We start from the raw sequence: 56,652 nt of genomic DNA, 5'->3' as shown, positions 1-56,652 counted from the left end.
AATGCATAATAGCATGATTCGAAAACAGGTCAGGCAGGTATCATGGCAAATATACGAACCACCATTGAGCTAAGAACAATATGAGGGAGCATAGACGCTGGGTCACGATGGCCGAGGTTGCCCAGGAAGCGCGAGTATCCACCATCACTGTTTCCCGTGTCATTCGCACGCCCGAGAAAGTCGCGGCCGAAACAAGGGCGAAAATCCAGGCGGTTATCGACCGGTTGGGATATGTACCGAATGAAGGCGCAGGTGACTTATCATCGCGGCAAAATCGGTCCGTGGCAGCGCTTATTCCCACCTTGACCGGCTCAGCTTTCACGTCCACCATCGATGGCCTGTCCACGAGGTTGCGGGCGGCGAATCACCAGCTTTTGTTTGCATGCACGGATTATTCGAGCGGGAAGGAAGAGGACTTCATCGCCACCATGCTTAGACGCAGACCGGCTGGGCTGGTGCTGACCAGTACTCACCATACCCGCGAAGCAGACGCTTTATTGCAAGGCTGCGGCATACCCGTAGTCGAGGTTTGGGAGTTGCCAAAGGTTGCGCAGCATCATGCGGTCGGGTTTTCGAATCATGACGCGGGCTTCGCGATGGTGCGTTTTTTGCACGAGCTGTCGTATCGGCGCGTGGGGTTTGTTGGAAACTCCAAGACCAGTATTCGCTCGCGGCAGCGATTCATCGGCTATCAGGCAGCATGCCGCGAGTTTGGCAGTGGTGTTTTTCGCAAAATTGCAGACACAAAGAAGGGGCCGAATAATTCGGAGCGCGGTGCCCAGGAATTCGCAGCACTGATCGAGCAGTGGCCGGATACCGATGCGGTATTTTGCGCAAGCGATACATTGGCACTTGGGGCGCTCAGCGAGGCGCAGCGCAGAGGCTTGAAGGTGCCGGACGACATTGCCATCGCAGGCTTCGGTGATTTTGAGTTTGCCAATGAATTCGGTGTAGGTTTGACGACGGTTCGAATCCCCGGGTTCGAGATCGGTGAGCTGGCAGCCCAGCTTATTCTGAACCACGACGACTATGATCAGAAAGAAATGCAGAAGATAGATGTGGGTTACGAGATAATACGACGCCGCACAGCATGATATGCTCAGCGCCGTCTGGCGTCTTGACGCGCATATTCGGTAATATCCGGGATGTCTGACATCAACATGACAGGAGACATCCCATGGCTATTCCCAAGACAATTCCGCTCACCCTCCTCACCCTGACCCTTTCGGCCCTGGCAGGTCCCGCGCTGGCCGCGACGTTTCCGACAGAGCCCGTCAAGTTTATTGTCCCCTACGCCCCAGGCGGGACAACGGATCTGGTGGCCCGCACCGTGGGCAAGAAGGTGTCAGAGGAATTGGGCCAGCCGGTCATTGTGCAGAACAAGCCCGGTGCGGGCGGCAACATCGGGATGGCTGAAGTGGCGCAGGCCAAGCCGGATGGCTACACGGTAGGGATGGGGGCGATCTCGACGAATGCGGTGAATCCACATCTGTATAAGGAGATGAAGTTCGATCCTACCAAGGACTTCACGCCGATTGTGATGCTGGGTACGTCAACGATTGTGCTGGAGGTGAATCCTTCCGTGCCGGTCAATAACGTGCAGGAGTTTGTGGCGTATGCCAAGCAGCATCCCGGCTTGATCTACGGCGCGGCGGGTACAGGCACTTCCATGCATCTGGCGGGCGTGCTGTTTGGGCAGATGACGGGTACGAATCTGGAGCATGTCGCCTACAAAGGTAGCGCGCCAGCGCTGACAGACATGATGGGCGGGCAGATTCAGGTGATGTTCGATAATCTGCCTGCGTCGCTGCCTCATATCAAGGCGGGCAAGCTGAAGGCGCTGGCGGTAGCGGGCGCCAAGCGCAATCCTCAGCTTCCCGATGTGCCGACGATCGCCGAGGCGGGCGTGCAGGGGTATGCGGTGGATCCGTGGTTTGCTTTATACGGGCCGGCGGGTATGTCTGCCGATGCCGTGAGCAAGCTCAACCAGGCATTCGGCGAGGCCTTGGCCTCGGATGAGGTGAAAACGGTGCTGGAGAATGCCGGCTTCAGTCCAGAGGGCTCGACGTCGGAAGCGCTTGGGCAGTTGTCCGCATCCGAATACCAGCGTTGGGGCGAGATTGTTAAGGCGGCCAACTTACAGATGTAAGCCAATCGCGTGCGTTCGCGAGACTAAAAAGCTTGTTCCCAGGCGAAAGCTCGGCGGAAAGGGCCGACTGGCACCGGGTGCGTGGGTCATCAGGCTAAAAAAAGACTGCCCCCGCACTTCTACCGCTTGAAATCGCCGGCAGGTGGCCCCATGTAGCAGGATAGTCGTCCGCGGCAATGGTCGCGGTAGCATCGGCCCAACCTCAGGGCCGATGTCTTTTCCTTTTTGTCTTGTTTATTTCGGACTGCCACATGACTCAAACCGATACACAATCTGCCTCAGAAACGTTGGGCTTCCAGGCGGAAGTCAAGCAATTGCTGCACCTGATGATTCACTCGCTGTACAGCAACAAGGAGATTTTCCTGCGCGAGCTGGTGTCGAATGCGTCGGATGCCTGCGACAAGCTTCGCTTCGAAGCGATTGATAATCCGGATCTTTTTCAGGGTGATACGGATCTCCGCATTCGGGTGGAGTTCGACAAGGATCAGCGTACGGTAACGATTTCGGACAACGGCATCGGGATGTCGCGCGAAGAGGCGGTGGCCAATCTGGGTACGATTGCGCGCTCGGGCACCAAGGAATTCTTTTCTCAGCTCACCGGCGACAAGCAGAAGGATGCGCAGCTGATTGGCCAGTTCGGGGTGGGCTTTTATTCGTCGTTCATTGTTGCCAAGAAAGTGTCGGTGTTGAGCCGCAGAGCCGGGGTGGCGGAAACAGACGCCATCTTGTGGGAATCGGACGGCGAAGGCGAATTCTCCGTCACCACGGTCGAGAAGGCGGATCGAGGCACCTCGGTTACGCTGTATCTGCGTGACGGCGAGGATGATTTCCTGGATGGCTGGCGCCTGCGCGAGGTGCTGCGTCGCTATTCAGACCATATTTCTCTGCCTATTCAGATGCGCAAAGAAGAATGGGACAGCGAAAAATCGCAGCAGATCAAGACGAATGAGTGGGAAACCGTCAACCAGGCCAATGCCTTGTGGACGCGTTCCAAGTCTGACATTACCGATGAGCAGTACAAGGAGTTCTACAAGCACGTCGCGCACGATTTCGACGATCCGCTGGTGTGGACGCACAATCGGGTCGAGGGCCGCAGCGAGTACACGCAACTGTTGTACATTCCCAAGCGCGCGCCCATGGATCTGTGGGATCGCGAGGGTCGCCGTGGCGTCAAGCTTTACGTAAAGCGCGTTTTCATCATGGACGATGCAGAGCAGTTGCTGCCGATGTATCTGCGTTTTGTGCGCGGAGTCATTGATTCCGCAGACTTGCCGCTGAACGTTTCCCGTGAAATTCTTCAAGAAAGCCGCGATGTGCGTGCGATTCGCGAGGGTTCGGCCAAGCGGGTGCTGTCGTTGCTGGAAGACATGGCCGAGAACAAAGCCGAGGACTACGCTGCGTTCTGGGATCAGTTTGGTCAGGTGATCAAGGAAGGCGTGGGCGAGGATGCGGCCAACAAGGAGCGTATTGCCAAGCTGCTGCGGTTTGCCTCGACACAGGGCGAGGGCTCCGCTCAAACGGTGTCGCTGGCTGATTATGTGTCCCGCATGAAAGAAGGGCAAGACAAGATCTACTATGTGAGCGCGGATTCGTTCGCGGCGGCCAGCAATAGCCCGCATCTGGAGATTTTCCGCAAGAAGGGGCTGGAGGTTCTGCTGTTGTCTGATCGCGTCGACGAGTGGATGCTGTCGTATTTGCGCGATTTTGACGGCAAGTCGCTGGTGTCGATTGCCAAGGGCGGGCTGGATCTGGACACACTGTCTGATGAGGAAGAAAAAAAGCATCAGGCCGAAGTCGCAGAGCATTTCAAGCCGCTGGTCGAGCGCTTGAAGGCATCCTTGGGCGATAAGGTGAAAGAGGTTCGCGTGACGGGCCGTCTGGTGGATTCGCCGGCTTGCGTGGTGGTGGACGAGCATGAGCTCAGCCCGCACTTGCTGCGCATGCTGCAGGCGGCTGGCCAGGAGGCGCCGGAAGTCAAACCCATCCTGGAAATCAATCCGGAGCATGCGCTGTTGGCGCGTATCAAGGATGCAGACGATGCTGAGTTTGGCGAGTGGTCGCTATTGTTGCTGGATCAGGCGATGCTGGCAGAAGGCGCAAGCCTGGCGGATCCGGCGAGTTTTGTGAAGCGGGTCAATGCGCTGCTGCTCAAACAGGCCTGATGTGCTTAATTGATTGAATTGATCCCCACCCAGCCATGTGCTGCGTGGGGATCGCTGTTTTTTGCGACCTACGTTATCGAGGCCTGCGTCATGCCCGCCTTGGCGGGGTGCGCGAACACAGCAGGGCGCTACCTCGCTCAATAGGCTGGCATCAGTCGCCTGGCCCAGCCTGTGTCGCGGCCGAATCGGTGCCAGTCAAAGGCAGGGCCGGGATCGGTTTTGCGGCCTGGGGCAATATGCTCGTGGCCGCGCACAGCACGCAGAGGGTGGCGGGCGCGCAGCGCGGGCGCCAGGATGGCCAGGGTGTCGTACTGGTCGTTCGTATAGGGTAGCGTGTCGGTGCCCTCTAGCTCGATGCCGATGGAAAAATCATTGCAGCGCTCGCGGCCCTCAAAGCAGGACACACCCGCGTGCCAGGCGCGCAGGGTAGTGGGCACGAATTGAATGATGCTGCCATCACGGCGCACGAAAAAATGCGCGGAAACACGAAGCCCGCGCAGGCGTTCGAGCCAGGGGTGGCGGCTGTAGTCGAGCCGGTTGGTGAAGAGGTCCGCGACTTCGGTGCCGCCGAAGATGCCCGGTGGCAGGCTGATGTTGTGCAGAACGAGAAGGGTGGGCTCATCGCCAGGCGGTCGGGCATCGTGGTTGGGGGAGGGCTGATGCGTGACGCGGCGGCGGGGTTTGAGCCAGCCGTGCTGGTCGAGCGTGAGTGTATTCAATGCCTGACGCCCAGGCGCGCATGTTCCTGGCTACACCAGGTGCGGCCGCCTATCATCACGGCCTCGGAGCGCGGCAGGTGGATGCCACAGTGCTCGCATTGCACCATGGATTCTCCCTGTTGAGATTTGGGGAAGGCGCGGGTTGGGGGCGGTGTTTGTTCGGCAGCGCGGTTGGCCTTGCTGTGGGCGAGAATGCGGGCGAGCAGCAGGCCACCGATGATGACAACAGCCCAAAAAAGAAGTTTTCCCACCTTATCCTCGTTGCAAGATGACGTCTAGTACAAAGCGGCTGCCGGTATAGGACAGCAGCAAGAAGGCAAAGCCGACCAGCGTCCAGCGTAGGGCAACTGGCCCGCGCCAGCCGCGGGTGTAGCGGCCCAGAAGCAGGCCGCCAAAAGTGAACCAGGACAGCAGGGTGAAGAGCGTTTTGTGATCCATGGGCATGAAGCTGCCTGACAGCCGCATGGACACCGCAGTGCCTGTGATGATGGTAAGCGTAAGAATGGCAAAGCCTATCCAGATCAGCCTGAACAGCAGGACTTCTTGGATGAGCAGCGGCGGCATGGAGTCGAGCGCGCGATCCAGGATGCCGCGGGAGGCTTCGGGCTGTACGGGACGGTGGAGCTGGCGATCCAGCGCGGCCATGAGCATGGCCTGCAGCGCGGCGACGGTGATCAGGCCGTAGGCCATCAGGGCGATAAGCAGGTGGATGCGCAGCCATTCGTTATTGGCGTGATCGACCAGATGACCGCCGGGAAAGGCGCCGGCCAGCAGGCAGGTGGCTGTGGCGGCGGGGAGTAAAATGAGCAACAGGCCGTCGATGCGCATGACCAGGCTTTCTAGCCAGAACACGATGAGGCCCAGCCAGACAGCAGCGGACAAGGCAAGCGCCCAGCCGAGAAACAGGCTATGGTTGGGAACGACGGATTCTGCGAGCCCGACGCCATGCAGTACGATGGCGCCGCCCAGGCATACGCGGCGTATAGTGCCAGCCTTGACCTGGGCGTTGCTGTGGGGCTGGGTTAATGGCCGCCAAAGCGCAAACGCCAGGATGGCGTACGCCAGTGCGGCCAGCAAGTGAAATACAATGCCTGCAGACATAGTCCTCTGGGTTTTGGTTATACAGCTGGGGGGCTAGCCCCAGGCCGGATCATTTTAGTCTGGTTTACAGACGATAAACACCAGTTTAAGCGAAACATTCTTATGCTCGATAATCTGACTCAACGCTTGTCGCGGGTCGTCAAGACCATGCGAGGCGAAGCGCGCCTCACCGAGGCCAATACGCAGGAGATGCTGCGTGAAGTGCGCATGGCCCTGCTGGAGGCCGATGTCTCGCTGCCGGTAGTGCGCGATTTTGTGGCGCGCGTGAAGGAACGCGCGCTTGGCCAGGACGTGGTGGGCAGCCTGAATCCTGGCCAGGCCCTGGTGGGCGTGGTGCACAAAGAGCTGACCGCGCTGATGGGCGGCGACCTGGGTGCGGAGGCCAGCGAACTGTCCCTGGCGTCGCAGCCACCCGCGGTGATCCTGATGGCGGGCCTGCAAGGGGCGGGTAAAACCACGACTACGGGTAAGCTGGCCAAATGGCTGATTGACGGCCATCATGTGCACAATGGCCGCAAGACCAGTAAAAAGAAAGTGCTGGTGGTCAGTGCCGACGTATATCGTCCGGCCGCTATCGAGCAGTTGAAGACGGTGGCGGGCCAGGTGAATGCGGATTTTCTGCCGTCGGACACCTCGCAAAAACCCGAGGACATCGCACGCGCTGCGCTTGATCACGCCAAGCGCCATCACTATGACGTGCTGATTGTCGATACGGCCGGCCGGCTTGGTATCGACGAAGCCATGATGCGCGAGATCCGCGCCTTGCATGATTTGCTGCATCCGATCGAGACGCTGTTCGTGGTCGATGCCATGCAGGGTCAGGATGCGGTGAACGTGGCGCGTGCCTTTGCCGACGCCTTGCCATTGACCGGCGTGGTGCTGACCAAGCTGGATGGCGACGCGCGCGGGGGGGCGGCGCTGTCGGTGCGGCATGTCACCGGCAAGCCACTGAAATTTGTGGGGATGTCCGAAAAGCTGGATGGCCTTGAGCCTTTCCATCCCGAGCGGATGGCGCAACGCGTGCTGGGCATGGGCGATATCGTGTCGCTGGTCGAGCAGGCGCAAAAGAATATCGATGTGGCCGAGGCGCAAAAGCTGGCGGCCAAGATGAAGTCAGGCTCGCGTTTCGACCTGAATGATTTTCGCGACCAATTGCAGCAGGTGCGCAAGATGGGCGATATGGGGTCGTTGCTTGAAAAGCTGCCTGCCCAGTTCGCGCAGGCAGCGGGGCAGTTGCAAAGCGGCCAGGCAGAGAAGCAGTTGCGTCGCCAGGAAGGCATTCTGAACTCCATGACGCCTGCTGAACGCGCCAAGCCCGAACTGCTCAAAGCCTCGCGCAAGCGCCGAATCGCGGCGGGGGCGGGCGTGCCCGTGCAGGATGTGAATCGTCTGCTGTCGCAATTCGATCAGATGCAGGGCATGATGAAGCAGATGAAAAAAGGTGGCATGGCCAAGATGATGCGGTCCATGGGCGGCATGAAAGGGCTCAAGGGCCTGGGCAAGGGGTTTGGCGGGTTCAAGCCCTGATTCTGTTCTGCATGCGCGGGTTGTTCCGAACGCTAACGCTGCAGTGCATCCACGGAGCCTATGGCCCGGTGACGTTGTGCTCATGAAAATGGGGCCAGTGTTGAGCTGGCCCCATTGTACGTGCAGTGGGTTTGGCGCGGGCGGGATGCTCGGACTCGCGCTATCCGTTGTGCACGGCCTTGCTGTTAGGTGAGCGCAGGGATACGCAGCACTTGACCCGGATAGATTTTATCTGGATCGGACAGCATGGGCTTGTTGGCTTCGAAGATCTGGGTGTATTTGGCGCCCTGGCCCTTGCCGTATTGTTCTTCGGCGATTTTCCATAGGGTGTCGCCCTTCTTGACGGTGTACATATTGGCTTCAGCCGCGGGCTGGGCAACCTGCAATTGATTGTCCACGCTGGATACGCCCAGGGTGTTGCCCAGGGCCAGCGAGATTTTCTCGGCCTCTTCGGTGGTCTGAGCTTGGCCGCTGACCGTTACCTTGTCGCCATCCACCTTGATGTCCAGGCCGTCAGCCGACAGGTTGTGCTTGTCCAGTTCCTTTTTGAGTTCGTCCGCCGTGGCTGCCTTGGCTTCGTCCGCGCCAAAGAGCTTCTCACCCACATCTTTCAGAAAACTAAGTACGCTCATTGTGTATTTTCCTTGTTCTCGAGGTCATCGAATCGGGCTGCCGGGCAGCCCTGAGAGAGACGGCGCTCTGCCGTGCCATTCCATTATGGCCAGAAAACATGACACGGATGCGGCGCAAACGTTAGGAATTGTATAGAGGCGTTTCCTACGAAACGGACGTGGGCTCGCTGAACTTATCCGTTGCAGCCAGCAGCCGGGTCAGAATGCCAGGTTCGTCGAAGGCATGGCCAGCATCGGGCACCAGGTGGAACTCGGCTTGCGGCCAGGCACGGTGCAAATCCCAGGCCGTGCGCGCGGGTGTGCAGGCGTCGTACCTTCCCTGGATAATGACGCCGGGGATGTCGCGGAGTTTGTACGCATCGCGCAGGAGCTGGCCATCTTCCATGAATCCGCCGTTGACGACGTAGTGGTTTTCGATGCGGGCAAAGGACAGCGCTTGCGCGTCGGCGGAATGGGCTTTTTCGTGGTGGGTACTGGGCAGCAGGGTGATTGTGCGGCTCTCCCATTGTGTCCAGGCGTGTGCGGCCTTGAGCTGGGCGTCGCGGTCGTCGCCGGTAAGGCGGCGATGATAGGCGCCGATCAGGTCATCCCTTTCTGACTGGGGAATGGGGGCGAGATAATCTTCCCAGTAGTCGGGAAAGAGCGCAGAAGCGCCATTCTGGTAAAACCAGTGCACCTCGGATTGTCGCACGGTGAAGATACCTCGCACGATCAGCTCGCTGACGTGGTCTGGATGTGTTTGCGCATAGGCCAGGCTGAGCGTTGATCCCCAGGATCCGCCAAAGACCAGCATTTGGTCTGCTTTGAGCACCTCGGCGCGCAGGCGCTCCATGTCGTCGACCAGATGCCAGGTGGTGTTGTTCTCCAGGCTGGAGTGCGGGGTCGAACGGCCGCAGCCGCGCTGATCGAACAGTAGAACGTTGTATCTGTCCGGATTGAATAGCCGACGGTGTACAGGAGAGCACCCACTGCCGGGGCCGCCATGCAGGAAAATGGCCGGTTTGCCATCCGGGTTGCCGCAAAGCTCCCAATACACATGGTGCCCATCGTTGGTGTCAAGATAGCCATGGGCATACGGCTGTATTTCTGGGTACACGTCTCTTCCTCACGTTTGCGCCCGCGCACCGGCGCGGATTGAACACAGGCCGAATGCTGCCTGTCTTAGGCAGTATGGGCCGACCGGACAAGTATATCGGTTCGGGCCGAAGCCGGCTTTGCGCAGGGAAGACTCCGCTTGACCAGGGCGGCGTGGCGCCTTGCTATGGACCAAGCAAGGCCCAGGCCTGGCGGGAATTAGCGGCGCTTGAAGATGAGATCCCAAACCCCATGCCCGAGTTTCAGCCCACGGGTTTCGAATTTGGTTTGCGGGCGGAAATCAGGCCGGGGTGCGTAGCCGTCTGCGCTGTTGACCAGATGGGGGTTGCCACCGAGCACCTCCAGCATTTGCTCAGCGTAGTTCTCCCAGTCTGTGGCGCAGTGTATATAGCCACCCGGCGCAATGCGGCTGGCCAGCAGCGCCACGAACTCAGGCTGGATCAGCCTGCGTTTGTGGTGCCGCTTCTTGGGCCAGGGGTCTGGAAAATACACATGTACGCCAGCGAGGGAGTCAGGCGCGATCATGTCGCGCACGACTTCCACGGCATCATGCTGGATGATGCGGATGTTTTGCAGGCCGGTTTCATTGATGCGCTTGAGAAGGGCGCCTACGCCGGCGTTGAAGACTTCCACGCCCAGGAAGTTGTCTTCGGGACGGGCTTCGGCGATCTTTTGGGTAGTTTCGCCCATGCCGAAACCGATCTCCAGCACCGTAGGCGCAGCGCGGCCAAAGGCCTTTTCCATGTCCAGCGTCGTTGGGCGGTAAGGGATGGACCACTGCGGCAGCAGGCGGTCGAGCGCTTCTTTTTGACCGGGCGTGATGTGGGCGCGCCGATGCACGAAGCTGCGGATATGGCCGGTACCCGACGGGGCCGTGGACGTTTCCACGAAATCCGGTTTTTGTTCTTGCGGTGTTGAGTTCATATCGCGATTATAAAGGCGCTATAATGCAAACCCTCGCGAACGCGGCGGCGGCTCAAAACACTGGCCAAAAGCACGCTCTGCCCGTCCTGTCGGTCGCGTTGTCTTGCTCAGCAATGCGGGTGTAGTTCAATGGTAGAACGGCAGCTTCCCAAGCTGCATACGAGGGTTCGATTCCCTTCACCCGCTCCAAGTAGCGCTCCATACCCGGTTTGTCACACTTTGGGAAGTGATTCCAAGTGATTGAATCTTAATGAGATTTTTCATCCCTAATGCTGTTGGGATCGGAAAAACGCCTCCCCAGCGCCCCCCATTTCGGTACATTTTTTGGCCTATCAATACGGGGGCCGGCATGTCGCATTGCGTCAGACAAGCCCACATCAACGCACCACTTCTTGAGATCGCGAGCCTGATTGGCTGCGTTGCGGTTTGAAAGCGTCGTCCCTTCGATGAGGGATGTTATCGCTTCCGAAAGACTGTCCTTAAATACCGCGTTCGTGACGAAGATAAACGATGTCTTCGTGTCGACTTCGGCAGCTGAGAAGGTCCTGTCATAACCGATAATCGTGCTGGAGAACTTTTCGATCGTCTTTTTCAGATAAGACGCTGTAACTGCCTCTTCGCGAAGCTTGTACTTGAACTGGACGGTTTCCATCCGCTCGCAGGTCTGAAAATTGTCTCCCCCACCGTAGTAAAGAACGCGGTCAGCAACATCTTCGTCCCATGTTCCGGGACTAGTAGTCTCCGTCGACGAAATCCCCTCCACGGCGATCGCGGACAGATCGTCATTCGGAAAGACCAGCTGCAATGCCCGCCTGGCAGCCCATCTCTCGTGGAAGGTGTGTCCCGCACGAGATGCCCGGACAGTATCGATACCTTCGTTAGCGTTTGGCATGCTGGTGCTGTGCCTTCTCCAATGCGGCGATCATTCGTTGGGCGTGACTCAAGCTCGCAGTGACATGGCGCGCAGCAGCGCGTCGATCTGCCCGAACGCATCCTGCTGCCACTGTTCGGGCGCGCGATTACCCAGCGCATGCGTGGCTTCGACGAAGCGCCTCACGCAGGTAGGTCCGTGCCCCTCGAAGGCGTCGAACTTGTCGGCGATGTGCCGGAAACCGCGCTCGCCGCTTGCGTGCCCCAGGAGAGGGAGACATTCCTGCGCCAGCGCCTCGATGCCATCAGGGTAGTTCCGCACGCAGTAGTATATGTCGTAGGCATCCTTCTGCTTGTAGCGGCCCGCCAGCGCATGGCCTTTCATTGCCAGCAGCGCAGGGATGGAGCACACTGCGATCTCCACGCGATTGGTCCCTCCGTCCGGCATTGGCCCCGCCACCGCCACCAGTTGATAGAACCGCATCGCCAAGTCAGCGCCGTCGGCCCGTTGTACGGCAAAGTCGCTGATCAGGGGAGGGGTGTTCTTGACGACCTCCGCGTCGCGCGGCATCAGGAAATCGACCACGATGTCGATCGCTTCCCCGCCATCTCGCACGGGAACCTGGCGAACCAGTTGGAAGCGCCGAAGCCCGTTGCGTTGGGCGTATCCATGGCTTTGGAGCGCACCGATCAAGGTTGCGTACTCGCCGTCGCCGAGTGCTTCCGCGTCCAGACCGACGTCCACATCGAGTGTGCCGACGTGGGGCATATCCTCATTGGCCAGCAGCAGCCAGGGTACCGCACCGCCGATGATGGCGAACTTGCCTCTGAAGCTGCCAAGTATCTGGCCGATCTCGATCAGCACGGATTTCACTGCCGCGGTCGTGCGGTCGTCATATTCGGAGGCCGACTGTGGTTCCTGGGGCGGTGTCATTGGGGCCATGAAAGCTTTTCCTTGCGCAGGTGGTCGGCGGCCTCGGCGCCGCGTTCGCCGGCAATGGTGAGATCGAGGTAGGTCTGAACCGGGCTCGTGCAGACTGCGCCCGGCGCAGGTTCAATGGTGTCGGCGAACAATCCTGTGTCTTTCGGCACGGTGATGACCACGTTCTCGCCCTTCGCGGCAGGCGCGAGCTTCAGCGCTGCTTGAAGCTTGCGCAGACCATCCTCGTCAGCGAAGAAGTAGTGCGTGCCGGTGCGGCCGTAGGGCGAAAGCCATTGCGCTGCCGAGAACGATGCGAAAACGGCACGTCTGGGAGCCTCGTCAGCGCGCAACGCGGTACGGGCCGCGTCTTCGAACGTGCTGCCGTGCAGAGGTGTGTAGAACCGCAGACGTTCACCCGGCGGTGCGGTGTAGCTGTCCCGCCATGCGTCCAACAGTGCATCGGGTTCTGAGAGGACGAGACCGTCTTTCGAGGCGCGTGCCCATTCCCGATTAATTAAACCGGTGCGCACATTGCTGACGTGTCCCAGGCTGACTCCGGAAATTTCCGACAACTCGGTGACGCGCCATGCACGGCCGGGCTCGCGCAGCATGACGCGCAGAACCTGAGCCGACTTTGGCCTAAACAGCGACTTGAGTTCGCGTTGTTCGGCCACCGGTTTGTCCGCCACCATGCGCTCGATGAACACGCCGCCAAAAGCGATCCGGGCGTTGCCCTCTAGGTCGAGATAGCTGACGCCCTTCTCTTCGCACAACTGCCTTACCGCGGGTGAGATGTAAGGAGCGATGAAGACGGGCGTCGCCTCGGGAGCTCGCTGCGCAATGTAGTTCCGTAGTTCCAATAACGCGGACCGGGCGTACCGCGGTTGCCCGTTCGACTTGTACTCGCAGATGAGTAGGTGCCGCCGGTCATCCACGAGCAGCCGAGCGGTCAAGTCCGGTTCCCAATCGCCGGACACGGCTTCGACTTCGATGCCTTCAATCTGAAGGATCGGTATCTTTTCAAGCAACTGACGGAGCGCCTCACCGGCCCGCGCCTCTGTCTCTTTCATTGGATTGGCATTTTTCACCATACGCTGAAAATACCATATTTTTGAAAATCGTCGCTAAGTTTTCACTTCTAAGCCACATTTCAACATCTGCTGAAACCGTTCCATAGAATGAAGGTGCCTGTGGACGAAAGGAGCAATGGTCGGGATCCATGGACCGGAAGCCGCATGGCGTCTGTTGGAGCAGCAGCTTGCCAGTGTGCGTAGAACTGGTACAAAATGCGGCACATCCTCGTTTTTCGAATGGGGTTAGTCCTTTATAAATCAATGAGTTGGATGCTAAATTCTGTTCCCCTCACCCGCTCATTCCAAGGACGGCCAGGGAAAACCATGGCCATCCACCGAGTGATTAATTTTTTGATCTAAAAGACAAATTCCCTTCTGAGGGATGTCCACTGACATCCAGGGGAATCCACCTACAGCCATTCCAAAATGTGCATTTTTTGATCCATCAATAAGGTGGGCTGGCGCGCTGCATACCGAGTTCTATCAACCGGTGGAGCTGGTTCCGGATGATTGCTTTTACATCGATAGGCGCATGCGGTATCGTGTATCAATACTGGGGATGCGGATGCTGCGCCGGACTGAGCGGGAATGCATATTGGCTTCCAAAGAGTCGCGCTAATAATTGGTAAAATACGGATTAATGCAAAAACACCTTATTAGTTGATGGCAATGGTCTTCGCTCCTAACACTCAATCTGACCAAGAAGACAATCCCGAGGAGCACCTTCATTTGCGTAATTTAGGCGCTAAACTGCGTAGCCATCGGAAAGCGGCGGGTTTGACGCTAACCGAGCTGGCCGCTCGGGTAGATCTGGATAAAGGCTATTTATCCCGGATCGAGAATGGCAAAAAGGTGCCGCCCTTGGCGACGTTATCGCGCCTTGCCAATGCCTTGGATATCGAGGCTGGCTCACTGATCGGATATTCCGTGTCGACACCCGGAACCTGGCGCGGTGTCAGCGTGGTGCGGCACGACGAGCAGCGCCCGACGGTAATGGGGGGCACGACATTCGGCTACGATTATTTTGCCCTGAGCAAAGCCAAGCCAAATCACGCCTTGCAGCCGTTTTTGTTTTCGTTCCCTGAACAGATCGATAAATACGTGTTCTTTCAACACGACGGCGAGGAATTATTATATGTGTTGAGCGGGAAAATAGAATGGCAAGTAGGCAGCCAGAAATATGTATTGAAGGCCGGCGATACCATTCATTTTGATTCCCAAATACCCCATCGGGGCCGCAGCTTGTCCGGGCAGGCCACTGCATTGGTCGTCATGTTTTCGCCAGCGGGCTTTGATGAAAATCTGGCATAAAAAAATGCGGGCCCTTGCGGCCCGCGTTTTTTATTTCCTCTTTTAGAGGCTCGGTTTGATGGCGTGCGGCAGGGCCCCGCCAGCCGATGCTTTTTTCTTGAGCGCCACCGGGGCGGTTTCCTTGCTCCAATACACCGCCAGGATGGTTAACAAGGCAATTCCGATCATGAGCAACGAGACGGGCCAGGTTGCCCCGTGGGTGACGCCCACGGCCGCGGTCGCAAGCACCGGTACAATGCCGCCCCCCAGCGGTGCCGCGAGTTGGTAGCCCAGGGACGAGCCGCTATATCGCACATTCGCCGGGAACATTTCGCTCAGGAAGCTGGCTTGGACGCCATACATGACACCGTGGCCGATTGCCATTCCCACCACAAAGGAAATAATCACAATGGTTGGGTCTTTGGTTTGGATGCCCCAAAAGATCGGGAAAGCCAGCACGATGGCGGCGATACAGCCCATCATATACACCGGCCGCCTGCCGATGCGATCAGACAGTGCGCCAAACAGGGGGATGGTGATCAATTCGGCGACGCAGCCGATTGCGATGGCGCCCAGGATCAACGTGCGGGACAAGCCGAGTGTCGTGACAGCATAGCTGAGACCGAAAATCGTCAGTACATAGATCCAGGATATTTCGGTAATGCGGGCGCCCAGTCCGATGAGCAGGCTTTTGGGGTGCTTCGTGATCGCCTTCCAGACGGGGAAGCGTTCGACGTTCCCTTGCTTGCGGGTTTGCTCGAAATCAGGGGTTTCCTCGATATGCAAGCGGATGAAGGTACCCACCATAACCAGGGCTGCGCTGGCCAGGAACGGAATTCTCCAACCCCACGACATAAAGGCTTCTTCGTCAAGAAAGGCCAGCCCGAAAAAGGACAGGGTGCCTAGGGCCATGCCCAGTGGAAAGCCGACCTGCACGATGCTGCCATACAGGCCCCGGTGTTCTTCGGGAGAGTGCTCGATGGCCATCAGCACAGCGCCGCCCCATTCACCGCCAACTGCGAGCCCTTGGAACAGGCGGCAGATCACCAGCAGGATCGGTGCGGCGATTCCTATGGTTGCGTATGTGGGGAGCAGGCCAATGACGGTGGTGGCTGCACCCATAGATACCAGTGTGATGATGAGCAGGGACTTGCGACCAACACGATCTCCGTAGTGGCTCAGGATAACCGCCCCCAGCGGCCTTGCGAAGAAACCCACCCCGATGGTGCTGATGGATAGGAGCTTGCTTATCAAGGGGTCCCCGGAAGGGAAGAATAGTGTGTTGAAAACAATGGATGCGGCGGTCGCGTAGATCAGAAAATCGTACCACTCTATAGTCGTGCCAATGGCGCTCGCCATTGCGACGGTTCGTATAGAAACAGGCTTTCCATCCACCTGGCCTACTTTTGTGTTAGCCATTTATCTCTCCTGTTTGGTTAGAGAATTTCGTTTTTTTTATTAGGGGGAACTTGATGAAAGTTGATCCACAGACAAAGAAATTGTAGTATTGAGTTGTCTACTGTGCAACAAAGGGTTTGTACGGATATGGCAGGTTTTCAGAAAAACGGAGGAGAAATGCGATTAACGTACTTGTTATATCCCGGCATCGAGCCGATCGATCTGGCGCCCCTGGGGGTGTTTTCAATGGGGCGGCGCGTCGTACCGGAACTTGAATATGAACTGGTGGCCCCCGACCGATCACCGGTGGAGCTGACCAATGGCCTCACGGTGTTGCCATCGCGGACGTTCGGTGAAGTCGAGAAGGTGGACGTTCTCCTGGTGCCGGGGGGCGGAGGATGGCGCGAGGCGGCGCGCAACGACGCTATTTTGGCGTTCATTAGACATTGGGCCGCCCTGGATGCGACCTTGATGTCGATTTGCACGGGGTCGTTGATTCTAGCCGCGTCGGGTGTTCTCGATGGCCTGAGCGCAACTACTAAATCCCGCGTGGTGCCGCCCGAATCGCCACCAATCGACGACTTGGGCCGGTGCGCGGGAGTAACCGTCGAATCGGGTGCCCTGTTGGTGGATAACGGGCGCGTCATCACAGGCGGGGGCGTGAGTCTGTGCATCGATGCCACGTTCTATCTTCTTGCGAGTCGGTATGGCGAGGAAGCCGCCGCTCAAATCGCGCACATCATGGAGTACGACGCCGCTCGCGCGGCGAATCTGGCGCGCCTGCCTGTGGTGCGGCCGGCGACCGCCCAGCCTGTGGGTTCCTGACGTCCTAGGGAAAACCTTTAATGAATTTATATTGTCTATTGGGCAATGCAGCCGGTATAGTGGAATATAGATGGCCATCCTTGGACGGGTCGTTCTAACGGTTTGAATAGTTGCTGCAAAATAATCTAAAGGAGTTGATGATGCCCGAAGTGGAAAATCATTTTTCAGAAAGATTGGTGGGAAATCTGGAGCCCACGAAAAACGGATCGGTGTATGTCAAGCCGCAGGACATGGAATGGAAGCAGTCTCAGTTCGAGGGTATTGAAATCAAGGTCTTGTATGAAAACAAGGAGGCGGGCGAATTGACGTGCCTGCTGCGTTGGGCGCCCGGAACGACATTGCCATTCCATAAGCATCCGGAAATAGAACAAAGCTATGTGATTTCGGGCTCCTTCTCGGATCACGACGGTATTTGCCGCGCTGGAGAATATGTCTATCGCATTCCTGGCTCGCTTCACGAAACCCATAGTGAAGAGGGTTGCACCATATTGGCAATCTACCGGAAGCCAAATATCTTCAAGAACAGCGCCGGCTATGGTGTGGAAAACAAAAAGCAGATCCGTACCCAGCATAAGCCTAAGACCTTCGAGCCGGGCTGAGTTCTGTTGCCGCGCAGCGTCGCCCGGATGGTTGTCCGAATAATGACGGCTGGCGGGCGGCCTTGAATGTATTAAGTGCTCCTGCATTATTGAGTGTCGAACCATGCTGGACTGGACTAGCCGATTATTGGAGGTGGAGTGGCTGGCGCTGGACGCCGTTCGAGTGCATTTCGAACGGCCTGATGCATTCTCATTCATGCCGGGTCAGACTATCAGTCTGCTCTTGCCAACGGATCATGCGTCATCGCCCCCGTTGCGCCATATCTTTTCTTTGGCGGGCGCGCCGCACGAGCCGGCGCTGAGCATCGCCACGCGCGTCCGGGAGCACTCCGCTTTCAAACAGAAGCTTATTGGCCTGAAGGAAGGTGCGACGCTCCATTTCACTGGTCCCTTCGGCTATTTTTCTCCACCGAGAGGCGATGCAAGGCCTATTGTGTTGATCGCGGGAGGAATCGGGATTGCACCGTGTTTCTCCATTGCCAAACATTTGGCTCACACGCATGACCCGCGTGACTGCTTGTTGCTGTATTCTTGCCGTGACCCGGAAAGTGCGGCGCTTTTGACCGAACTCGAGGATTGCGCTTCGAGAAATCCGCAGATGCGTTTGCATGTGACAATGACTTCGGCGACGGTGACGGCGTCGGCCTGGCGGGGGCTCCGGGGGCGGTTTGGTCAAAATCTTCTGGGTGTTCTGCTTGACGGCGCGCTGGACGCTGATTACTACGTGGCAGGCCCGGCGGCAATGGTGGATTCCGTGTCGAAGGCGCTCGCGGCGCTGGGCGTGGATGGGGCACGCATCGCTCACGAGCGGTTTTTCGCCTACGGCGACGTCGCTTACGGCAGCGCTGTAATCCATGGCGTGCCTCGTTGAGGCACGATCGATCTCTTCTCTTATCGACCTGCTCGAGGTTGGCAATCAGATGGGCGTCGAGCACCTCCGTACGTTAAGCGCGGTTGAACCATTCGATAAAGAGCCTCCGGATGGATGCATCGCTCTCATTCTTGTGTACTGTGCGTCATCGCTCAGGGAAAGCCGGTAACGGCGCGATGGGCCGCGTTCCAGGCTTGGCTACACCGGGATCGATGAGTCTGGCAGTCGTTGACCTTTCCCAGAAATAGCAGGACTGAATAAGTTAAACCATTTGGTTGACAATGGCGCCATTACGTCAGATACTAAACCCTATGGTTGAAAAACGACTCGATACGACGTTCACGGCGCTTGCTGATCCGACCCGGCGCGCGATGCTGGCGGATCTGATGCTGGGCGAAAAGTCGATCGGTGAACTCGCCGCGCCTTATCGGATGAGCTTTGCGGGGGCCGCCAAACACGTTGCCGTGCTCGCACGCGCGGGCCTGATTGAGCGGCGCAAGGTAGGGCGGCAGCAGTTGTGCAGGCTCAATCCCAGCCAATTGAAGGACGCCAGCGATTGGCTCAGGCAATGGGAGCGATTCTGGACTGATCGCCTCGATGCGCTGGAAGTTGCATTGAAGCAAGACCCCGAATAATCGCCACGCCAAGCTCAGGCGGCAACGCATATCAAGGTATCTGATGACGATAGCCAGGCCATTTTTCATGTTTCAGGACGGCGGCGCGCAGGCTGCGCTGGGTCTGCAATTGAATCTTGCGAATGAAGGGAGTGCCTAGATGACAGACTCCATTACCCCTGACGCTTTGCGCTTCGAGCGCTTGCTGGACGCTCCTTTGGAAAAGGTCTGGCGATATCTGGTTGATCCCGAGCTGCGTGCGCGGTGGTTCATGGCTGGACCCTCCGAGCTGAAAGTTGGCGGGCGTTTCGGCCTGACGATGGACCACGACAATTTGTCAGACGACGATGTGGACACACCGGAAAAATACCGTCCCTATCTCGGTCACAGCTGGGCGGAAAACATCACACGGTACGAGCCGCCGCATTTGCTTGCAATCACCTGGGATGGCGGCGATGGCGGTGAGGTCACGTTTGCATTGACCGCCGAAGGCGACAAAACCCGGTTTGTGTTGACGCACACAGGTTTGCGCGGCCGCGACGATGCTGTCAATTTCGGTGGTGGCTGGCATTCGCATCTTGCTGCGCTGGAGAGGCGTATCAAGGGTGAGGCCGTTCCCAACTTCTGGGCACTCCATGCGCAGGCCGAGGAGATGGTCGAGAAAACGCTGGGGCAGCCCCGCGCATGATGACTGGCTTGCAGCGATTACGGTCGCATGAAAGCCCGTTGGGTTGAAAGTGATCAGTCGGGAAAGGCCGGCCCGACGCAAGCAGTGTGATCGCAGCCTGCTCGGCTCAGTCGTGCCGATCGGCGGAGAACGCCACCTTTTTCTGCGCCTCCAGCAGGTTTCTCCGATTCGTCAGTGCCTCGCTGATCGACGCGTACGCCGTGCTGCCCAGGGCTAGACGCAAGGGCGGGTGCGCCGCATCGGCTGCCGCAATCATGGCATCGACTGTTCTGGCGGCATCGCCCCGGATGGCAAAGGCACCTGATGCGATAGCGCGCCGTACTTCTCCCGCCGGGGTATCGTCATAACAGGCCATAGGCTGCGCGCGATCCAGTCCTTCAACGAAGTTGGTACCGGTCGGGCCAGGCTCGACAATCAGAAAGTCTATGCCGAACGGCGCAACCTCCTGAGCCACTGATTCGACAAAGCCTTCGATGCCCCATTTGGTGGCGTGGTAGAGGCTGAAGTTCGGATAAGCGATCTGTCCGCCCTCCGAGGAGACCTGAACGATGCGACCACCTTTTTGCGCGCGCAAGTGAGGCAAGACCGCCCGAATGAGTTGAATGGAACCGACCAAATTCGTCGCGATCTGCCGCTCGATCTGCGCGTCGCTCGCTTCTTCAGCTGCGCCGAAGAGTGCATATCCCGCATTGCTGACCACTACGTCGATATGTCCGACACGTTGGAAAGCATCCGCAACCACGGCTTTCGTGGCTTGCGTGTCAGTGACGTCCAGCGTGAGCGCATGAAGTTGATCGCCATACTGTGCCGCCAACGCTTTCAGCATGTCGGGCCGGCGAAGCGTTGCGACCACGTGATCGCCGCGCGCCAACAATCGCTCAGTAAGGAGGCGGCCCAGGCCGGTTGAGGTTCCGGTAATAAACCATGTCTTGGTCATGTTGCAAATCCTGAGAGAAAAATGAACGACTGAATGAATGAAATGAACGACTGAATGAATGAAATGGACGACTGAATGAATGGTATGGGATTACTATTGTTATTGGAATAACCAATAAATTGCATGAAGAGGTGAAATGAAATCACCAATAGAACCGCCCTCACTGAAGGATTTGCGCGCGTTCAAGGCCGTCGCTGAACACCGCAGTTTCCGACGTGCCGCTGAATTGCTGGGCGTAACACGTTCGTCACTCAGCCATACCGTGCGGGGTCTGGAAGACAGGCTCTGCACTCGCCTATTGCACCGAACAACGCGCAGCGTGTCGCTGACCCAAGCCGGCGAGCAGTTTCTTGCCCGTCTTGATCCTTTGCTGGGGGATTTGAATCAACTTCTGGAGGACGTCGCGGGCGCACATGGGCGACCGACGGGCACGTTGAAAATCAATGGCAGCGAGGCGGCCATCCGCTTGCTTTTAACTCTAGTGCCGGAGTTTTTGGCGCGCTATCCCGGCGTAGAACTCGACCTGGTCGCGCAAGGGCAACTGGTGGATATCGTCGAGCAGGGATTTGATGCGGGCGTGAGGCTGGGCGAAGCGGTGCCCAAGGATATGGTGGCGGTACGGCTCGGTCCCGATATGCGTTTCTTGGCCGTTGCATCGCCGGCCTACCTGGCGGTTCATCAGGCTCCGCAAACGCCCGATGAGCTTGCCGGACATCGATGCATTCGGCAACGCCTTACCAGTGGCAAACGTTATCGCTGGGAATTCTGCAGGCGAGGACAAGAATTGGCGCTCGATGTGCCGGGTGTGCTAACGCTGGACAACAGTCAGTTAATGGCTGAGGCTGCGGCGGCCGGCGTGGGCATCGCCTATATTCCAGAGGCATATGCCCGCCCACTCATGGACGAGGGTGGGTTGGTGGCCGTGCTGGAAGACTGGTGCCCGTACATCCCAGGCCTGCATCTTTACTTTCCCAGTAATCGGCATGTGCCAGTGAGCCTGAGAGCATTGATCAACATGATGCGGGAGGGAGGGGGAGTGAATCTCCTCGGTTGAGCAACCCCGGTCGCTGCCCCCGGAATTTACTTGCCTACAGCGAGTCGCCCGCAATCGCGATCAACACGCGAGCGATCTTGGTGCCTTCCGCGCATAAGCTGTGGGACAAATAGCCCGGAAAGCTCACGCTGTCGTATTTGCCAAGCACAACGCCATGCTGGTCGAATTGAACCCGCACTCGGCCTTCGAGCACGAAGATTACTTCTTCGCCGCCATGCACTGCGGTTTCTTTGAGGCCTTGCTTGCTGACCTGAACCATCATCATCGACAGCGGGCTGTCCATCCCTCCGGCCAGCAGGGTTTTGTAATGCCCTTCATTAGCTAACGCCTTGGTATCTGCTGCCGGTTGACGCTCTTCTGCCCGGTTAACGCGAATTTCATCCTTTGGATTGCTTTCGCCCAACAGAAGCGAGAGGCTGGTATCCAGTGCAACGGATAACATGTGTAGCGTGCCGAGCGATGCGGTCTTTTCCCCGCGTTCGATACGCGACAGATGGGCTTTGTCTATGCCGGCGCGGGCTGCTACGTGGGCCTGCGTCAGTTTTTTCCGTCGACGTGCGGAGCGAATCCTGAACCCTATCTGGCGTATATCGGGAAGGCCGATATGGATGGGGGGGCTTTTCAACATGAATGACATCTTCAATTCAACAATCGGAACTGTATGTTACCCGGTCAAAACGGATTAGCCGATCGCGGGTGTCGCAGCGTCGCCCCACGCCTCTTGCAACATAGCGGCAATGTTCGCTGACATTGCTCGCGTGCATTGGCAGTCGGGTATAGGGATAAACCCAATATTGTCCTGACCTTCGATGCGTTATTGTTTGGACAACCTGTTGACCTATAGACACTAGGTGTCAAGTTTCATATTTGTCAGGAATTAAAGCAATGCAGACATACGCCCCTCAAGAAAAAAGCGCTTTGCGAGAGCGTGTCGATCGTGAAATTGACCAACGCGCTGCGCCGACAGCGCAGTGGAATGCCGCACAGAAAATGACATTGGCGTGCCGCATGTTGGCGGCCCAAGGACACTGGCACAGCGGGCTTGCCGGTCAGTTCACCGCCCGGAGCGAACAGCCTGGCACGTTCTGGACCTTGCCGTTCGGCACGGGCGCAGACGAAGCACTGGCGCGGGAATTGATATTGATTGATGAGGATCTCAACCCGCTCGATGGCACGTCTTTGGCGAATCCAGCGAACCGCTTTCATATCTGGGTGTACCGCCATCGTCCCGATGTTCAGTGCATCGTGCATACCCATCCGCCTGCCACATCGGCGCTGTCCATGGTTGGCGAGCCGTTGGTTGTGGCGCACATGGATGCGACGCCTTTCTTCGAGGATTGTGCCTACTTGCCGGAATGGCCTGGCTTGCCGATTGGCGACGACGAAGGCCAGATCATTTCAGAGGCCTTGGGCGACAAGCGCGCGATCCTGCTGGCCAATCATGGGCTGCTGACCGTTGGGAAATCGATTGAAGAGGCCACCGTGATGGCGCTTTGGCTGGAACAGGTTGCGGCCTTGCAGCTAAAGGCTCGTGCGCTTGGCCCTGTCAAGCCGGTGCCCGCCGACCGTGCGCGTGAATCGCACGATTTCTTGGTCAAGCCGCGGATTCTGGAATTGACATTCGCCTATTTTGCGCGCCGTGTGCTGCGTGAAACGCCTGACTGTCTGGACTAAAAGGAGCGTTCAATGCAACGTCGCAAATTTTTGGCTTTTGCCGCTGGCACGGCAGGCGCTACGATCGCCGCCCCGGCGATCGCGCAAGATGCGCCCACAATCAGCTGGCGTATGCCCAGCAGTTTCCCGCGATCACTGGACACGGTTTGGGGTTCTGCCGAAGTCATTGCAGAGCAGGTGTCCATGCTGACCGACGGTAAATTTACGATTCGCCCCTTTTCGGCGGGCGAACTGGTACCGCCTTTACAAGTTCTGGACGCCGTGCAGAATGGCACGACCGAATGCGGACATACTGCCGGTTTTTATTATCTGGGCAAAGAGCCGGCGCTTGTTTTTGACACCGGCGTGCCGTTTGGCCTCACGCCGCGTCAACAGTCAGCCTGGCTTGCCTATGGCGGCGGTAAAGAGCTCATGGACGAGCTCTATAGTAAATTCAACGCCATCGTCATACCGTGTGGTAATACCGGTGCGCAAATGGGTGGCTGGTTTCGCAAGGAAATCACCAAGCCGGAAGACTTTAACGGTTTACGCATTCGTACGCCAGGCTTGCTGAGTATGGTGTACGAAAAACTGGGGGCGATTCCTCAGCAGATCGCTGGCAGCGATATTTACCCGGCGTTGGAAAAAGGCTCCCTGGATGCCGTCGAGTGGGTCGGCCCCTACGATGACGAAAAACTCGGCTTTGCCAAGGTGGCAAAATACTATTACGGCCCCGGTGTGATGGAGTTGGGCGCGAACCTGGCGTTCAATGTGAATCGCGACAGTTGGGCCAAGCTGCCGTCTCATTACCAGGCGGCGCTTCGCGCAGCGTGCGCTATTGCCGCTAACGATCTGTTGGCCAAATATGATGCCAAAAACATTCGCGCACTCAAGATGCTGGTGGGTGAAGGTGTGAAGCTCAAGTCCTGGCCACGCGAAGTGATGGATGCGATGCAGCGTGCGACCAAAGAGGTGCTGGAAGACTACGGTGCAAAGAACGAAAGTTTTGGCAAGGTATTGAGCTCATGGCGGGCCTTCCGGGACGATCAGCTTTTGTGGGCCAGTGTCAACGACGGTGCCGCAGAAAGTTATTTGATGGCCACGCGCAAGCAAGGCTTGTGAACAGGATATGGCCTTGATGCTGCCCAAGTGCTCTTGCTGTCTGGCGCGCCTGCTGCATGTTAAGCGCAGCAGGGCCTGCTTCTTGCACGTTCCTCCATCATGAAAGCTTTGCTTGTCTTGTCGCGGTGGATTGACGCGGTCAATATTGTTATTGGGCGTGCGGTCACATGGCTAATACTTGTCGCGGTCATTGTCAGTGCCGGCAATGCCTTGATTCGTAAGCTGTTCAGTATGAGTTCCAATGCCTGGCTGGAACTGCAGTGGTATCTGTTTGGTGCCGTATTTCTCTTAACGGCGGGCTACACACTACTCAAGAACGAGCATGTGCGCGTCGATGTGCTGTCTCAGCGTTTTTCGCCGCGTACACGTGTAAAAGTTGAAATATTCGGCATATTGCTGTTCATTCTGCCTGCATCGCTGGTCATCATGTGGTTGTCGTGGCCCGTCTTTGTGGACGCGTTTGTCCATAACGAGCAGTCTTCAAACTCCGGTGGGCTGATCCGATGGCCTGCCAAGCTATTGATCCCGGTCGGCTTTGCGCTGTTGGTCGCCGCCGCGATTTCGCATCTGATCAAGTGCATTGCTTATCTGCGGGGCCTATGCGCAGATCCAACGCAGGCTGCCAATAGCGGATCCAGCGAGCAGCAATTGGCCGAGGAAATCGGCCGTGCTGCTGCGGAACGCGAACAGGCGCTGCAGCACAGGAATCTCTGAACATGGAAGCTATTTTTCTGGCGAATATTGCGCCGATCATGTTCTGCACGCTGGTCATGTTGCTATTGGTAGGCTTGCCCGTTGCGTTCTCGCTGGCCGCCAATGGCATGCTGTTTGGTCTGATTGGCATCGAGATGGGCATCATACCCGTGGCGCTTTTCCAGGCGCTTCCGCAGCGTGTGTTCGGTGTCATGGCAAACGATACCTTGCTGGCCGTGCCTTTCTTTACCTTCATGGGCTTGATCCTGGAACGCTCAGGCATGGCCGAAGACCTGCTTGAAACTGTGGGGCAATTGTTCGGACCCTTACGTGGTGGTCTGGCGATTGCTGTGGTGCTTGTGGGTGCGCTGCTGGCGGCGACCACCGGTGTGGTCTCAGCGTCAGTCATCTCAATGGGGCTTATTTCTTTACCCATCATGTTGCGCTACGGCTATGACCGCCGTTTGGCGACGGGCGTTATCGCCGCATCGGGAACGCTTTCTCAGATTATTCCGCCGTCAATCGTGCTGATTGTTCTTGCTGATCAATTGGGGCGTTCGGTCGGCGATATGTACAAAGGCGCGTTTATCCCGGGCGCGCTACTCACCGGTTTATACATTCTTTATGTAGCTGCTGTTGCGCTAGTGCGGCCCAAGGCTGCGCCAGCCATCCCGCCCGAGGACCGAACCTTCGTCGAACCCCGCGGCGGCCACGGTGTTCCGTCTTTACTTGTTCTGATGGCGATAGCGGTAGTTGCCGCGGTGATGGGTGCAAATTGGCTCTTGCCGGAAACTGCGCACGTTGACGAGCTTATCGTCAGTAGTGTGCTGATTTGGGGCTTGACCGCTTTTGTATGTGCGTTGCTGAACAAGTATCTGCGGTTGGGCTTATTGTCGCAAATTGCCGAGCGGGTGACGTTTGTCATGATCCCGCCGCTGGCATTGATCTTCCTGGTGCTGGGGACCATTTTCATCGGCGTTGCAACGCCGACTGAAGGCGGCGCCATGGGCGCGGTAGGTGCGCTGATCATGGCGGTTTTCCGGCGGCGTTTAAGCTGGCCATTGCTGGGACAAGCTGTCGACAAAACCGCCACGCTGACGTGTTTTGTTGTCTTTATATTGATTGGCTCATCTGTTTTCAGCCTGTCGTTCCGCGCCGTTAACGGCGATCTGTGGGTGGAGGATCTGCTCATCGCCTTGCCAGGCGGTGAAATGGGTTTTTTAATTGCAATCAGTATTCTGACATTCGTCCTGGCGTTTTTTCTGGATTTCTTCGAACTCGCATTCATTGTTGTGCCGCTGATCGGTCCTGTTGCGGACAAGATGGGGATCGACCTGATCTGGCTGGGCGTGCTGCTGGCGGTGAATATGCAGACGTCATTCATGCATCCACCATTTGGTTTCGCATTATTCTATTTGCGCTCGGTCGCACCAAAAGAAGACTACAAGGATAGAGTCAGCGGGCGAAACATTAAGAAAGTGACAACCGGCGAGATTTATTGGGGGTCGATACCCTTTATCGTGCTGCAAATTATCATGGTGGTGGCCGTCCTGGCCTTCCCCGGCATGGTGACCCATTACAAGGCAGGTCGCACTGTGGTGGATGTTGACAGCGTTGAAATTGATACGTCTTCGTTTGGCAACTTTAGCGATATCGGGTCTGACGATTTTGGGAGCGAGCCGTTGCCGGATTCATCGCCGCCATCAGACTTGAATGCGTTGTTTGACTAGGGGCTGAGAAATATCGAGACGCCCTGTGCGTTATAGCTAAATGGCAGGCCCGTCGTCACGGTGACTGCGTCTAGCAGAGCTCCATCTTCTTCTCATATTTTCATGCAATCTCCTTCTCTGATTAAGGCCTTGAGCAATCTCCCGGCCTTTCAGCATGCTGACCCCAACAGCCTTAAGGCGCTGGCCGAACGCGCGCGGCGTATCTGCCTGCCGTCCAAGCAGCATTTATTCCACGCGGGCCAGGCCGCAGACTACTTCTATTGGATTGAGCGCGGCGGTATCACGTTGTACCTGCCCAGTTACAACGGCGATGAAAAAATCGTGCAAACGCTGGAACAGGGCTGTCTGCTCGGTGCCACCGTGATGTTTTCGGAGAGTGGTCATTACCCTTTGTCCGCACAAGCCAGTGAGTACTCCGTACTCTATCGGCTGGATCGCGAACTGTTATTGGACATGACGCGGCATTCCCCGGAAGTTGCCTATACGCTACTGCAGATTGTTTCCAATCATCTGGTGCAAGCCATTAATCGTATCGATCTGCTGACCATCACCAATGCCACGCAAAGACTGATCACTTATTTGCTGGATATATATCGGGAGCGCGGCAGCGCCTGGATCACTTTGCCTGCCAGTCATGCGGTGCTGGCCCGGCAGTTGAACATGACGCCCGAAAACCTGTCGCGTACGCTGGCTGCGTTTCGGCGTGCCGGCCTGATAGGCGGGCGGGCTCGCGAACTGGTGTTGCTTGATGTTGACGCGATATGCCGACAAGCCCGCCTGCCGCCGCCTGTGCCAAAGCCTGCCAAACGCGAAGCCGTATCTGCTGAGGACAAGGCACTGTTTCGCTGTTGTTCGCCGCACTAGGTGGCTCCCGTTTCAGCAGTGTGAAGACGATCCCGAGAAAGGGCTGCACTGCTTGCCCAGCGGCTCCGCGCAGCCTTCCTGGTCATCCGTACGTGGTTCGCAGCGCGCGGGCCACGCATTCCAAAGGTAGATGGCGAACACGCCCGCCCACGCCAGCGTAGATCCCAGTAGCAGCCACGAAGCCCACGCGCCCAGCGCTGGTGTACCCGTTGCAGCGCGCACCAACGCCGCGAACATCAGGCCGCTCTCCCACGGCAGCTACGGATATGTTCATTGCAGTCAGGGCAGTGATGGCCCGCGAGCTTTATTCCGTGAGTATCCACATGCCGCAAGCCCCTCCGTAATGATAATTATCATTATTGTCTGCATTGTTGAACCCACATAATCGCTCCATTGCGCAGCCCTTTGCGCTGGGGCCACGCAGTTTTCCCTCCTACTCATCACAGCGCAGAGGAAACGCCGGGAGCGACACGCACATGCAACACCGATTCACCGTCAGGGCACTGCCCCTCCTGCTCGCCGCCCTGTGGTCGGCAAACGCTCATGCGCAGGCGAACCGATCTCCTGATTTGAGTAGCCCGCCTCGCGAAGCGCGAGGCGACAGCGCCACGGAACGTGCGCGGCAGGCATCTGATAGCGAGGCGCGGAGTGCGGGCCGGTCTCAGAATGTGCGCAGGCTGGAAGAAGTGGTCGTCAGTGGCAAGCGCACGCAGGATGAGGTCGGACACGACAACGTCTACGACAAGGACATTTCCAATCTGTACGTGGATCGTCAATACATGGAGCGCTACCAGGGCGTTTCGGTGGGCGACGTGTTTGCCGGCATGAATGGCGTATACAACGCGGACAACCGAAATGGCTCCGCGCTGTTTCCCAATATACGCGGCTTGTCTGGTAACGGCCGTATTCCGGTGACGGTGGATGGCACCATGCAGTCTCTGGACGTCTGGATGGCGTTGCGCGGTATCAATAATCGGAACTATGTGGACCCTAATCTGTTCCGCAGCATCGAAGTGGAAAAGGGCCCATCAATGACGCGCGGCATCAAGAGCGGGATAGGCGGTGCTGTGGCGATCCGCACCATCGAAGCGGACGATATTGTTGCGCCTGGTCGCAACTGGGGCCTTGAGCTCAAGGCCAACACTGCCAGCAACTCCGTCAAGGATGCATCCGATCCGTTCGCCCTCGTAGGAAAGGATTATCGCGATATCCCCGGCGCGTTTACCGCCACGCCCTGGGACAATCCTGGTCTGGCCTTTTGGGTACCGCAGGTGGATATGCGATCGCGCGACGATGTGCGGCGCTTCAATCTGGACGACCGCAAGGTCTTTGTCAGCGGCGCGCACAAGCACGAGATGTTCGACGTCATGCTGGCTTATAGCGACGCCCAGCGCGGCAACTATTTTGCCGGCACCAAGGGCGCCGACAAGTACACCTCGAATATGCTGTCTGACAATAGCTTCGTGCCCCAAAACCTGTATCCCAGCCTGGCCCGCGTCTACGCACCAGGCTACGAAGTGCCCTACACCAGCACGTCGGCTGAAAGCCTGCTGGCTAAAAATAATTGGTATTTGCCTCATAACCAGAAAATCAGCCTGGCTTTTACCCGTAACCGACTGGCTTTTGGCGAGATGCCTGCCATGGCCTCAGAGCTGCTGATCAATATGGTCGATACCGATGAGAACTTGAGCTTCGCACGCACGAACTTCCAGTATCCATTTCCCGTCACGCGCGTGGACCAGCACGTCTACCGCCTGGGTTACGAAGTCAAGCCCGAAGGCTCGCGCTGGTTGGATCTCGACATGGCGCTATGGCGCAATGTCAATGAAAGTACGCGCTATCAGAATGGCGATATCACCTATCAGGTTAAAGACGGAGATCAATCCTGGGATCACTGGGTTCAGTGTAAATACAACGCCCTCGACCCGTACTGCAAAATTCGGATTGACTACGGGATGATAGACCTCGACAACCCGCCCGCAAGGCAGCCCAATATCGATGGCATTTATGACGTCATCATCGGCAATCAGCAGGATACCCATTCGACCCGCACGGGCATGGATCTGAACAATCGCTTTCGCCTGAGGAATAATCTCGCGTTGACGGTGTCGGCCGACTGGCAATACGAGCGCAAGACCGACTACGTGTTCGTCGATACACCCGTGGTGGGCGGTGGCCTCACGTCGGTGGCATTCGGCCCGGCCTCGGGTCGGCGAGAAGAGTACGGCGCGAGCTTGGGCCTGGACTGGCAAGCCACTAAAAAGCTGCACGTCAGCGCGGGAGCGCGGTATGGCGGATATAGGGGCTTCGATGACGAAACCGATCGCCGCCGGGCCGAGCGGGATGAATCCTGGGCCCGTACCAGAATTAATACGCATCAGATCATCGGGTATGGCCGCCTCGCGACGGACGAGGAGTTGGCCATGCGCAAACGCGTGTGGGCGGACCCGGCACAAGCAATGGAGGAATGGGAGGCATACCGGATTGCCAATCACATAACCAGTTTTGAGCTAGACAGAGACCTATCTACCGGCCTTAGTTACTGGGAAATAGCCTATCCCGTCACACTGAGAAACGGCAAAGCCGATCGCAGCGAAAACCCTTTCTACAACGGTCAGATCAATCCGACCGAAACGGTCTATGCGCAGGGCGGCACCCATCCAAAGTACAAATTGCGAAACTTAGAAAGCTTTGCCTCTCATCGCGCGGCCGATCCCTGGCAGCGCCCGGACAAGCAGCGTAGCCTAGCCTGGTCCTCTCAACTGGTGGCGTCTTATCAGTTGGACGACCGTGCCCGGGTCTACGGCCGGCTGAGCAGCATGGCGCGTTTTCCCAGCATCATGGAGTTTTCCAACCGTCACGGCATACGCGGCGAATTCCCCATCACGATGAAGCCCGAACGCAACCAGGCCTGGGAGATCGGCCTGACTTACAACTTGCGCGATCTGCTGCAAAGCGTACGACAGGCCGACGTCAAGCTCAGCTATTACCACAACACCATCCGGGATTTTTACGACCGCACCGGACACATGAACACCCTTCAGTTCGACCGCAAGATCATGAGTGGTCTTGAACTGCAAAGCCGTGTGGACACGGGTCTTTTTTACGGGGGGCTGGGCGCGACGCTGCGGCTGCGCCAGGAGATGTGCGACGCCGATTACGCCGTGCAACTGGACCCTACCTTTAACCGCTGGCCCCAATGTATGCCTGGCGGATTCCCCGGCGCCATGACGTTCTACAGCCTGCAGCCCAAGTATTCAATCAACCTGGATCTGGGTGCGCGCCTGATGGCGCGCAGCCTGAACCTGGGCATGCGTATGCGCTATCACAGCCGGACCGAAAACAAAAAGCTCGAACGTATCGTGGCCAAGAATAAGGGATTGCTGCAAATTCGCCCGTACTACTGGGAGCCTGTCATGTTGTTCGACCTGTTTGCCGAATATAACTTCAGCCGGCAGGCCAGCGCACGCTTTTCCGTGGACAACCTGACTGACCGTTACTACCTGGACCCCCTGGCTAAAATTGCCACACCAGGGCCGGGCCGCACAATGAGGCTGGACGTGGCATTGCGCTACTGAGTCAATTTTGTCGTCTCGATTTTTTAAGGAAAATTTTGTATTTTTTCTCTTCCTTTCCTTGGAGATGTTGTATGAAGAAATCTGTTCTCACCATGGTAGCCTTGGCCCTGTTCAGCTCGACCGCCGTGTATGCGCAAGCGGTCAACCTGCAAGGCAGTTCCTCGAGTGACAACGTCACCGTTGCCGCGTCCAACTTCCCACCCCTTGTCAGGCCCCTGGGTTATGCCGGGCTCGAAATGCTCCGCGCGGACGGCACGGCCCGGTCCGGTAGCGTGGATATTTTTGGCGGTCCGGTTAAGCAGGTGACGGACAACGCTGCGGCCAACAGTGCCGAGGCACACTATGCTCCTTTTCCGTTGATCCGAAGCATCAAAATCGCCCAGGTTTGGCGCAACGACCAGCATAACGCTGCCAATGTCTATAGCGTGCGCCAGATCACGACCCTTCCGCTGGAGACTTGGCCGCAGTTCGGCGGCCTGGTCATCGGCCAGGTCAAGGAGACTGCCCGCGGCAACGGTGTGTATTTTGGAGAATGGTCCAAGGCCGTTGGTTCACCCAGCTCCGGTGACAGCACGGATCTGAACATGGCAGACGCCAGCCGCACCGTGTGGTATGCGGGTGACAATGCGGTGGCCAGCATGCCTACATTGGTTGCCGCCAACTATGATGTGGTCGGCATTCGCCAGACTGGCGTAGACGGCAACCTGCCGCATGCGCCTAATCTGTACAGCGGTATGCTTACCGCCAACTACAGCGGCGGCAATGGTTCGATCTCGGGTTCGATCACGCGTGGCACCGACGCCGTTGACTTCGCAGGCACGCGCATTTTCTCCAACGGAGAATTCTCTAACGACAGCACCATCAGTGGCCGCTTTTATAACGATGCGGCTGCGCTTGCCGGTATCTACAAAGGTGCTGCCGCCGCCGACCATGTGGCGTTCGGAGGCAAGCGGCTATAAGCAGCCTCGCATGCTTCTGACGTAAACCGCTCCTTATGAAGGCCGGTTCGCCGGCCTTCATATTCTGTGCCTTTTCTACACTATCTCGAGTCTCTCATCCATGCTGCACCGTGGCACTGTTGCGCTGTGCCTGTTGCTGGTTTGCCAGCCCTTGCTTGCTGTCGCGACCAACGATGACCACACATTTTTTTTGCGGGAGCAGACGCAGCGCGCCGTCGAGCGCCGCGCCTTGCCGCCTGACAGCCTGATCGCACCACCCGGGGCGGTCGTGCACGACAACACCATCTACGAAGTCCAGACCACGCTCGAAAGCCTTGAGCCCGCCATTTATATCGCGCTGAACACAGGGCAGTGGGATCGCTTGCTCGAGTTCATCAGCCGTTACCGCCTGCTGCGTGATCACCGGGCCGCCTTGGTTGATATGGCTTTAGGCTTGCTGGCACGCCAGCAAGGTGACCATGCTCGGGCGCTACACCGTATGCAGGCCGCTCATACTGCTGCCCCCGAAGACATCCGCATCAGGTTGGAACTGGCCCGCCTGCAGTTTGAAGACAACCGCGATGCCGAGGCTCGTGCCAACTTCGAGTCGGCCAGGCGTGGAGAACTGCCTGACTACGGCCGGCGCTTGGCACAACAATACCTGGCCGCGCTGGATGCGCGAGCCCGCTGGCATGGCAGCCTCGCCGTCGGCATGGGCTATAACAGCAACATCAATCATGCCAATGGCGATCGCAGCTGCCTGGCGGTGTTCATGGACATATGCGTGGTCGAGCGCAACATGGCCGACCCCATCAGTTCGGCCTTGATGGGTTACGAGGCCGTGCTGGAGCGCCGTTATAACCTGACCGGCAATCACAATTTGCTGGTTCAGCCGATCAGCTACGGCAGCTATTACCGGCGTAACGGGTTGGTAGGGATCACGGACGTCAGGAACTACAGCGGAGCAAGCTCGATGCTGTATCTGGGCTACCAGTATCTGAGCGCGCGCACTAGCGTGAGCCTCTTGCCTTACGCTGAACATTACTACCGCGACGGCCGCAGCAATTATCTATCGGGTGGCATGCAGATGGAATGGCGGCGCATGATCGCCGCCAAATGGCACGCAGGCGCATCGCTGGACGCGCGCCGCTACCATCACAAACAAGCGGCGAGGGGGATCGCCAGTGATTACAGCCAGTATCGGAGCAGTCTCTTTGCCAGCTACGTACCGCGACGCGCTACGTCGATCTACGGCGGGCTGGATCTTGTCCGCAAAAAGTATGAAGTCGAGCAAGCCAGCAGCAGGGATCTGGCCATGCGTATGGGCATCTCGCATGCGTTCGAAACCAGTGCGGGCTTGTATTTGAACGCAATGGGGATTTTTCGCCTGAGCCAAAACGACGCTTATGATGGTTTTTTGGGTGGGCGCCGACGGGACAAGCAGCAGGTTTATATCGTGAGCCTGTGCGCTAAGGGTTGGAACATTGCTGGCCTGACCCCTGAACTGCGTGTGCGGCACAGTGCCAACCGCAGCAATCTGGGCTGGGCGTTTGATTTCAGGCAGAACGAAATGACCTTGCTGCTGCGTCGAACCTTCTGAGCGCTGATACCTGCCCTCGCCGCGACGTCGCGCCGCAGCCTTCGGCTGGGCATGGTCGCCATGGCAGGAATCAGTGCGAGCAGGGTGCGCTTGCCGTGCGAGATACTACGGTTTCGGACGACGGTCGGGTCGGTTGTGCCGTTTTCATACGGTATGAACTCTTTCTTCATGGCGTGGATGATGCCAGCAAGCGCCGGACCGCACTAGTGTCGGGCGCGCCCGCCTGGGCCAGATCCTGAGCGGCGGCCAGTTCAAACTCGCTGAACTCGAAGCCGGGGGCGACGGTACACCCGACCAGGCTGTAAAGCGTTCCTGTATTCAGGGCTTCGGTTTGTGGAGCGAGTTCGGCGGCGAACCATGCGCCTGCAGGCACGACGTGCTGGAATACGGCGTCTGGTGCTGCAGCGGGATGCCCCAGGCGTTGTGTGGTCATGGTTCCCTGGTGCACGATATGGATGTCCAGGGGCAGGCCGGCGTAAAAGTGCCAGAGCTCATCCGAGGCAATGCGGTGCCATGCGGAATACTGCCCAGGCTCCAGCAAATAGTAGATGGCTGTGCAGGCGCTTCGCGCAGCGCCATCTGCTCGCGTGACGTTTTGGGTGCAGCGATAGGTTTCACGGTAATGCCCGCCCTCCGGGTGAGGGGAGAGTGCCAGGGTGTGGATAAGGTCTGCGGCGGTGGTCATGGCGGGCTCCGGCAACGTGAAGAGACTTGGGCCGGGGCCGGTGTGGCAGGGATCTGATATGGGGCTTATCCGGCTTTTCCAGATTATAGGCAGTGGTGGGCAAGTGGCAGGCGATGGGGGATAATCTCGGCAACAAATTATGTCGAGGCCCGCCGCGCCCCGCCTCCGAAAGGGCCAAGGTGGCGCTGGGCCATCGGCTATTCACGAGGCTTTGGTCACGGCCAGTGGCCAAAGCGTAAGTCGGGGAGGATCGGTGATGGGTTGGGGTTTGTCGGGTGGGGCGCAGCGGCGGTTGGTTGTGTGGACGTTGGGTGTGTTGGGATATGGCATGTTGTCGATGGCGCATGCCGGTTCGCAGCCGCCGGGCCTGCAGGAGGCCCCTGCCGGTCGTGAGATTGCTCCGGCGGCTGCGCACACGTCTGGCTATCTCGACGCTATGCCGCGGATTGCCATCGTGTCTGCCTTTGCCCCCGAGCTGTCCTTGCTGCGCGAGGCACTGGATGCGTCGCAGGAATACCAGATCAATGGCGTTACGTTTACCACGGGCATATTGCGAGGGCGTCCGGTGCTGCTGTTTCTCAGCGGCATTAGCATGGTCAATGCAGCCATGAATACTCAATTGGCGTTTGACCGCTTTGCGGTGTCGCACGTGTTGTTCAGTGGCATTGCGGGGGGCGTGAATCCTGATCTGCACTTGGGCGATGTGAACGTGCCCGAGCGCTGGGGGTCGCATCTGGAGGTCTTGATGGCACGCGAGGTCAGCCCTGGCACGTATGCGTTTCCACCGGACAAGCAGAACCTGGGCGTGCCCGAGTTTGGCATGTTGTTTCACCGCGCGGTGCGGGTGATCTCGGATGATCATCCTGACCCGCGTCCACAATTCTGGTTCGATGTGGACGAGCAGTTGCTGGATATCGCCCGGAGCATGCAAGGCGTCGCCCTGCAGTCCTGCGACGCGGATAAGGTTTGTCTGCGCGAAGCCCCGCGCCTTGTCGTTGGGGGGAACGGCTTGTCCGGCACTGCCTTTGTCGACAATGCGCAGTATCGCGAGCATCTATATCAGGTCTTTCAGGCTAATGTAGTTGATATGGAAAGCGCTGCCTGCGCCATGGTGGCGCAGGCCAACCGCATTCCTTTCCTGGCTTTCCGTTCGGTCAGCGATCTGGCCGGGGGCGGGCCGGACGCCAACGAAATGCACGTTTTCATGAACATTGCCGCGGAAAATTCCGCGCGGGTGCTGATGGCCTTTCTTCAGCGATGGGAGACGGCCACGGGTTCAACCGTTGCGGCGGGCCGGCCTGGGCGGTAAACCATCAGCGGTATGGCTGGCCGGGTGTACCTTGGGTGAGCGTGTTCCGCGGGTGCTTCGCCCCTTGTGCCAGCTTCGCATGATGTCGATCAGGTTTTCGACCGCGCCGTTACCGCCCTCAGGCGACCGTGCCAGCAGAAGTTCAGCATGAATATTGCCGCAGCCGTGTAGCGGTAGATAAGTGATAGTGTCTGCGCGCGCGCGGCCAAGATTGGCTGGCACGATGGCTGCGCCGACCCCTGCTTCGATCAGCGCCAGCACCGTCGGGATCATGCTTTCGTGAACGATGTTGGGCGCTATACCGGCGTGCATGCCCAGGCGCTGAAGCACTTCGTGAAAATAGCGGGATGAATGCCGTGCATAGCCGATCAACTCGCACTGGAGCGCATCGGCAAGGCGGATGCGCTTGGCGGCCGTCTGCGCCACGGGATGGTCTTTGCGAACCGCCAACATCAGTGGTTCAGCAAGAATGCGTTCCGGCGAAAGGTCTCGGTCAGCGAAGGGCGGCCGCATCAAGGCCATATCAAGACGGCCATGACGCAAAGCGTCGGGCATCTCGCTGGAGTTCATCTCGATCAGCTCTACCGTTACGTCGGGGTAGGTTTGCCGGAAGGCGTGCAGGCATTGGGGAAAGGTTGAGTAGGCTGCGCTCGGCGTCAGCGCGATCCGGAGTCGTCCCTTTTCACCGAAGTGGATTTCCCGGACAGCCCGTATCGTCTGGGCCATTTCTTTTTCCAATGCCGTGATGCGACGCTTGAGTAATTCGCCTGCGGGCGTGAGCCGCACAGAGCGGGTACTACGCACCAGCAATTGAACCTGTAATTGCGCTTCGAGCTTGCGGATGTTCTGGCTCAGGGGAGGCTGTGTCATGAACAGGCGTTTGGCGGCGCGGCCAAAGTGCAGTTCCTCGGCAACAACAGCGAAACATTTGAGCAGACGGGTGTCGAGCATGGCGGGGTAGTGTGCACCTGGTCAGAGGGTTGTGATCAGTGCGGTTCTATTAGGTTTTAAATCCACCTAATTATGACATTAAATAGAATTAGACAGAATAATAGGGCTTTCCTATGATCCAGAGGATATCTGTCGGGCCGGGCATTTTCCGCAGTGCTGCGTCCCCGACCTACCAGGTCGAGTTAAGGAGGAGGCAAAATGAATCGGATCAATAAGAAAAGTCTGTTGGCCGCAATGATCGGCGTGGCGTGCCTTGCACCGCTTTCCAATGTATCGGCGCAGGCTTATCCATCGCAGCCCATCACGTTTATCGTGCCGTATTCTGCGGGAGGCAGCTCTGATACGCGTTCGCGTCAACTGGCCCAGCATATGTCCGAGTCGCTGAACGTGCCCGTTGTGGTTGAAAACCGCCCTGGTGCGAGCGGCAATATTGGCACCGCGCAAGTTGCGCGCGCCAAACCTGATGGCTATACGATAGGTTTGGGCAACTTTGCACCCATGGCGGTCAACAAGGCTTTGTATGGGGATACCTTGCCGTTTGATCCGGAAAAAGACATACAACCTATCGCGCTGATTGAAGTGGGCGCCATGGTATTGGCCGTCAATGCAGCCGCACCCTACAAGAATGCCGGCGAACTGGTGGCGGATGCCAAACGTAACCCTGACAAGCTGAACTACGCTTCTACGGGTGCCGGAGGCGCATCGCATTTGTCGAGTGAACTGCTCAAGCAGCGCGCGGGGATGGGTGCAACACACGTTCCTTATCGTGGTGGTGCGCCTGCTGTCAACGACTTGATCGGTGGTAGCGTTGACATGTATCTGGAACTGGCAAGCCTGTTCATCCCTCATCTGTCTGCTGACGAACCCCGAATTCGTGCCCTGGGGGTTGCTGCGGAAAATAGACTAAAGGCCTTGCCTGATTTGCCGACCTTCAAAGAGCAGGGCGTTGATGTGGTGGCCTCCAACTGGTTCGGCGTCATTGGCCCGGCGGGCTTGCCGGACGATGTTCTGGCTCAGTTGAACCAGGCTGTGAACAAGGCGCTGCAGGATCCTGATTACCGCAAAGTCGTGGAGTCGCAAGGCGCCGAGGTGGCGGGTGGCACGCCTGAGGAATTCAGAACGTTCATTCAAAGTGAATCGGCGCTTTGGGGCAACTTGATCCGCGAGCAGAATTTGAACGTGCAGTAAGCGGATGGGAAGCGATGAAACAACCTGCGCTCAATGAAATACGACAGTTGGATACTGACGTTCGTGCCTGGGTGTTTCTTCCAGAGGAAGAAACACCATCTATCACAGAGCGTGGACTATTGAGCGGCCTGGCCTTTGGCGTCAAGGACGTCATGGACGTTCGTGGCATGCCCACATGTCATGGCGCGACCTTGCCCGGCATGCCGCCAGCCCGATTCGACGCGGCATGCGTGGCCATGCTCAGAGCGGCGGGCGCTCGCCCCGTGGGTAAAACGGTTACCGCCGAATTTGCTTTCGCCGCGCCTGGGCCCACCCGCAACCCGCGCCACTTGGCCCATACGCCAGGCGGGTCGTCCAGCGGGTCTGCGGCGGCTGTGGCGGCAGGGATGGTGTCTTTCGCCCTGGGCACACAAACGGGTGGGTCCATCGTAAGGCCGGCGGCGTATACCGGTGTAGTTGGCTTCAAACCGGGTTTTGGCCGCATTCCACGTTCAGGCATGCTGGTTCTGTGCGATTCGTTGGACACCATTGGCTGGTTTACGCAAGATGTTGGCCTGAGCCTGAAGCTGGCCAGTGTATTTATGGCGGAACATGGTGCGCCGCGTCCGGTAGAGGCCTTGTCGTTGGCTGTTCTGCCTTGCCCTCAGGCCGGAAAATTGAGTGAAGAGGCGCGGTCGTGCCTGCAACAGGCAGCGGATGATTTGCGCGCGCGTGGCGCGCAAGTGCAGTGGCTCGATGCAGGGACGTTGGTGACGGAGACCTTGGAAGTGCACGACGGGATCATGGCTTACGAACTGTCCCGAAGCCTGTTGCCCGTGCGTCAGGCCGAGCCCGAAGCCTTGCGGGCGCAGACGAACGCGGTGATCGACAAGGGGCTGGCGATCACCCTTGCGGATTACAGCAATCTTGCGCAAAGGCGGAAAGCGCTGAGCGACGCTTGGTCAGATCTTTTGTCTCGTTATGATGCTGTCCTGACGCCGAGTGCACCGGGCGCAGCGCTCGCGGGGCTTGATCGAACTGGTACGTCGGCGTTCAACAGGGTTTGGTCGCTCTTGGGATGGCCGGCACTGCATTTGCCTGCGTGTGAGAACCCGCAAGGCCTTCCCTTGGGGGTGCAGTGTGTCGCTTTGCCCGGCCGTGACATGGCGTTGCTGAAGATGGCCGACGGCGTCCATCGCGTCATCGACCGGCGGCTCACCAGCGCCGTTGCGCAACTGTCGTCACCGACAGCAAGCGCGCGATGATGTCGACGCTGGTGATGGTTGTCCGAATTTACGTTCAGACAGCCACTGCCTTTTTCGTACGCTGGTTGGACAGATAGACATTGTCAGGCGCAAGCGCGTGGCCTTTGTTCACGGCGCTGATCCAGTCTTCTGTTGTGCAGACCGCTGCAAAGTTGGAGTGGAATACAGTGCTGAACACGCGGTGTATTTCCTCGGCGCTGGCTCTGCCGGCGGCGTTCTCGTACGAGGGAGAACCAGACGCATCAGCCAGGAACTCCACATTCAGCTCATCGTGCGATGCATGAAAGATGGTCGACGCATCACAGTTATGCGTCATGTAGCCCACGATCGTGAGCGTGTCGACGCCTTTGTCGGCCAACCATTGGGCCAGGTCTGTGCCGGTGAAGGCGCTGGCCATATGTTTGTTGATGCGGTGGTCGGCAGGGCGTTCTGCGATCAGGGGATGGAGCTCCCATTCCTGAGACCCTTTTGCGAACAAGGGGGAGTCTTCCGGCGCGTCGTGCTGGGCGACGATCACGGGGATGCCGCTGGCCCGGGCAGTGTCCATGGCAAGTGCAATGTTTTTCAGGGATGTTTCGATAGGTGGGTATTCGATGAGCAGGTTACCTGTGACATATTCGTTTTGTACATCGATCACCAGTAATGCCCGGCGGGGGGATGCTGACATCATGTTCTCCTGAGACGAAGGGGTGGTTTTTGGCCGGTGTTTAATCCGGGTTTGCCCAGGCTGGAGGGCAACAAGCCGGCGTTCCGCTGCTTGATGAAGGGTATTGTCTGCGTGATTGGCCTCATCCAACATTGGCCCAAAGGCTGATCTACGATAGAATTGGGCCATGCCGATAAAAACACATTCTCCTCACTACAGCGTCGTCGTCATCGCGTTTGACGGGATCACGCCGTTTCATCTTTCAGTGCCTTGTCTGGTATTCGGATCTCGGTGCGTGGGTGCGACCGCGCCCGTATTTGATGTGCGCGTTTGCGCCAGCGCGGGCGCCGGTACGTCGCTGGGTACCGCGTCGGGGTTCGATATTGTGGCCAAGCATGATCTGTCGGCTGTGGATTCAGCCGATATGGTCGTCATGCCCAGCTGGCATGATGATTGTCGCGATGCGCCGGTAGATCTGCTGCAGGCGCTGCGGCGTGCCCATGCGCGTGGCGCCCGGGTGATGGGCTTGTGTCTTGGGGCGTTTCCGTTGGCGCAGGCAGGCTTGCTGGATGGCAAATCCGCCGCGACCCACTGGGCGTACGCCGAAGCCCTGGAGGAGCGCTACCCCTCGGTCAAAGTGGATCGTGACGTGCTCTATGTGGATGAAGGAGATGTGCTTACTTCTGCCGGCGTTGCAGCGGGTCTGGATTGTTGCCTGCATGTGCTGCGCCAGTTGTGTGGTGCAGACAGCGCCAACCGGGTGGCGCGGCAACTTATCATCGCACCGCATCGGCAAGGCGGGCAGGCACAGTTTATCGAGCGTCCGCTACCGGTATCCAGTACCGATAACCGCATTGCCCAGGTGCTTGAATGGGTGGCGGATCGCCCTGAGCAGGATCACACCATCGATGCGCTTGCGCAGCGCGCGGCGATGAGCCGGCGCAACTTTACCCGCCATTTTCGCCAGGCTACGGGCGTATCGTTCAAGCAATGGTTGCTTAACCAGCGGTTGGCACATGCGCAGCACATGCTCGAAGCCAGCGACGCCTCGGTCGAGATCGTGGCGCAACAGGCGGGTTTTGGCTCGGCGCTGTCGCTTCGGCAGCATTTCAAGGCTACGTTCCAGACATCGCCTGTCACTTACCGAAAACAATTCCGCGCAGCGCCTACCCCGCAAACCCCTTGAAGCATTAACGCAGGTATCGCTCGAACCATTCCAGCGTTCGGTCCCAGGCCAGTTCAGCCGCGTCTTTGTCATAGCGCGGGGTCGTATCGTTGTGGAACCCATGATTTGTGCCTGGGTAGATGTGGGCCTGGTATGTTTTGCCGTGCTCTTTCAATGCGGCTTCGTAGGCGGGCCAGCCCTGATTAACGCCGGCATCGTTCTCTGCGTAATGCAGCAATAAGGGCGCCTGGATTCTGGGTACGTCCTCCACGCTGGCCTGGCGTCCATAAAAGGGAACGGCGGCCGCCAGCTCGGGGTAGGCCACCGCCGCGGCATTGGAGACGCCGCCGCCATAACAGAATCCGACAATGCCCACTTTGCCTGTTGAGCGCTCATGAGCGGTCATGTATTCGACGGCCGCGAAAAAATCGTTCATCAGTTTCTGGGGATCCACCTGTTGTTGCAGTTCGCGCCCCTTGTCATCATCACCAGGATAGCCGCCCTTGGAACTGAGGCCATCAGGCGCCAGCGTCAGGTAGCCTGCTTTTGCAAGGCGGCGCGCCACGTCTTCGATATAGGGGTTGAGCCCGCGGTTTTCGTGGACAACCACGACGGCGGGTAATTTGCCTTCACGCTTGGCCGGCGTAACAAGATATCCTCGCACATCGCCATGGCCTTGTGGCGAAGGGTAGGTCAGGTATTCGGTGGTGATGTCGGGGTCGGTGAGGGGCACCTGCTGGGCGAGCGCATAGTTGGGTGTCAACGCGGCCAGGAGTGCGGTGCCGGTGAGCCCGGCGACCGCAAAACCCGCGGATCGCTGCAAGAACTCGCGCTTGCTGATCCGCCCATGCGCGTAGAAATCGTAAAGCTCCAGCAGTTCGGGGGAAAAATGTTGAGCAGTGAGTCTGGACATGGTGTCTCTCCAAAGGGGTGGGCCGTGTTCAGGCAGGCTGAGACAAGCAAACTGCGTTGTCAGTGTAGATCAACTTTTCCGTGGCGTACGATAATTGAAACAACAATTAAGGCCTTGCCAGGCGAGGCTGGCGCAGGCCATCGCCGAGCCGCTGGCCTTTGGATTAATGTGTCTGCGAGGATCCGTCGTTCAAGGGTCGTTTTACTGGATCAAAGTGCGTCATGACGTCCAGCACGGGCTCTTTCTCCATCACGCGGTCGCGGGCCGCGACGGCGATCGCGTGGCCCTCGGTGATGGTCAGGTCGCCGTCCATTTCGATATCGACCTCTACCCAAATCATGTCGCCCATTTTGCGGGTCTTGAGCGCATGAATGCCGAGTACGCCGGGTGTGTCGAGGATATGCTGGCGGATACGGCCTTCGGTTTCGTCATCCACGGCGGCGTCCATGAGGTCGTTGAAGGCGGCGTAGAAGAACTTCCAGCCCATGCGGATGATCATGAGTCCGACCACCAGGGCGGCGAGCGGATCGGCCAGGTGTAGGCCGCTCAGATTGGCCAGAATGCCCAGGGCGACAACCAGAGACGACGCCGCGTCGGACCGGGCATGCCAGGCGTTGGCGACCAACATGGAGGATCGTACGCGCCGGGCGACACGCAGCATATAGCGGAACAGCAGTTCTTTGGATGCCAGCGCGAGCAGGGCGATGACGAGCGCCGCAGCATGGACTTCCGGGATGGCGGCTGGCGTCTGCAGAACGTTGAAGCTGCGCGCCAGCATGCCGATGCCCACGGCGAGCAGCAGTGCCCCAATTGCCATGGACGCGGCAGTTTCGAAGCGCCGGTGGCCGTAGGGGTGTTCGGCGTCAGGCGCCTTGTGGCTGTGCTTGTTGGCCACCAGCACTACGCCATCCGAGACCAGGTCGGACAGGGAGTGGATGGCGTCGGCGACCAGCGCCTGCGAATGGGCGAGCACCCCGACCACCATCTGGAGGGTGGTCAGGACGATATTGACGGCCACACTGACCAGGGTGCTCCGGCGACCCGCAGCCTGGCGCTGGGTATCAGTCGGGGCCGGCATGGTGCGCTAGCTGATGCGCATGCCCGGCTGCGCGCCGGGCCAGGCTTGCAGCACGTACAGCCCGGCATCGGCGTCCTTGTCGGCGTGGCTGGCGGACAGCACCATGCCTTCGGAGACGCCAAAGCGCATTTTGCGGGGCGCCAGATTGGCCACCACGACGGTGAGCTGGCCCTTGAGATCCTCTGGTTTGTAAGCCGACTTGATGCCTGAAAATACCTGGCGCAGGCGACCCTCGCCGACGTCCAGCATGAGACGCAGCAGTTTGTCCGAGCCCTCGACCTCGCTGCATTCGACGATGCGGGCGATGCGCAGATCCAGTTTGCCGAAATCCTTGATATCGATGGCGTCTGCGATGGGCTGGCCGCCGGGCGTTGGCAGGGCTTGTGCCGGCGGCTCGAAAAGGTCGTCCAGCATGGTCGGCTCGACGCGCTGCATGAGATGCTTGAAAGGGGCGATCTGGGTAGGCAGTACGCCGGCGTCGGCCCAGAGATAATTGCGTGTTTCGCCAAAGAGTTCGTGGGCCACGCGGTGAGCCAGGGCGGGCAGCACGGGGGCGAGCATCACGGTCAATGCCTTGAAGCCAGCCAGGGCGCGCGAGCAAACGTTCTGCAGGCCGGCTTTCTGTTCGTCGCTGGCGCTGGAGATGCCCTTGGCCATGATCCAGGGCTGGGCGGCGTCAAAGGCCTGATTGATTTGATCCGCATGGGCCATGAGGCGTCGCACGGCACGGCCATATTCGCGAAGCTCGAAATCGCTGCGTACCTCTTGCGCCACCTGTTCAAGTTCCTGCTGCAGGGCTTGCGGATCGCCAAGATAGGCGAGCTGGCCGTCGAAGTGCTTGCTGATGAAGCTGGCGGCGCGGCTGGCGATGTTGACGTATTTACCGATAAGGTCGCTGTTGACGCGGGCGATGAAGTCGTCTGGATTGAAATCCAGGTCTTCGACGCGGCTATTGAGTTTGGCGGCAATGTAGTAGCGCATCCATTCGGCGTTCATGCCGAGATCCAGGTAGCGGATAGGCGAGATGCCCGTGCCGCGACTCTTGGACATTTTTTCGCCGCTGACGGTGATAAAGCCATGGACATGCAGGTTGTCCGGCGTTTTGCGGCCCGAAAACTTGAGCATGGCGGGCCAGAACAGGGCGTGAAAGTACACGATGTCCTTGCCGATGAAGTGCACCTGCTCGGTATCGCCGGCTGGATCCAGCAGGGCGTCGAAATCGATGCCCTGCTTGTTGCAGTAGGCCTTGAGCGACGCCAGATAGCCGACAGGCGCGTCCAGCCAGACATAAAAATACTTGCCGGGCGCATCGGGAATAGGGATGCCAAAATAAGGCTCGTCGCGGGAGATGTCCCAGTCGGCAAGATTGGCGTCGCTGTCTGCGTTGCCGGTGCCCAGCCATTCGCGGGTCTTGGCCAGCACCTCAGCCTGCAGGTGCTGGTTGCCTTGCGCGTTGGTGCCCGTGGTCCACGCTTGCAGAAAAGCGACGCAGCGAGGGTCGGACAGGCGAAAAAAGAAGTGTTCCGACGTCTTCAGAACAGGCCGGGCCTTGGTAAGCGTGGAATAGGGTTCGATCAGTTCGGTGGGCGAATAGACCGCGCCGCAGGATTCACACGAATCGCCGTATTGGTCTTTGGTGTGGCAACGGGGGCATTCGCCTTTTATATAGCGGTCGGGCAGGAACATGCCCTTGACGGGGTCGTAGAACTGTTCGATATCGCGGCTGTAGATAAAGTCTGCCGCCTTGAGCTTGCGGTAGATATCGTGTGACAGCTCGATGTTTTCGGCCGAATCGGTGGAGTGCCAGTGGTCGAATTCGATATGAAAGCCGTTCAGGTAACGCGGGCGTTCGGCCGCATACCGGGCAACCAGTTCGTGCGGGGTGATTTTCTCGCTTTCGGCCTTGAGCATGATGGGTGCGCCGTGTACGTCGTCGGCGCCCACGAAATGCACCGTATGGCCCGACATTCGCATCGAACGAACCCAGATATCGGCCTGGATGTATTCCATGATGTGGCCGATGTGGAAGGAACCGTTGGCGTAGGGCAGTGCGGTGGTGACGAAAATCGTGCGCGGCATGTTCAGGAGGCTTGAGTAAGAAAATCGAGGGTGGTGCGCCGGGCGGCGCAAAAGATCGATTTTAGGGCTTTCGCCGCGAACCTGCTTGGCCAGTGATTAAAGCGCGTTGTGATTGTCGTTGGCTGAGGTGCTGCGGGGGTTGGCAGCGGGCAGGGCCAAACGCGAGGACTTGGCCGGCAATGTTGTAAAAGTGCCGACGCAATATGGTGAACAATTGTTAATTGTGCAAGATGCAATGAAACAGCCGCCGCGCTGTTTTACAGGGCTCGCGGCCGATACGGCGTTGGCATCCCGCAGATGAAATCAGGGGATTTCGCGCATCTCGACATCGGTGACATCTTTGGCGCGGAACATGCGCTCAGACCGCTTTGGCGCGGCCTGGCGGCGTTGTTCCCAATAGGCGCGGGCGCCGAAGGGCCGGCCTTTGATGCGGGCGACGATATACAGGATGCCGACGGCGATCGCCGTGGACACCATGAAAACGAAGGCCGCAACCATGCCGAAGATGGCCAATACGAAAAACAGGATGCCGCGGATGATTTGATTAAATGTATTCATGTGCCTTGATAGACCGCGTTCCGGGAAAAAAATTCCCGCGATCCGCTATTCTTGAGTCTTCAGTGTATTCTTCCTGTGTCTGGCTGTCGACTTGAGGTCTAATGCCGACACGGATTACTAACCGTCACTGTACCCTTAGCGTATCCCTCGCACAACGGCGCGTGGCCGTTGGCGAAACGTATTGAAACTGCTTTGGCGCCACCCTGGCGCCGGGCGGAAGGATCTGAACACATGCAGATTGTCAGCCATGCCGTGCAGCCGGGGCTCAAGCCCATGGCCAATGTACGCAACATCATTGCCGTCGCGTCGGGCAAGGGCGGCGTCGGCAAAAGCACGACTGCCGTCAACCTTGCCCTGGCGCTGTCGCGCCAGGGGGCGCGTACCGGCCTGCTGGATGCCGATATCTATGGGCCCAGCGTGCCTATTATGCTGGGGCTTTCCGGCAAACCCAAGAGCCTGGATGGCAAGACCATGGAGCCGCTCGAAAAACATGGTCTGCAGGCCAATTCCATTGGTTTTCTCATCAATGACGATGCGCCTGCCATCTGGCGAGGGCCGATGGTCACGCAGGCTTTGCAGCAATTGCTCACGCAAACCAATTGGCACGATCTGGATTATCTGATCGTCGACATGCCGCCCGGCACCGGCGATATTGCCCTGACGATGGCGCAGAAAGTGCCGCTCACGGGCGCGATTATCGTCACCACGCCCCAGGATCTCGCGCTGGCTGATGCCCGCAAGGGCCTGCGCATGTTCCAGAAAGTGAATGTGCCGGTGCTGGGGGTGGTCGAAAATATGTCGGTGCACATTTGCAGTCATTGCGGTCACGCCGAGCCGATTTTCGGAGAGCATGGCGGGCGCGACATGGCGGCCGAATACAACCTGTCGTGGTTGGGAGCCCTGCCCTTGCAGATGCGGATACGGGAGCAGACCGATTCGGGCATGCCCAGTGTCGTGGCCGAACCAGACGGCGAGGCGGCCCGCGCTTACATCGAGATAGCGACCAAGCTGGCGGCCAATGTCGCGGCGCTGCCGCCGGATATGTCGAGCAGCCGCCCCTCGGTCGTCGCTCGGAAGCCCTGACTGCATGCGTGGGGTCGTTGTCGTCGGGTTGTTGCTGGTGGCGGGTTTCGTCCACGAGGCGCGCGCGGATCGCCCAGAGGTGGTGATCGATCCTGGGGGCGTGCCGCCAGAGGCGCTGCAGGCCATCAATGGTGCGGTCGAGGCCATTACCCGCCTGGCCGAAGATCAGGACGGCGGCGAAGTCTCGCGCTTGCGACGCCGCGCGCACGACGCCACGGTGTCGGCGCTTGAAACGCAGGGATTTTTTTCGCCGGTGGTCACGCTCGAGGTGGGCGAGGATGTTGCTGGCGAAACCTGGGATATCGTGATCGAACCGGGCGAGCGCACGCATGTGGATGGCGTCGATATTCAGTTTTCGGGCCAGATCGAGCGTCCGCAGTTCGAAACCCGGCTGATCGGCTTGCGGCGCGACTGGCCGCTGACCGAGGGCATGCCGTTTATCAGCAAGTCCTGGCGAGAAGCCAAGGAATCGCTGCTCGATGGTGTCAGCCGCAAGGATTTCTATTTTGCCCGCTATGAGAGTACGCAGGCGACCGTAGACGCCGAAACCGCCAAGGCTGATCTGTTCGTCAAGGTGGACAGCGGCCCCCGCGTAGTGATGGGGCCATTGACGGTATCGGGCCTCAAGCGCGTGCCCGAATCGTTGATTGATCGCTATGTTCACTATGCGCAGGGGGATCCCTACGATCAGGACAAGCTGGATGACTGGCAGCAGGCGCTGCAGTCCACCTCGTTTTTTCGCGGGGCGTTTGTTACGCTGAATCAGGACGAGTCCGCGCAGAAAGTCCTGGAGGATGGCTCGGTCGAACTGCCTGTTCGTGTGGATGTCTCTGAAGCACCAGCGCGGCGGGTCACCACTTCGATCGGGGTGGACAGTGATCACGGCTTGCGGGTCGAGGGCCTGTACAGACAGAACGTGGTGTTCGGCAAGCCTGTCTGGATCGAAACGGGCGCCGGGCTGGACAAAGATCGTCAACGCCTGTTCTTCGACGTGCATTTGCCCCCTACGCGCAGTGGCCATCAGGACAGCGTAGGGGTGCTCTACGAGCATTCGGACATCGAGGGGCTGGAAAACAGCCGCTTGGGCCTGGGCGCCAAGCGCCTCAAGGCCTGGGAAGCCGGCGGTGACAGCCGTGTCGATTACGAGTCGGAGTGGGGGCTGGTGGCTGCCTACGACAAAACGCGCATCAGCGGCGCCCCGGGTTACGAGGTGCCCACCTTGACGGGCACCTATCGCTTCTTGCGGCGCGATGTGGATAAAAAATACGATCCCCGCGAAGGCAATCTGATCGAGATCGGGTTGGGTACTGGCGTGACGCTGGACGAAGGCCAGAGTTTTTCGCGGGCGGGGGTCAGGGCTCAAAAGTGGTGGCCCGTGGGGCGCCGCGATGTGGTGACGGCGCGCGCGGAAGTTGGCAAGGTCTGGACGCAAACCGACCGCCTGCCTGCAGACTTCGGCTATCGTACCGGTGGCGCGCGTACGATACGCGGCTATCGCTTCCAGAGCATAGGCCAGCCGCGCGGCGATGCCATCATTGGCGCCTACGCGTTGGCGGTGGCCAGCGTGGAGTACACACACTATTTCACTGAATCGCTTGGCATGAATGTATTTGTCGACGCTGGCGATGCCGCCCGGACATTCGGGGATATGGATTGGCATGTCGGCTATGGCACGGGCCTTGCTGTCCGGACACCGGCAGGGCCGTTTTTCGTCGATCTGGCCTATGGCCAGCGCGACAAGAAGTTGCGTCTGCATTTTTCCCTGGGTATTGCGTTTTGAGTCGTACAAGCCGCTGGTTGCGATCAGCCTTCATCTGGATAGGTCCGATAGTTGTACTGCTGCTGGTAGTGGTATGCGGTTTTTGCTATTGGGTGCTGGCCACGCCTTCGGGCACGCGCTGGGCGCTGGTGACAGGTGCGCGGCAGGTCGATGCGCAGGTCAGCGGGATATCGGGGTCGGTGTGGGATGGCCTGCGGGTCGGCGAATTTGATATGCCGCTGCCCGATGAAGGGCGTGTCCAGCTCGAGAATCTGCAGTTGCGGGTGGAGTGGCGTGAGCTGCTGGAGCGGCGTCTGCATATTCTCGATTTGTCTGCGGGCGCGGTGGAGGTCGACCTGCCGGTGCCTGCCGAACAAGCGCCGCCCTCCGAGCCGTTCTCCATGCCGTCCTTGCCCGTCAGTCTGGCGGTGGATCGCTTTGCCGTGGACACGATTGTGGTGCGTCAGGGCGGTGAGCCTATCCCGGTCGACATTGCCGGCGTTGATGCGTCTTTGTATGTGGATAACGCGGGTGGGCAGCTTGCGTTGCGCAACCTGGAAGTCGGCAATGAGCAGGTGAGCGCGACCTTGAGCGGGGATGCGAACCTGGCTTCGCTGCAAGACCCCTGGCCTGCAGACATCAAACTGACCACCGTGGCCAAAGGGTTGACACCGGCCTCGCCGCTGTGCGCTCGAAATTATCTGGAAACCCTTCCTGCCGATGCGCAGGATGAAGACTGCACCCTGGCGCTGGACACCACGGTGCGAGGCAATCTGGATCAGTTGACGCTGAACGTGGACGGCACCGGGCAGGGCATGGCCGCGGACGTGCAGGCGACGCTCACGCCAAGAGCGGTGTTTCCGCTCAAGGACGCCAAGGCGGATGTCACGCTGGCGGATGGTTCGTCGCTGCAGGCAGCAGTGGACTGGCAGTCGGAGCAGGTTGGCGAAGCGGTCAAGGACCGCCTGGTTGGCGAACTCAAGGCCGACAAACTGAATATCGGCCAGTTGGTGGGCGATGTCATTCCGCCGGCGGTACTGAGTCTCGCGGCGGATTTTGATCTGCAGCTGCTTGATCGCAGTGTGGTCGAATCCGCAGAGGTGTCGCTGGTGTTCGGTGAAGGCTCTTCCTGGAACAAGCAGGCGCTGGCCGGACACTTGAAGACACAGGTGGTGAATAATCCGCCCAAGCATACCGTGGCAGATGTACCGCCAGCAGACGGCACGCCGCCTGCGACAGAACCCGCCGAGGCTGTATCGCCCGAGGAACAAGCCACTGAGCCCGCGGCGCCTATCGTTCCTCCCCTTCTCAAGCATCTTGCGCTGGCGGCGATCGACATGGATCTTACGCTGGGGCCCAATCATCTGCAGGCCAAGGGTTCGCTGGGGTCAACCGACAGCCATGTCAAGCTGGACATGAAGGCGCCCGTGCTGGCGGCCTTTTGGCCGGACGTGCCGGGCGGCGCGGCGCTGGCTGGCGATCTGGCCGGCACCCTGGATCAGCACAAAACCGATCTGATTGCGCAATACACGCCCGATCATGCGGTCGCCGGCAAGGTGGGCGAGGCGCCGATTGACGCACATGTGGTGCTGGAAGGCGGCTGGGGCAATGGGCCGGATGGCAGGCAGGCCGAGGGCTGGCGCGGCACGCTGCGCTCGATCGATGGCGATCATGCCGGGTTTTCGCTGAAGTCGGACAGCCCGACGACGGTCAGTTTCATCCCGGGCGCGCAGGCGCCTGCCTGGCAGTGGGAAATAGGGCGCAGCCGCATCGATCTGCTGATGGATTCCCGCCCGTTGGTGACGCTCGCGCATGCGGGGTCACGAGGCGGCGCGGGGCGCTGGGAAACGCAAGGCGCAATTGATCAACTGGTGGTGTCCGAGCGCCGCATCGACGCATTGCGCAAAAAACTCGGTATGGCTACCGAAGAAAGCGAAAAGCAGGGCGGCGTAAAAATACGCGGGCAGGCGGACAAAAAAGACGATGAGATCGCATTGGGCCTGGACTGGGATTTTAAATTTGCCGGCGTGCTCGAAGGGTCGGCACATATCAAGCACTTGTCGGGCGATATCACCGTGCCGGCCGAACCGCCTTTTCCGCTGGGTTTGCAGACGCTGACCCTGGATCTGCAGGCAAAGCGGGCCAGCAATACGGCCAGCACGCTGACGGCCAACCTGAATGTCGTCACCAAGGATATGGGCCGGATCACAGCCCAGGGGAGCACATTGCTGCACGCCCGGGACGGCAGTCTGTACCTGGAGCCCAAAGATCGCAAGACTGTGAGGCTGGATGCCGATGTAGACGACTTGAGCTGGCTGAGCCTGTTTACGGGCGATGCGATGGAGTTTGGCGGCTCCTTGCGCGCACAGATCGATGTTGAAAGCCAGTCCGATGGCAGCTGGGGCAGCAACGGCACGATCAATGGCGAAAAATTGAGAATTGTGCGTATCGACGATGGCATTCGCCTGTTGGATGGCACGCTCACCGCGCATATCGACAATAATCGGTTGATACTGGACAAGTTGAGTTTTCCGGCGCGGCTGCGCGCCAAGCCCAAGGAGTGGCGTACGGCGGAGTGGGTGAGCAGCAATCCGGATGCGCAGAACGGCAGTCTCACACTCACAGGCGAGTGGGATATCTTTGAGTCCATCGGCACGGTGGATATTGATCTCTATCGATATCCGCTGCTGCAGCGTGCCGACCGCTATGCCATGCTGACGGGCAAGCTGCGTCTGGCCGCCGAGCTGCCCAAGGTCGCCATCAAGGGTGCGATCACCGCCGATGCGGGCTGGTTCGATCTGGATATGCTGGGTGGCATCCCCACGGTGGACAGCGACGTGGTGGTGATACGCCCTGGCCAGCAGGCCAAGGAGGCCAGCGTGCCCATGGATATGTCTCTGGAGCTCGACGTGGATCTGGGGCCGCGTTTTTACCTGACGGGCTACGGCGTGAACTCTGGGCTGGTGGGCAAGTTGCATATCACCATGATCGGCGACAAGCTCACCGCCATGGGGGCGCTGCGTACGCGCGGCGGCGCCATCGAAACCTATGGCCAGCGGCTGCAGCTGCGCCGGGGCACCATTACCTTTCAGGGTGACATCACCAGCCCGATTCTCGATATCGAGGCCTTGCGCACCGGGCTGGCAGTCGAGGCCGGGGTGCGGGTGGCCGGTACGGCCAAGCGGCCACGCATTGATTTGATTTCGTATCCTGCGGTCAGCGAGATCGAAAAGCTGTCCTGGCTGTTGCTCGGGCATGGGCCGGACGATTCCGGTGGCGACGTGGCGTTGCTGTTCTCGGTAGGCACCTCCTTTCTGGGCGATGGCGAGCCGTTCTACCGCAAGTTTGGCATCGACGAGGTCAGCATGCGTTCGGGCGAACTGGGCGGGGCGGGCAGTATTCTTCCGGCGGAAAGTGTTGTCCGGGGGCTGGATGACGGGGCCAGCGATATCGAGCGCCGTTTCATTATTGTCAGTAAAGGTCTGGCCAATGGCGTGACATTCAGCCTGAGACAGGCCTTGTCGGATACGGGCACCGTGGCGCATGCCAGCTACCGATTGGCCCGCGGCCTGACCGCCGAGTTGAGCGTGGGTACCGTGAGCGGCCTGGCACTGGTTTACCGCTGGTTCTCGCGAGACTGACGGGACGCTGGGCCGTGGTTTTGACGCAACAAGCAATCTGTTTTTTGTCTGTCCCGCAGTCGTAGCCTGCAGGGGCTAAAATACGCGCCAATGTTATAAGGGTAGGGTTATGAGCATCAAAAACGATCGCTGGATCCGGCGCGCCGCCGAGAATGGGATGATAGAGCCGTTCGAGCCGGGTCAGGTGCGTTCGATTAACGGCAACCGCATTGTCAGCTATGGCACCAGCAGCTATGGCTACGATGTTCGGTGCGCGGACGAGTTCAAGATATTTACCAATATCAACTCGACCATTGTGGACCCCAAGGCCTTCGACGAAAAATCATTTGTCGATTTTAAAGGCGATGTCTGCATTATCCCGCCCAATTCGTTTGCATTGGCGCGTACAGTAGAGTTCTTCCGTATCCCGCGCACGGTGCTGACCGTATGCCTCGGGAAAAGCACTTACGCGCGCTGCGGCATCATCGTCAACGTCACGCCGCTGGAGCCCGAATGGGAAGGCCACGTGACGCTGGAGTTCTCCAACACCACACCTCTGCCGGCCAAGATCTACGCAGGCGAGGGTTGCGCACAAATGTTGTTTCTGGAAAGCGACGAGGTCTGCGAAACATCTTATCGCGATCGCGGCGGCAAATATCAGGGACAGACTGGGGTTACCCTGCCTCGCACCTAGCAGGAGCTATTGATGAAATTTCGTTTCCCCATCGTCATTATCGATGAAGACTACCGCTCGGAAAATGCCTCGGGTTTTGGCATCCGCGCGCTCGCCTCGGCGATTGAAGCCGAAGGCGTCGAGGTGCTGGGCGTGACCAGTTACGGCGACCTCAGTTCGTTTGCGCAGCAGCAGAGCCGCGCCAGCGCCTTCATCCTGTCGATCGATGATGAGGAGTTCGTGGTCGCCTCGCCCGAGGACGTGGCCAACGCCATCAAGAATCTGCGCTCCTTCATCGGCGAGCTGCGTTTTCGCAACGCTGACATCCCTATCTATCTGTATGGCGAAACGCGCACGTCGCAGCATATCCCCAACGATATCCTGCGCGAACTGCATGGCTTTATTCATATGTTCGAGGACACGCCCGAGTTCGTGGCCAGACATATTATCCGCGAGGCGCGAGCCTATCTGGACGGCCTTGCGCCGCCGTTCTTTCGCGAGCTGGTCAAGTATGCATCGGATGGCTCATATTCCTGGCATTGTCCGGGGCACTCGGGCGGTGTGGCGTTTCTCAAGAGCCCGGTGGGGCAGATGTTCCATCAATTCTTTGGCGAGAACATGTTGCGCGCCGATGTCTGCAATGCGGTCGACGAGCTTGGCCAATTGCTGGATCACACTGGCCCTATTGCAGAATCCGAACTGAACGCGGCCCGCATTTTCCATGCGGACCACTGTTTTTTCGTGACCAATGGCACCTCTACGTCCAACAAAATCGTTTGGCACGCCAATGTGGCGTCCGACGACGTTGTGGTTGTTGATCGCAACTGCCACAAATCCATTTTGCACGCCATCACCATGACGGGCGCGATCCCGGTGTTTCTGCGCCCAACGCGCAATCACCTGGGCATTATCGGGCCTATTCCCCTGGATGAATTCGATCCAGAAAATATCCAGAAGAAAATCGAGGCCAACCCTTTCGCGCGCAATGCCCGCAACAAGCAGCCACGCATTCTGACGCTGACGCAAAGCACTTACGATGGTGTTATCTACAACGTCGAGATGATCAAGGAAAAGCTGGGCTCTTACATCGACACACTGCATTTCGACGAAGCCTGGCTGCCTCACGCCGCCTTCCATGAGTTCTATCAGGATATGCACGCCATTGGCGAGAATCGGCCGCGCTCCAAGGACGCCATGATTTTTGCCACGCACTCCACGCACAAATTGCTGGCGGGCCTGTCGCAGGCATCGCAGATTACGGTGCAGGATTCCGAGACCCGCCAGTTGGACCGCAATGTGTTCAACGAGGCCTACCTGATGCACACCTCCACCTCGCCCCAGTACGCGATTATTGCGTCCTGCGATGTGGCGGCGGCGATGATGGAGCCGCCGGGCGGCACCGCGCTCGTCGAGGAAAGCATTTCCGAAGCCCTGGACTTCCGGCGCGCCATGCGCAAGGTGGAGTCCGAGTTCGGCAAGAACGACTGGTGGTTCAAGGTATGGGGGCCCAATCGCCTGGTGTCCGATGGCATAGGCGAACGCGACGATTGGCTGCTGCAGTCGGGCGATAAATGGCATGGCTTTGGCGATCTGGCCGAAGGCTTCAATATGCTGGACCCGATCAAGGCCACGATTGTTACGCCCGGGCTGGATATCGAAGGCACGTTTGCCGAAACCGGCATTCCCGCGGCGCTGGTGTCCAAATACCTGGCCGAGCATGGTGTGGTGATCGAAAAAACAGGGCTTTATTCCTTTTTTATCCTGTTCACCATCGGCATTACCAAGGGCCGCTGGAATACCCTGCTTACTGCCCTGCAGCAGTTCAAGGACGATTACGACCGCAACCAGCCGATGTGGCGCATCCTGCCGGACTTCTGCAAGGAACATCGCCGCTACGAAAAAATGGGCTTGCGCGATCTTTGCCAGCAGATTCACGAGGCCTACCGCAAATATGACCTTGCCCGCCTCACCACCGAAGTCTACCTGAGCGATATGGTGCCGGCCATGAAACCGTCGGATGCCTATGCCAAGATGGCGCACCGCGACGCCGAACGCGTCTCGATCGACGATCTCGAAGGCCGTGTAACGGGTGTGTTGCTTACCCCTTATCCGCCCGGCATTCCGCTGCTGATTCCGGGAGAACGCTTCAATCAGCGCATCGTCAACTATCTCGAATTCGCACGTGAATTCAATGCGAACTTCCCTGGCTTTGAAACCTATGTGCACGGGCTGGCGCGCGATATCGGGCCAGATGGCAAGGAACGCTACTACGTAGACTGCATCAAGGAAGTCTGAGGCGCGTGAGTAGCGGTGTCTACGATGTTGCGGTGATCGGGGCCGGCGCAGCCGGCATGATGGCCGCTGCAGTGGCCGGCCAACGCGGACTGCGTGTGGTGCTGATCGACCACGCCAGTCGACTGGCGGAGAAAATCCGCATTTCGGGCGGGGGCCGCTGCAATTTCACGAATATTGGGGCAGGCCCAGCGAACTTCATTTCGCAGAACCCCAATTTCTGCCGCTCGGCGCTGGCGGGCTATACGCCGCGTGATTTTATCGATCTGGTCAAGCGCCATGGCATTGCCTGGCACGAAAAGCACAAAGGACAGCTGTTCTGCGACGAGTCCAGCGAACAAATTATCGCGATGCTGCAGGCAGAATGCGATGCCGGGCGGGTAAAGTGGAAAATGCCCTGTACGGTGCAGTCCATCTCCCGCGCGTCCGACCATACCAAACCGCCTGCTGCCGATGCTTTGTCCGGCGCCAACGCGCCGTTCGTGCTGGACACCAGCCAGGGTGAGATCGCCGCGCATCAACTCGTACTGGCCACAGGCGGGATGGCGATTCCGCAATTGGGCGCAACGGATTTCGCCTTGGGTATCGCGCGGCAGTTCGGGCTCAAGGTGGTCGAGCCACGGCCCGCGCTGGTGCCGCTGACATTCGACACAGAGGCCTGGAAGCCGTTTGCAACGCTCAGTGGCGTTGCACTCGACGCTGAGGTGTCCGTGAGGCACCAGACAGAAGGCAAAAAGAAAGCCGCCACCACGTTTTACGAAGACCTCCTGTTCACGCACCGAGGCCTGTCGGGCCCTGCCATCCTGCAGATATCAACCTTCTGGAATCCCGGCCAACCCTTGCAGCTGAACCTGGCACCAGGGCAAGACATGGAGCAGCTCTTGCTGCAGGCCAAATCGGGCAACCGCCAGCAACTGGGCACGGTGCTGTCGGGCCTGTGGCCCAAACGGCTGGCCGAGCAATGGCTGCAAAACGCCCCGAACCAAGGCCAGCAGCTCGACACAGTACGCATGGCCGATGCCCCAGACAAGCTGCTGCGCTCACTCGCCCACGCGATTCACAACTGGACACTCACGCCATCTGGGACAGCGGGCTATAAAAAGGCAGAAGTCATGCGGGGTGGGGTGGACACACGTAGCCTGAACCAGAAGACTATGGAAGTCAAAACAGTGCCTGGCCTTTACTTCATCGGCGAAGCCGTTGATGTAACGGGCTGGCTGGGCGGATACAACTTCCAGTGGGCCTGGGCCTCCGGCGCAGCATGCGGGCGGGCCCTCCAGCAGCACTGACAAGCGTCTTACGAAAGCCGCGCCCAGACCACCAGCACTGGAAAGCACTCAACCTCGACCGGCAACACTGAAAGGCGTTCAACCTCCACCATCAGCATCGGCAGGAATTCAACATCCACCACCAGCATTGATCGAACTCAACCTCGAACGGCAGCACTGTACTGAGCGTGTGTGGTGTAGCGCTTCGTCCGGGCAGGTTGTGCAGGCGCCACGTTTTGTCATGGGGCGGGGAGGCAAGGCCGCAGCTGCTCGAGCGCGACGCTTGTCCACAGTCCGGTGGACTGTGGACCGCGCGAGTTTTGCGGCCGCCCCGATCCATGACAAAACGTGGGTAGTCCCGGCAGGGACCGCCGGAACATGCCTGGGCGAAGGAGAGTGTCCGTAATTTTGTGTTCGGTCCTATGATTATCTTCAAGGAGATGAACCATGGCACAAGAACCAAAGAAGGAACCTAAAGGCATTCCCAAGGGTGCGTTACCGGCCAGCGCCCAG

The 56,652-nt window shown here is 58.7% G+C and carries 49 protein-coding genes and 1 tRNA gene; 30 read left to right on the top strand and 20 right to left on the bottom strand.

Annotated elements, in window-relative coordinates; genetic code table 11:
- Positions 1-80 precede the first annotated feature (80 nt).
- From ERE07_RS18885 to htpG, 3 genes are all read left to right on the top strand, one after another.
- Entirely contained in the window at positions 81-1,094 is a 1,014-nt protein-coding gene (locus ERE07_RS18885) for a LacI family DNA-binding transcriptional regulator (protein ID WP_130010603.1), read from the top strand.
- Between the two features lie 83 nt (positions 1,095-1,177).
- Entirely contained in the window at positions 1,178-2,149 is a 972-nt protein-coding gene (locus ERE07_RS18880; RefSeq protein ID WP_130010602.1) for a Bug family tripartite tricarboxylate transporter substrate binding protein, read from the top strand.
- 251 nt (positions 2,150-2,400) lie between these two features.
- Positions 2,401-4,311, top strand: a complete 1,911-nt coding sequence (gene htpG / locus ERE07_RS18875) for a molecular chaperone HtpG (RefSeq protein WP_130010601.1) — start codon at positions 2,401-2,403, stop codon at positions 4,309-4,311.
- 137 nt (positions 4,312-4,448) lie between these two features.
- Here the strand turns inward: htpG and ampD are convergent, their stop codons facing one another.
- The 3 genes from ampD to ERE07_RS18860 are packed head-to-tail and all read right to left on the bottom strand — an operon-like array spanning position 4,449 to position 6,131.
- The gene (gene ampD, locus ERE07_RS18870) at positions 4,449-5,030 is read right to left on the bottom strand and encodes a 1,6-anhydro-N-acetylmuramyl-L-alanine amidase AmpD (RefSeq protein WP_130010600.1); all 582 of its coding nucleotides are present in this window, start codon (positions 5,028-5,030) and stop codon (positions 4,449-4,451) included.
- Positions 5,027-5,281, bottom strand: a complete 255-nt coding sequence (locus ERE07_RS18865; RefSeq protein WP_130010599.1) for a PP0621 family protein — start codon at positions 5,279-5,281, stop codon at positions 5,027-5,029. The genes ampD and ERE07_RS18865 overlap by 4 nt, the downstream gene beginning before the upstream one ends.
- Position 5,282: 1 nt before the next feature.
- Positions 5,283-6,131: a cytochrome C assembly family protein gene (locus tag ERE07_RS18860; RefSeq protein WP_130010598.1), complete on the bottom strand. Its 849-nt coding sequence runs from the start codon at positions 6,129-6,131 to the stop codon at positions 5,283-5,285.
- A 102-nt stretch (positions 6,132-6,233) separates the two neighbouring features.
- On the opposite strand from ERE07_RS18860, the gene ffh reads away from it, so the two are divergent.
- Complete coding sequence (gene ffh / locus ERE07_RS18855; protein ID WP_130010597.1) at positions 6,234-7,658, top strand: signal recognition particle protein; 1,425 nt, start codon at positions 6,234-6,236, stop codon at positions 7,656-7,658.
- 185 nt (positions 7,659-7,843) lie between these two features.
- Here the strand turns inward: ffh and lysM are convergent, their stop codons facing one another.
- The 3 genes from lysM to trmB form a co-directional block, all read right to left on the bottom strand.
- Positions 7,844-8,290: a peptidoglycan-binding protein LysM gene (gene lysM / locus ERE07_RS18850; RefSeq protein WP_130010596.1), complete on the bottom strand. Its 447-nt coding sequence runs from the start codon at positions 8,288-8,290 to the stop codon at positions 7,844-7,846.
- A gap of 145 nt (positions 8,291-8,435) precedes the next feature.
- The gene (pip, locus tag ERE07_RS18845; RefSeq protein WP_130010595.1) at positions 8,436-9,386 is read right to left on the bottom strand and encodes a prolyl aminopeptidase; all 951 of its coding nucleotides are present in this window, start codon (positions 9,384-9,386) and stop codon (positions 8,436-8,438) included.
- A gap of 197 nt (positions 9,387-9,583) precedes the next feature.
- Positions 9,584-10,309 carry a tRNA (guanosine(46)-N7)-methyltransferase TrmB gene (trmB, locus tag ERE07_RS18840; RefSeq protein WP_130010594.1) on the bottom strand — a complete coding sequence of 242 codons (726 nt, stop codon included), beginning with the start codon at positions 10,307-10,309 and terminating at the stop codon, positions 9,584-9,586.
- 115 nt (positions 10,310-10,424) lie between these two features.
- Here trmB and ERE07_RS18835 point away from each other — a divergent pair.
- Positions 10,425-10,498: transfer RNA gene (locus ERE07_RS18835), tRNA-Gly, on the top strand.
- 58 nt (positions 10,499-10,556) lie between these two features.
- Here ERE07_RS18835 and ERE07_RS18830 read toward each other — a convergent pair.
- The 3 genes from ERE07_RS18830 to ERE07_RS18820 are packed head-to-tail and all read right to left on the bottom strand — an operon-like array spanning position 10,557 to position 13,192.
- The gene (locus ERE07_RS18830; RefSeq protein ID WP_209021189.1) at positions 10,557-11,201 is read right to left on the bottom strand and encodes a hypothetical protein; all 645 of its coding nucleotides are present in this window, start codon (positions 11,199-11,201) and stop codon (positions 10,557-10,559) included.
- A 48-nt stretch (positions 11,202-11,249) separates the two neighbouring features.
- Positions 11,250-12,122 carry a nucleotidyl transferase AbiEii/AbiGii toxin family protein gene (locus tag ERE07_RS18825; protein ID WP_209021188.1) on the bottom strand — a complete coding sequence of 291 codons (873 nt, stop codon included), beginning with the start codon at positions 12,120-12,122 and terminating at the stop codon, positions 11,250-11,252.
- On the bottom strand, positions 12,110-13,192 hold the full coding sequence (locus ERE07_RS18820) for a type IV toxin-antitoxin system AbiEi family antitoxin (RefSeq protein WP_130010593.1): 1,083 nt from the start codon (positions 13,190-13,192) through the stop codon (positions 12,110-12,112). Before ERE07_RS18820 ends, ERE07_RS18825 begins: the two co-directional genes overlap by 13 nt.
- Before the next feature lie 645 nt (positions 13,193-13,837).
- On the opposite strand from ERE07_RS18820, the gene ERE07_RS18815 reads away from it, so the two are divergent.
- Complete coding sequence (locus ERE07_RS18815) at positions 13,838-14,485, top strand: helix-turn-helix domain-containing protein (protein ID WP_130010592.1); 648 nt, start codon at positions 13,838-13,840, stop codon at positions 14,483-14,485.
- Between the two features lie 42 nt (positions 14,486-14,527).
- On the opposite strand, the gene ERE07_RS18810 is transcribed toward ERE07_RS18815, so the two are convergent.
- Complete coding sequence (locus tag ERE07_RS18810) at positions 14,528-15,883, bottom strand: MFS transporter (protein ID WP_130010591.1); 1,356 nt, start codon at positions 15,881-15,883, stop codon at positions 14,528-14,530.
- 156 nt (positions 15,884-16,039) lie between these two features.
- On the opposite strand from ERE07_RS18810, the gene ERE07_RS18805 reads away from it, so the two are divergent.
- The 5 genes from ERE07_RS18805 (at position 16,040) to ERE07_RS18785 (ending at position 19,459) form a co-directional block, all read left to right on the top strand.
- Entirely contained in the window at positions 16,040-16,687 is a 648-nt protein-coding gene (locus ERE07_RS18805; protein ID WP_167670993.1) for a DJ-1/PfpI family protein, read from the top strand.
- Between the two features lie 137 nt (positions 16,688-16,824).
- Entirely contained in the window at positions 16,825-17,286 is a 462-nt protein-coding gene (locus ERE07_RS18800; RefSeq protein WP_245153783.1) for a cupin domain-containing protein, read from the top strand.
- 103 nt (positions 17,287-17,389) lie between these two features.
- The gene (locus ERE07_RS18795; RefSeq protein WP_130010589.1) at positions 17,390-18,157 is read left to right on the top strand and encodes a ferredoxin--NADP reductase; all 768 of its coding nucleotides are present in this window, start codon (positions 17,390-17,392) and stop codon (positions 18,155-18,157) included.
- Positions 18,158-18,468: 311 nt separating this feature from the next.
- Positions 18,469-18,792: an ArsR/SmtB family transcription factor gene (locus ERE07_RS18790; RefSeq protein WP_130010588.1), complete on the top strand. Its 324-nt coding sequence runs from the start codon at positions 18,469-18,471 to the stop codon at positions 18,790-18,792.
- A 139-nt stretch (positions 18,793-18,931) separates the two neighbouring features.
- Positions 18,932-19,459, top strand: coding sequence for an SRPBCC family protein (locus ERE07_RS18785; RefSeq protein ID WP_130010587.1), 528 nt, complete (start codon positions 18,932-18,934; stop codon positions 19,457-19,459).
- Between the two features lie 106 nt (positions 19,460-19,565).
- Here ERE07_RS18785 and ERE07_RS18780 read toward each other — a convergent pair whose 3' ends face one another.
- Positions 19,566-20,396: an SDR family oxidoreductase gene (locus ERE07_RS18780; protein WP_130010586.1), complete on the bottom strand. Its 831-nt coding sequence runs from the start codon at positions 20,394-20,396 to the stop codon at positions 19,566-19,568.
- A 136-nt stretch (positions 20,397-20,532) separates the two neighbouring features.
- Here ERE07_RS18780 and ERE07_RS18775 point away from each other — a divergent pair, with 136 nt between their 5' ends.
- Positions 20,533-21,450, top strand: a complete 918-nt coding sequence (locus tag ERE07_RS18775; protein ID WP_130010585.1) for a LysR family transcriptional regulator — start codon at positions 20,533-20,535, stop codon at positions 21,448-21,450.
- 34 nt (positions 21,451-21,484) lie between these two features.
- Here the strand turns inward: ERE07_RS18775 and ERE07_RS18770 are convergent, their stop codons facing one another.
- A complete protein-coding gene (locus tag ERE07_RS18770) occupies positions 21,485-22,078 on the bottom strand; it encodes a helix-turn-helix domain-containing protein (protein ID WP_245153782.1) in 594 nt (197 codons plus the stop codon).
- Positions 22,079-22,335: 257 nt separating this feature from the next.
- On the opposite strand from ERE07_RS18770, the gene ERE07_RS18765 reads away from it, so the two are divergent.
- The 5 genes from ERE07_RS18765 to ERE07_RS18745 all read left to right on the top strand — a co-directional run bounded on the left by ERE07_RS18765 (position 22,336) and on the right by ERE07_RS18745 (position 27,512).
- Positions 22,336-23,124, top strand: a complete 789-nt coding sequence (locus ERE07_RS18765) for an aldolase (RefSeq protein WP_130010583.1) — start codon at positions 22,336-22,338, stop codon at positions 23,122-23,124.
- Positions 23,125-23,136: 12 nt separating this feature from the next.
- Positions 23,137-24,225 (top strand): TRAP transporter substrate-binding protein, encoded by a 1,089-nt coding sequence (locus ERE07_RS18760; protein WP_130010582.1) that lies wholly within the window; start codon positions 23,137-23,139, stop codon positions 24,223-24,225.
- Positions 24,226-24,324: 99 nt separating this feature from the next.
- Positions 24,325-24,939 carry a TRAP transporter small permease subunit gene (locus ERE07_RS18755; RefSeq protein WP_130010581.1) on the top strand — a complete coding sequence of 205 codons (615 nt, stop codon included), beginning with the start codon at positions 24,325-24,327 and terminating at the stop codon, positions 24,937-24,939.
- Between the two features lie 2 nt (positions 24,940-24,941).
- Positions 24,942-26,648 carry a TRAP transporter large permease gene (locus ERE07_RS18750; RefSeq protein WP_130010580.1) on the top strand — a complete coding sequence of 569 codons (1,707 nt, stop codon included), beginning with the start codon at positions 24,942-24,944 and terminating at the stop codon, positions 26,646-26,648.
- A 102-nt stretch (positions 26,649-26,750) separates the two neighbouring features.
- Positions 26,751-27,512 carry a Crp/Fnr family transcriptional regulator gene (locus ERE07_RS18745; protein ID WP_130010579.1) on the top strand — a complete coding sequence of 254 codons (762 nt, stop codon included), beginning with the start codon at positions 26,751-26,753 and terminating at the stop codon, positions 27,510-27,512.
- A gap of 12 nt (positions 27,513-27,524) precedes the next feature.
- On the opposite strand, the gene ERE07_RS18740 is transcribed toward ERE07_RS18745, so the two are convergent.
- Positions 27,525-27,749, bottom strand: coding sequence for a hypothetical protein (locus ERE07_RS18740; protein ID WP_130010578.1), 225 nt, complete (start codon positions 27,747-27,749; stop codon positions 27,525-27,527).
- A 239-nt stretch (positions 27,750-27,988) separates the two neighbouring features.
- On the opposite strand from ERE07_RS18740, the gene ERE07_RS18735 reads away from it, so the two are divergent.
- The 3 genes from ERE07_RS18735 (at position 27,989) to ERE07_RS18725 (ending at position 33,628) form a co-directional block, all read left to right on the top strand.
- Entirely contained in the window at positions 27,989-31,090 is a 3,102-nt protein-coding gene (locus tag ERE07_RS18735; protein WP_130010577.1) for a TonB-dependent receptor domain-containing protein, read from the top strand.
- 71 nt (positions 31,091-31,161) lie between these two features.
- Positions 31,162-32,049 (top strand): Slam-dependent surface lipoprotein, encoded by an 888-nt coding sequence (locus ERE07_RS18730; RefSeq protein ID WP_130010576.1) that lies wholly within the window; start codon positions 31,162-31,164, stop codon positions 32,047-32,049.
- Positions 32,050-32,149: 100 nt separating this feature from the next.
- Entirely contained in the window at positions 32,150-33,628 is a 1,479-nt protein-coding gene (locus ERE07_RS18725; RefSeq protein WP_130010575.1) for a surface lipoprotein assembly modifier, read from the top strand.
- A 166-nt stretch (positions 33,629-33,794) separates the two neighbouring features.
- Here the strand turns inward: ERE07_RS18725 and ERE07_RS18720 are convergent, their stop codons facing one another.
- Positions 33,795-34,313, bottom strand: a complete 519-nt coding sequence (locus ERE07_RS18720; RefSeq protein ID WP_130010574.1) for a cupin domain-containing protein — start codon at positions 34,311-34,313, stop codon at positions 33,795-33,797.
- Positions 34,314-34,569: 256 nt separating this feature from the next.
- Between ERE07_RS18720 and ERE07_RS18715 the strand changes: the two genes are divergently transcribed.
- Positions 34,570-35,622, top strand: coding sequence for a 5'-methylthioadenosine/S-adenosylhomocysteine nucleosidase (locus tag ERE07_RS18715; protein WP_245153781.1), 1,053 nt, complete (start codon positions 34,570-34,572; stop codon positions 35,620-35,622).
- Here ERE07_RS18715 and ERE07_RS18710 read toward each other — a convergent pair.
- Positions 35,590-36,573: a LysR family transcriptional regulator gene (locus ERE07_RS18710; protein WP_130010573.1), complete on the bottom strand. Its 984-nt coding sequence runs from the start codon at positions 36,571-36,573 to the stop codon at positions 35,590-35,592. The genes ERE07_RS18715 and ERE07_RS18710 overlap by 33 nt on opposite strands.
- Positions 36,574-36,771: 198 nt before the next feature.
- Here ERE07_RS18710 and ERE07_RS18705 point away from each other — a divergent pair, with 198 nt between their 5' ends.
- The gene (locus tag ERE07_RS18705; RefSeq protein ID WP_130010572.1) at positions 36,772-37,761 is read left to right on the top strand and encodes a Bug family tripartite tricarboxylate transporter substrate binding protein; all 990 of its coding nucleotides are present in this window, start codon (positions 36,772-36,774) and stop codon (positions 37,759-37,761) included.
- A gap of 14 nt (positions 37,762-37,775) precedes the next feature.
- Positions 37,776-39,005, top strand: coding sequence for an amidase (locus tag ERE07_RS18700; RefSeq protein WP_130010571.1), 1,230 nt, complete (start codon positions 37,776-37,778; stop codon positions 39,003-39,005).
- A 34-nt stretch (positions 39,006-39,039) separates the two neighbouring features.
- Here the strand turns inward: ERE07_RS18700 and ERE07_RS18695 are convergent, their stop codons facing one another.
- Entirely contained in the window at positions 39,040-39,672 is a 633-nt protein-coding gene (locus ERE07_RS18695; protein ID WP_130010638.1) for a cysteine hydrolase family protein, read from the bottom strand.
- A 166-nt stretch (positions 39,673-39,838) separates the two neighbouring features.
- On the opposite strand from ERE07_RS18695, the gene ERE07_RS18690 reads away from it, so the two are divergent.
- Complete coding sequence (locus tag ERE07_RS18690) at positions 39,839-40,837, top strand: GlxA family transcriptional regulator (RefSeq protein WP_130010570.1); 999 nt, start codon at positions 39,839-39,841, stop codon at positions 40,835-40,837.
- Positions 40,838-40,841: 4 nt separating this feature from the next.
- On the opposite strand, the gene yghX is transcribed toward ERE07_RS18690, so the two are convergent.
- From yghX to ERE07_RS18670, 4 genes are all read right to left on the bottom strand, one after another.
- Positions 40,842-41,729 (bottom strand): YghX family hydrolase, encoded by an 888-nt coding sequence (gene yghX, locus ERE07_RS18685; protein WP_130010569.1) that lies wholly within the window; start codon positions 41,727-41,729, stop codon positions 40,842-40,844.
- Positions 41,730-41,892: 163 nt separating this feature from the next.
- Entirely contained in the window at positions 41,893-42,807 is a 915-nt protein-coding gene (locus ERE07_RS18680) for a cation diffusion facilitator family transporter (RefSeq protein ID WP_130010568.1), read from the bottom strand.
- Positions 42,808-42,813: 6 nt separating this feature from the next.
- Positions 42,814-44,886: a methionine--tRNA ligase gene (metG, locus tag ERE07_RS18675; protein ID WP_130010567.1), complete on the bottom strand. Its 2,073-nt coding sequence runs from the start codon at positions 44,884-44,886 to the stop codon at positions 42,814-42,816.
- A gap of 303 nt (positions 44,887-45,189) precedes the next feature.
- Positions 45,190-45,444, bottom strand: a complete 255-nt coding sequence (locus tag ERE07_RS18670; protein WP_130010566.1) for a hypothetical protein — start codon at positions 45,442-45,444, stop codon at positions 45,190-45,192.
- 231 nt (positions 45,445-45,675) lie between these two features.
- On the opposite strand from ERE07_RS18670, the gene apbC reads away from it, so the two are divergent.
- From apbC to ERE07_RS18640, 6 genes are all read left to right on the top strand, one after another.
- Positions 45,676-46,527 carry an iron-sulfur cluster carrier protein ApbC gene (gene apbC / locus ERE07_RS18665; RefSeq protein WP_245153780.1) on the top strand — a complete coding sequence of 284 codons (852 nt, stop codon included), beginning with the start codon at positions 45,676-45,678 and terminating at the stop codon, positions 46,525-46,527.
- A gap of 4 nt (positions 46,528-46,531) precedes the next feature.
- Positions 46,532-48,307, top strand: a complete 1,776-nt coding sequence (locus tag ERE07_RS18660; RefSeq protein ID WP_130010564.1) for an autotransporter assembly complex protein TamA — start codon at positions 46,532-46,534, stop codon at positions 48,305-48,307.
- Positions 48,304-51,927 carry a translocation/assembly module TamB domain-containing protein gene (locus ERE07_RS18655; RefSeq protein ID WP_130010563.1) on the top strand — a complete coding sequence of 1,208 codons (3,624 nt, stop codon included), beginning with the start codon at positions 48,304-48,306 and terminating at the stop codon, positions 51,925-51,927. The genes ERE07_RS18660 and ERE07_RS18655 overlap by 4 nt, the downstream gene beginning before the upstream one ends.
- Positions 51,928-52,036: 109 nt before the next feature.
- A complete protein-coding gene (gene dcd, locus ERE07_RS18650) occupies positions 52,037-52,600 on the top strand; it encodes a dCTP deaminase (RefSeq protein ID WP_130010562.1) in 564 nt (187 codons plus the stop codon).
- 12 nt (positions 52,601-52,612) lie between these two features.
- Positions 52,613-54,874, top strand: coding sequence for an arginine/lysine/ornithine decarboxylase (locus ERE07_RS18645; protein WP_130010561.1), 2,262 nt, complete (start codon positions 52,613-52,615; stop codon positions 54,872-54,874).
- A 56-nt stretch (positions 54,875-54,930) separates the two neighbouring features.
- Positions 54,931-56,160 (top strand): BaiN/RdsA family NAD(P)/FAD-dependent oxidoreductase, encoded by a 1,230-nt coding sequence (locus ERE07_RS18640; RefSeq protein WP_245153788.1) that lies wholly within the window; start codon positions 54,931-54,933, stop codon positions 56,158-56,160.
- The last annotated feature ends 492 nt before the right edge of the window (positions 56,161-56,652 follow it).

Origin of the sequence: Allopusillimonas ginsengisoli (assembly GCF_004153455.1) — a bacterium.
Taxonomy (GTDB): Bacteria; Pseudomonadota; Gammaproteobacteria; order Burkholderiales; family Burkholderiaceae_B; genus Allopusillimonas; species Allopusillimonas ginsengisoli.
This window is presented reverse-complemented; position numbering and strand designations above follow the sequence as displayed.

Excerpts from the sequence above, each read along its gene's own strand:
- ERE07_RS18885 (WP_130010603.1), top strand. The coding sequence starts at position 81 with ATGAGGGAGCATAGACGCTGGGTCACGATGGCCGAGGTTGCCCAGGAA.
- ERE07_RS18880 (WP_130010602.1), top strand. The coding sequence starts at position 1,178 with ATGGCTATTCCCAAGACAATTCCGCTCACCCTCCTCACCCTGACCCTT.
- htpG (WP_130010601.1), top strand. The coding sequence starts at position 2,401 with ATGACTCAAACCGATACACAATCTGCCTCAGAAACGTTGGGCTTCCAG.
- ERE07_RS18860 (WP_130010598.1), bottom strand. The coding sequence starts at position 6,131 with ATGTCTGCAGGCATTGTATTTCACTTGCTGGCCGCACTGGCGTACGCC.
- ffh (WP_130010597.1), top strand. The coding sequence starts at position 6,234 with ATGCTCGATAATCTGACTCAACGCTTGTCGCGGGTCGTCAAGACCATG.
- lysM (WP_130010596.1), bottom strand. The coding sequence starts at position 8,290 with ATGAGCGTACTTAGTTTTCTGAAAGATGTGGGTGAGAAGCTCTTTGGC.
- trmB (WP_130010594.1), bottom strand. The coding sequence starts at position 10,309 with ATGAACTCAACACCGCAAGAACAAAAACCGGATTTCGTGGAAACGTCC.
- ERE07_RS18830 (WP_209021189.1), bottom strand. The coding sequence starts at position 11,201 with ATGCCAAACGCTAACGAAGGTATCGATACTGTCCGGGCATCTCGTGCG.
- ERE07_RS18825 (WP_209021188.1), bottom strand. The coding sequence starts at position 12,122 with ATGGCCCCAATGACACCGCCCCAGGAACCACAGTCGGCCTCCGAATAT.
- ERE07_RS18820 (WP_130010593.1), bottom strand. The coding sequence starts at position 13,192 with ATGGTGAAAAATGCCAATCCAATGAAAGAGACAGAGGCGCGGGCCGGT.
- ERE07_RS18815 (WP_130010592.1), top strand. The coding sequence starts at position 13,838 with ATGGCAATGGTCTTCGCTCCTAACACTCAATCTGACCAAGAAGACAAT.
- ERE07_RS18810 (WP_130010591.1), bottom strand. The coding sequence starts at position 15,883 with ATGGCTAACACAAAAGTAGGCCAGGTGGATGGAAAGCCTGTTTCTATA.
- ERE07_RS18805 (WP_167670993.1), top strand. The coding sequence starts at position 16,040 with ATGCGATTAACGTACTTGTTATATCCCGGCATCGAGCCGATCGATCTG.
- ERE07_RS18800 (WP_245153783.1), top strand. The coding sequence starts at position 16,825 with ATGATGCCCGAAGTGGAAAATCATTTTTCAGAAAGATTGGTGGGAAAT.
- ERE07_RS18795 (WP_130010589.1), top strand. The coding sequence starts at position 17,390 with ATGCTGGACTGGACTAGCCGATTATTGGAGGTGGAGTGGCTGGCGCTG.
- ERE07_RS18790 (WP_130010588.1), top strand. The coding sequence starts at position 18,469 with ATGGTTGAAAAACGACTCGATACGACGTTCACGGCGCTTGCTGATCCG.
- ERE07_RS18785 (WP_130010587.1), top strand. The coding sequence starts at position 18,932 with ATGACAGACTCCATTACCCCTGACGCTTTGCGCTTCGAGCGCTTGCTG.
- ERE07_RS18780 (WP_130010586.1), bottom strand. The coding sequence starts at position 20,396 with ATGACCAAGACATGGTTTATTACCGGAACCTCAACCGGCCTGGGCCGC.
- ERE07_RS18775 (WP_130010585.1), top strand. The coding sequence starts at position 20,533 with ATGAAATCACCAATAGAACCGCCCTCACTGAAGGATTTGCGCGCGTTC.
- ERE07_RS18770 (WP_245153782.1), bottom strand. The coding sequence starts at position 22,078 with ATGTTGAAAAGCCCCCCCATCCATATCGGCCTTCCCGATATACGCCAG.
- ERE07_RS18765 (WP_130010583.1), top strand. The coding sequence starts at position 22,336 with ATGCAGACATACGCCCCTCAAGAAAAAAGCGCTTTGCGAGAGCGTGTC.
- ERE07_RS18760 (WP_130010582.1), top strand. The coding sequence starts at position 23,137 with ATGCAACGTCGCAAATTTTTGGCTTTTGCCGCTGGCACGGCAGGCGCT.
- ERE07_RS18755 (WP_130010581.1), top strand. The coding sequence starts at position 24,325 with ATGAAAGCTTTGCTTGTCTTGTCGCGGTGGATTGACGCGGTCAATATT.
- ERE07_RS18750 (WP_130010580.1), top strand. The coding sequence starts at position 24,942 with ATGGAAGCTATTTTTCTGGCGAATATTGCGCCGATCATGTTCTGCACG.
- ERE07_RS18745 (WP_130010579.1), top strand. The coding sequence starts at position 26,751 with ATGCAATCTCCTTCTCTGATTAAGGCCTTGAGCAATCTCCCGGCCTTT.
- ERE07_RS18740 (WP_130010578.1), bottom strand. The coding sequence starts at position 27,749 with ATGTTCGCGGCGTTGGTGCGCGCTGCAACGGGTACACCAGCGCTGGGC.
- ERE07_RS18735 (WP_130010577.1), top strand. The coding sequence starts at position 27,989 with ATGCAACACCGATTCACCGTCAGGGCACTGCCCCTCCTGCTCGCCGCC.
- ERE07_RS18730 (WP_130010576.1), top strand. The coding sequence starts at position 31,162 with ATGAAGAAATCTGTTCTCACCATGGTAGCCTTGGCCCTGTTCAGCTCG.
- ERE07_RS18725 (WP_130010575.1), top strand. The coding sequence starts at position 32,150 with ATGCTGCACCGTGGCACTGTTGCGCTGTGCCTGTTGCTGGTTTGCCAG.
- ERE07_RS18720 (WP_130010574.1), bottom strand. The coding sequence starts at position 34,313 with ATGACCACCGCCGCAGACCTTATCCACACCCTGGCACTCTCCCCTCAC.
- ERE07_RS18715 (WP_245153781.1), top strand. The coding sequence starts at position 34,570 with ATGGGTTGGGGTTTGTCGGGTGGGGCGCAGCGGCGGTTGGTTGTGTGG.
- ERE07_RS18710 (WP_130010573.1), bottom strand. The coding sequence starts at position 36,573 with ATGCTCGACACCCGTCTGCTCAAATGTTTCGCTGTTGTTGCCGAGGAA.
- ERE07_RS18705 (WP_130010572.1), top strand. The coding sequence starts at position 36,772 with ATGAATCGGATCAATAAGAAAAGTCTGTTGGCCGCAATGATCGGCGTG.
- ERE07_RS18700 (WP_130010571.1), top strand. The coding sequence starts at position 37,776 with ATGAAACAACCTGCGCTCAATGAAATACGACAGTTGGATACTGACGTT.
- ERE07_RS18695 (WP_130010638.1), bottom strand. The coding sequence starts at position 39,672 with ATGTCAGCATCCCCCCGCCGGGCATTACTGGTGATCGATGTACAAAAC.
- ERE07_RS18690 (WP_130010570.1), top strand. The coding sequence starts at position 39,839 with ATGCCGATAAAAACACATTCTCCTCACTACAGCGTCGTCGTCATCGCG.
- yghX (WP_130010569.1), bottom strand. The coding sequence starts at position 41,729 with ATGTCCAGACTCACTGCTCAACATTTTTCCCCCGAACTGCTGGAGCTT.
- ERE07_RS18680 (WP_130010568.1), bottom strand. The coding sequence starts at position 42,807 with ATGCCGGCCCCGACTGATACCCAGCGCCAGGCTGCGGGTCGCCGGAGC.
- metG (WP_130010567.1), bottom strand. The coding sequence starts at position 44,886 with ATGCCGCGCACGATTTTCGTCACCACCGCACTGCCCTACGCCAACGGT.
- ERE07_RS18670 (WP_130010566.1), bottom strand. The coding sequence starts at position 45,444 with ATGAATACATTTAATCAAATCATCCGCGGCATCCTGTTTTTCGTATTG.
- apbC (WP_245153780.1), top strand. The coding sequence starts at position 45,676 with ATGCAGATTGTCAGCCATGCCGTGCAGCCGGGGCTCAAGCCCATGGCC.
- ERE07_RS18660 (WP_130010564.1), top strand. The coding sequence starts at position 46,532 with ATGCGTGGGGTCGTTGTCGTCGGGTTGTTGCTGGTGGCGGGTTTCGTC.
- dcd (WP_130010562.1), top strand. The coding sequence starts at position 52,037 with ATGAGCATCAAAAACGATCGCTGGATCCGGCGCGCCGCCGAGAATGGG.
- ERE07_RS18645 (WP_130010561.1), top strand. The coding sequence starts at position 52,613 with ATGAAATTTCGTTTCCCCATCGTCATTATCGATGAAGACTACCGCTCG.
- ERE07_RS18640 (WP_245153788.1), top strand. The coding sequence starts at position 54,931 with ATGATGGCCGCTGCAGTGGCCGGCCAACGCGGACTGCGTGTGGTGCTG.